Origin of the sequence: Lacrimispora amygdalina (assembly GCF_003432035.1) — a bacterium.
Classification (GTDB): Bacteria; Bacillota; Clostridia; order Lachnospirales; family Lachnospiraceae; genus Lacrimispora; species Lacrimispora amygdalina.
The window spans coordinates 1-51,905 of the sequence record NZ_QOHO01000014.1; the positions used below are offsets into that span (position 1 = coordinate 1).

A 51,905-nucleotide genomic window follows, 5' to 3' on the forward strand; every position below is an offset into this window, starting at 1 on the left:
TATCATGAATAATTCGGGCTATATTATTAAATAGTAACAATTACTACTATAATTATCGTTTACAGAAAAGGAGCGGCCATGAAAACATTAAAGTACAGCCGTCAGCGGGAATCTATTAAGACCTGTTTAATGGCGAGACACGATCACCCCACTGCCGACGCCTTATACACATCGATACGCGAAGAATTCCCCAATATCAGCCTTGGTACCGTCTACCGGAATTTAAATCTTCTGGTGGAACTGGGGGAAATTCAGAAGCTGACCTGTGGAGACGGCGCCGATCACTTTGATGCAGATACATCACCGCATTATCATTTTGTGTGCAGGAAATGCGGGCAGGTGTATGATCTGCCTATGGAACCAATGGACAGCATTAATCATCTGGCTCAAAAACATGCGGAGGGTCAGGTCGACAGTCACAAGATTTATTTTTACGGCACTTGTAATGATTGTTTGGAAAATAATTGATAATTTCTCTTGACACGGGATAAAACATGTGGTAAATTAATATCAGTAATCATTATTGTTATTGATTGCCAAAACATTACAAATAAAAAATTAAAATAAAAGGAGACATGAGATCATGAAAAAATGGGTTTGTACAGTATGCGGTTATGTTCACGAAGGAGAGACAGCTCCTGAATTCTGTCCAGTATGTAAAGCTGGTTCTGAGAAATTTAAATTACAGGACGAAGATATGTCCTGGGCCTGCGAGCATGAGATTGGTGTAGCTCAGGGTTCTCCTGAAGATATCATGAAGGATTTAAGAGCGAACTTTGAAGGTGAATGTACCGAGGTTGGCATGTACCTTGCCATGTCCAGAGCTGCTCACAGAGAAGGCTATCCTGAAATCGGCTTATATTACGAAAAGGCTGCTCACGAAGAGGCTGAGCATGCTTCCAAGTTTGCTGAATTATTAGGTGAATGTGTATCCTCCAGCACAAAGAAGAATCTGGAATTAAGAGTAGCAGCTGAAAACGGCGCAACAGCAGGCAAATTTGATCTTGCTAAGCGTGCCAAAGCATTGAACTTAGATGCAATTCATGATACCGTACATGAGATGGCTAAGGATGAAGCACGCCACGGAAAAGCGTTCAAAGGCTTACTGGAAAGATACTTCGGCTAAATCCATTTTCAAACAGGAGGGTTTTTGCGATGTCTAAATATGCGGGTACAAAAACAGAACAGAATTTAAAGGATGCATTTGCCGGTGAGTCCATGGCAAGAAATAAATATACTTTTTATGCATCTGCTGCAAAAAAAGCCGGATATGAGCAGATGGCTGCGTTATATCTGGAAACTGCAGACCAGGAGAAGGAGCATGCCAAGATGTGGTTCAAAGAACTGCACGGCATCGGCACTCCACAAGAGAACCTTGTGGATGCTGCAGAAGGTGAAAACTACGAATGGACTGATATGTATAAGAGAATGGCTGAAGAGGCCAGATCAGAAGGGTTCACAGAGCTTGCACTGAAGTTTGAATTTGTCGGCAAGGTAGAAGCCGCTCATGAAAAGAGATATTTAAAGCTGTTGGACAGCTTAAAGAATGATAAAACCTTTAAGGGCGATGCTCCCCTTGGCTGGAAGTGCCGTAACTGCGGTTATATCCATGAGGGTGCGGATGCACCTGAGATTTGTCCGGTATGCGCTCATCCGAAAGCCTATTTTGAAAGAAAAGCTGAAAATTACTAAAGCACTGCCGTAAACTCTCCGTTACAGGCAGAAATTTGGCAGAAGTCATAAGAGACCAGACTCTTTTGACTTCTGCCACGTTTTATATCCCCTAATCTCTTAACGCTTCCTTCTCCACTGCATTCTGGGCAAGTTCCTGATACAGCTTTGACTGTGTGATATCTCCTGACAGTTCGTAACATCTGGCGAGCTTAAGAAGAGGAAGTTCCTTTGAATACCTGATATTCAGTTCACATTCCGTTTCATAAGCTGCGTTATAAAACCAGATCACTGCTTCCTGCAAATCTCCCATTTCCATAAAATACTCTCCGACATCGTAACAGACCTCCGCGCTTGCTTTCCCGCAGGCAACATTTTTCAGTGCATTTTTTAAGATCTGGGCTCCATCCTGCTTAATCCTTCCGCATCTTGTCAAAACACACTGTATGATTTTTAACTCTTCTTCTGCCCTGTCTTCTGACAACAGGCTGGTAAAATAATCTTCCGCTTCCAGAAAATCCTGATCCTCTCCGGAAATAAACAATTCTCTGGCATACATGGAACGAAGCTTCTTAGAGAGAGGAATTCCTTTTGTTATAAGCTTTCTGAAAATACCAAAATCACGCTTTGAATGATTACCCTCCGGCATATGTATAATTTCGATTTCGCTGTCAAATATGACCGGATCTAACCGGACTGTCTCATGAACCGGATCCTGCCACTCAAATCTGCGGTTTCTTTTAAATAATTTGGGGCGGTACTCGCAATCAAAGTTATACGTTGTATTAAACTGCAGCTGATTGGTGTATTTCATTTGCACGATTTCTATCTCGGGCAGGATACATTGCTTTAAATCCATAAACCGCTTTCTGTTTTCCTCATCAATGACCTCATCGGCATCCGCCACATAGATATAATCCATCTCTGCTTTTTCAAAAGAAAAATTTCTTGCTGCAGCAAAATCATCCACCCAGGTAAAATCAAAGATTCTGCACCCAAACTGTTTTCCGATCTCTTTTGTTCTGTCTGTTGATCCGGTATCTACAAGAACTATCTCATCAACCAGATCTTTCAGGCTTAAAAGACAGCGGGCCAATACGTTTTCTTCATTTTTTACAATCAGGCATGCACTGACAGTAATCATCTTCTTTGTACCTCATCTCTTTCATTTTATTAAAAACAGGATAATATCAGTTCAAATACAACGCGGTACCCTTCTTTTAAACTGGCAATATCAACCCATTCCTGACGCGTATGGGCTCCGCCTCCTCTGACAGCCCCAAAACAGATACTGGGAATTCCCTGTGAGAGGGGAATATTGCAGTCTGTAGAACCGCATCCCTTCTGAGGCTTAGTTCCTGTATGCTTTTTTACCACTTCTAAAACCTTATTGATCATATGCTCCTGCTTTATGGGATCGACTCCACTGCTGCAGGGGCGCTCACCCACGAGAACTGTGTTTACTTCTACCTGATTCGTCCGGCAGCTTTCTGCAACAGCCATAAAATGCTGCTCCATAAACTCCAGATCTTCCATGCTGTCTGACCGGAATTCATAAAGCATCTTTGCCTGCTGGGCAATGGTGTTAACTGAGGTCCCCCCAGAAATGGTTCCCACATTATAGGTGGTTTTCGTCTTTGTTTCCGGGACCCTTAATGTATAGAGGGTGTCAATCATGGAAGCCAGACAGGCAATTGCATTGCGGTTCCCGAATTTCGTAAAAGAATGTCCGCCTTCTGTCAATACCTCCACCTCATATCTTCTGGAGCCTACGGCATCCGTTGTGATACGGTCCATATAGCCGTCTATGGAATAGAATTCTCTGATCCGGTCTCCATACTCCTTGACAATCTGCCTGGAACCTTTTAGATTTCCAAGACCTTCCTCTCCTGCGTTGGCAATGAGAAGCAGTCCGCAGTCCGGGGGAGTGATTTTTTTACCGGCTATGTATTTGGCACACATAAGAAGTGCACATAGATTGGCCGTATCATCTCCGATTCCGGGAGCTTTTATTCTTCCGCCTTCAACCACAACAGGCAGAGGCGCTGTATCGGGAAAGACCACATCTGTGTGGGTCATAAATACAACAACAGGGTTGTCTTTGGTACATCCTATGGGATAGACCACATTAAGAGCCGAATCAATATAGACATTTTCCGCCCCCTGGCTTAACAGCCAGTCCCGGCAGTACTCAGCTCTTTTTTCTTCCTGATTGGAAGGTGCAGGTATCTTTCCGAGTGTCAGCAAAAGCTCATAAGTCTCGCTGCTGTGCTCCTCAATATAATCCAGTATTTCCAATGATAACTGATCCATTGTTTATCCCTCCGTTTTTATATATTTTATCACTTTTATCCGCTTTGTACAGCAGGTTTGATTTTACCGGGTAGAGAAAAAGTGTACAACGGCAGATATGCAACTGTACACTTCAAATAATTCTAATTTATTCTATTATATGACGCGGTTTTTAATGGAACCAATTTCTTCTATTATGCATTCCACTTCGTCACCAACTGACAGAAATGCAGGGGGATTAAAGCCCATTCCCACCCCTTTTGGTGTTCCGGTGGATATAATTGTTCCGGCCTTCAGCGTCATTCCTCTTGACAGTTCACTGATGATGTGATCGATTTGAAATATCATCAGACGTGTATTGCTGTCCTGCCTCAGTTCTCCGTTTACCTTTGACTGAATGGATAGCTCAGGCGGATAGGAAATGGAATTGGATGTGAGAATACAAGGGCCCATGGGAGTGAATCCGTCCAGGCTTTTTCCGAAATACCACTGCTTGTGAGCTGTCTGTATATTACGTGCGCTCACGTCGTTGATGATGGTATAACCAAATATATAATCTGCTGCCTTCTCTGCAGGCACATCTTTTGCGTCTTTTCCCATAATGACAGCTAACTCTGCTTCATAATCCAGGCTGTCCACCATATCACAGTGACTTAATATATCACCATAAGGGGCCACTGCTTCATTCACTCTCTTGGAGAAGTAGACTGCATAATTTCTTTCTCTGTCAAACGCCTCTTTTTTATAGCGCGCTGACTCCTCGGCATGTTCCATGTAATTAAGACCCAGACAGATAATATCCTGATCTGGTGTCAGAATTGGGGCCAGAAGGGTGACTTCTTTCATCATAGCCGCTCCTACGATGTTGCTGCTGTAAGGATCCAGCCCAGATGCATGTTCAAGCAAGTCCCGTTCTGACTGGCTCAGTCCCTTTACAACTTCCAGCATCTCTCTGTATTCCATACCGAAGGCCTTCAGAGGGAAAACCCACATCCCATCCCTGCTCACGACTCCGATATCTCTTCTACGGTCAACCTCGTAAGTAACTAATTTCATAAAATCCTCCTTTTACATGAACCATAACTCTTCCCTGGTGGTAGAGATCGCATCTGCTCCTGCGTGAAAAGCAGCCATGATATCCTTCTTGTCCGATATCAGCCCGCCGGCGATGATAGGAATGTTGGTATATCTGCGGATCTCTTCCAGTGCTTTGGGCATGACTCCAGGCATGATTTCAACCATATCCGGATGGAAGGTGTCAATCTGCTTTTTTGTCGTACTCATGGCAAGCGAATCGATGATAAAAGTTCTCTGAATCCCGAATAATCCCAATTCCACCGCACGCTTTACAAGCAGCGGCTTCGTACTGATGATTCCGTCAGCACAGGTATTTTCCTTAATGAAATCTACCACGATCTCTTTTGAACTGAGACCATGGGTCAGATCTGCATGTACCATGGCGTACTTTCCATGCTCTTTTATCTGCCGTACGATGTTTCCGATGTTTAAAATACTTCCGTATAGAACAAACACGACCTGGCACTCTGACTCAAAGCACCGCTTCAGCCCGCCTTCATCCTTTACCGCCGCAATCACCGGAGATGCCTCCAGCAGCTCAATTGCTTTCATTTTTATCCCTCCGCACCCAAAAAACTATGGATCTTGTTCTACTTTATCAATCCTGACCACCACCGTCAAGAAATTTTTTTGTCTTTCTTTATTTTCTTTCGAAAGTAAAGTCTCTTTCCATTCTTTTCCCGCAGATGACTGATTAAAATAAACCCGCAGCAAAGGCGCTTTTGACCCAAAGGGAAATCGGGCGGCATTTGCTGCGGATTTTACTGATCAATTATGATCTTTTTACATTTCTTGCGGCTACGATAGATACTCCGGTACCAGCACAGTTTTCAATGATTATATCTCCGATGGCAACCGGGGCTTGAACGGAGGCATTTTGAATTTCTTTCATACAATCAAATATTTTGCCTTTTGGAATATCTGTTTTTGTTTTTACAGGTACCATGGCAAATTCTCCGTCAACCACTCTTACAGTAGATGTTACCACCCTGGTCGGGCTTAAGACTTCTTTCTCCCCGTACTCTGCACCTCTTGCACAGGAATTTCCAGTCACAGTCACTGCACCGTTTTCGATACGTACGGTCAAAGGGCAGCCCAGGGGACAGCAGATACAGATCAGTTCACGTTCTTCCATTTTAATCCTCCTCTGTGCAGATTACGATTTCTGCCAAATCCGGATATTTCTCCAGACTTTCTTTCTTTATTGCTACCTGCTCCATCTCTCCTGGTGCAAGGACCTTTTTCTTTTTGTGATAAACCCGTTCATCGCCATAATAAATGCTGATATAGCGGTCCCGGTACACGTCTGAAACACGGAAACGGATCTTCCACTGATCTGCATCGGAGTCCCTGTTCACATACTGGGGAACTGTATAGCGGACACCGTTTACAGCACGGATCCTGATATCGGAAGAAGCGGTTTCCTGTTTTCGGGAACCTGCAAAGGCTGCCGCACTTCTTCCTGCAAGAGCAGCCTCTTCGGAAACATAATCCACCAGATCATGAACATGGAGTACATTACCGCAGGCAAACACTCCGCTTATGCTGGTCTCCAGACGGTCATTGACCACTGGACCGCCAGTAATCTGGTCAAGATCGACTCCGGCGCTTTTTGACAGCTCATTTTCCGGAATCAGCCCTACAGACAAAAGAAGTGTGTCGCAGGAATAATATTCCTCGGTTCCGGGTATGGGCCTGCGCTTTTCATCCACTGCAGCAAGCGTAACTCCGGTTACCCGCTCTTTTCCATGAATCTCTATCACCGTATGGCTTAATTTCAACGGAATTCCATAGTCATCGAGGCACTGCACGATGTTTCTCTTTAACCCGCCGGAATAAGGCATAAGCTCTGCAACCACCTTTACCTTGGCACCTTCCAGAGTCATACGTCTTGCCATAATAAGGCCGATGTCTCCTGACCCCAGTATCACCACTTCTTTTCCCACTTCATAACCGTCTAAGTTCATGAGGCGCTGGGCAGTTCCTGCGGAATAGATACCTGCCGGACGATATCCCGGTATATTAAGGGCTCCCCTCGGGCGTTCCCTGCAGCCCATGGCCAGGATCACAGCACCTGCTTTTATCTGGATTAAACCCTCTTCCCGGTTAATAACCGTCAGTACCCTGTCACTGCTGATAGAAAGAACCATGGTGTTTAGTTTATACGGAATTTGTTCCTTTTCAACCATGTCAATGTAGCGGGACGCATATTCCGGTCCTGTCAGTTCTTCTTTAAATGTATGAAGTCCAAATCCGTTATGAATGCACTGATTTAAAATACCACCCAGGTGACCTTCCCGTTCCAGAATCAGTATATCCTCAGTGCCCGCTTTCCTTGCAGCCGCAGCCGCAGCCAGACCTGCAGGACCTCCTCCGATAATAACGATATCATGCTCTGTCATGTCACTTTCCTCCTTGTCTTTTCCCAGTCAGTAAATTGGAACCAGGTCTGTTTTTGCAGATATCTTCCATGTTTTTTCCTGTTTCCCTTGCAAGAATTTCCATTGTCTTCGGGATACAGAACCCTGACTGGCACCGTCCCATTCCTGCACGAACCCTGCGTTTAATTCCATCCACGGAAACTGCCCCTAAGGTTCTGTTCACCGCATCTGCAATCTCTCCTTCGCTGACGCCCTCACAACGACAGATGATATTTCCGTATCTCGGATCCTTTTTAATCAGTTCTCCACGCTCTTCCAGGGAAAGCTTCTGGGGATTGATAATGCCTTTTCTTGTTTCAATGAAGTTTTCCTTCTTCTGTGCATTGGCTTTCCCGGCTATCTGTTCTGCTAAATAAACACCTACTGCGGGAGCGCTTGAAAGTCCCGGAGACTCCATCCCTGCCGCATCAAAGAAACCGTCTGCATCGGGCACCTCTCCAACAACAAAGTCGTCTCCTTCCTCATGGGCACGAAGACCTGAAAAAGAGGTGATAACCTGACGGAACGGAATGTTATTCACGCCCCAGGCCGCTTTTTCCATAATATCGGAAAGTTCCTGCGCAGTTGTAGATGTCTCTTCCTTGTCGGTTACATTCACTGCAGTCGGTCCTGTCAGAAGATTGCCGTGAACCGTAGGCGTTACCAAGACACCTTTTCCCATCTTTCCGGGAAGCTGGAATATGGTATGGCTCACCAGATTCCCTGCTTCTTTATCCAGCAGGCAGTAATCTCCCTTTCTGGGTATTATGTGAAGCTTTGTCTCACTGACCATGTTGTGTATCTGATCCGAGTAAACGCCTGCTGCATTGACCACATAGGAAGCGTGAATGATTTTGTCTCCGGATATTAAATCATAACCGGAATCAGTTTTGTTAATTGTCTCAATTTCTGTCTCAAATAAAAAATCCGTTCCATTGTCACAGGCATTCTCTGCCAGAGCTATGGTTAAGCCAAAGGGACATACGATTCCACCAGTTGGAGCATATAAAGCCGCTACTACGGTTTCTGACACACTGGGCTCCATGGCGCGGACTTGGTCCCCGGTCAGTATGGATAAATCAGGAACTCCGTTTTTTAAGCCTTTTTCGTACAGCGCATTGAGAGCCGGTCTGTCATCTTCAGAAAAGCAGAGAACCAGAGAACCGTTACGGACAAAGGAAAAATCAAGAGTCTCTGAAAGTTCTCCCATCATGCGGTTTCCTTCTGTATTAAATCTCGCCTTTAATGAGCCTGGCTCTGCATCATATCCTGCATGCACGATGGCACTGTTGGATTTTGATGTACCGGAGCAGACATCTTCCTCCCGCTCAATGACGCAGATTTTCAGCTGATAGCGGGACAGCTCCCTGGCAATGGCACAGCCCGTGACTCCGCCGCCGATGATCGCCGCATCGTAATTTAATTCCTTCATAATCAATCTCCTCCAAATCCGTGATAATTCCCGGTTCGCCGGGACTATAGAAAAAAAGAGTAAGGAAAATAAACGGATAGCTCCGTATCATAATCCTTACTCTTTCGTCTCAAAGGTTATTTATTTAGTTGTATTAATGCTAACATAATTTCATTCTGATTGTCAAGTGATTTGTATTCTTATTAATCCTCATCCTGAGACCAGTACAGGGCACATTTAACGGCTCGCTTCCAGCCCCTGATTCTCTTTTTGCGGCATTCATCTTCCATCTGCCTGTCGAAGGTTCTGGAGGCCTCCCAGTTCTGCCGGATCTCTTCCCTGTCCTTCCAGTACCCCACAGCCAGACCTGCCAGATATGCAGCGCCAAGCGCAGTTGTTTCGATGCAGGCCGGTCTGACAATCCGGGTGTCCAGTACATCTGCCTGGAACTGCATGAGAAAATTATTGGCACAGGCTCCGCCATCTACCCTCAGTTCTTTTAAATGAATCTGGGAATCCTGCTCCATGGCTTCAATAAGGTCATAAACCTGATAGGCCATGGATTCCAGCGTGGCCCGGATAAACTGCTCCTTGCTGGTTCCTCTGGTAACTCCCACTATGGTACCTCTGGCATACTGGTCCCAATAGGGAGCTCCTAGGCCTGCAAATGCCGGAACCACATAGACACCGCCCGTATCTTCCACTGCCTGTGCATATTCTTCTGTCTGGGACGCGGACCTCACCATACGCATGGCATCCCGCAGCCATTGTATGGCTGCACCTGCCACAAATACGCTTCCTTCCAGAGCGTACTGAATCCGGTCCTGATCACTGGCTGCAATGGTGGTCAGCAGCCCGTGTTCCGATTTTACCGCTTTTTCACCGGTATTCATAAGGAGAAAGCAGCCGGTTCCGTATGTATTTTTAACTTCTCCGGCTTCAAAGCAGCACTGTCCGAATAAAGCTGCCTGCTGGTCTCCTGCCGCTCCGGCAATGGGGATCTTCCCGCCCATCACATCTGAGGAGGTATAGCCGTATACGCAGCTGGACGGCTTTACATCCGGAAGCATGGATTTTGGTATATTAAAATAGTTAAGAATGTCTTCGTCCCAGCATTTTTTATGAATATCAAACAACATTGTTCTGGAAGCATTGGTATAATCCGTTACGTGAATACAGCCCTTGGTCAGATTCCAGATCAGCCAGCTGTCTACAGTTCCGAATAGCAGTTCTCCCCGCTCTGCCTTTTCTCTGGCTCCCTCTGCATGATCCAGAATCCATTCAATTTTGCTTCCGGAAAAGTAAGCATCCGGAATCAGACCCGTCCGCTCCCTGATCAGTCCATAAAGACCATCTTCTTTCAGGCGTTCAATGCGGTCAGCGGTTCTTCTGCACTGCCATACGATGGCGTTGTAAACAGGCTCCCCCGTCTCCTTATCCCATACAACAGTGGTTTCTCTCTGGTTTGTAATTCCAATTGCTGCAATGTCACTGTAATGCGCCCCAATTTTCCCCATGGCCTCCATGGTAACGGAAAGCTGTGATGACCATATCTCCATAGGATCGTGCTCCACCCAGCCTGGTTTTGGAAAAATCTGCCTGAATTCTTTTTGTGCTTCGCTGCAGATGCCCCCTTTCTCATCAAACAGTATGCAACGGGAACTGGTGGTTCCCTGATCCATAGCAATCACATATTTTCCCATGATTCCTTCCCCTTCCATCTTCTTTCATTTCGTTAATTTTTTACCAAACAATAAAGAAAGAGCCTTGGAAATGTACGGTTCCCCGCAATCATCACCTGGCTCTGTCATCTCTTAGGCTTTTTATAAATAACACAATTTTATACTACCACGCGGACAAAAATATGTCAAGTTCTACAAAAAAAACCTTAGTGCAGGCTTTCCCGTATTGTTTTTATCGCCTGAATCACCAGTGTGGGAAGGATTGCAAATATAAAAATGCTTATAAACTGCCTTCCTGTCAGATCCGCCACAAAAAAAAGATCATGCAGTGCGGGGATAAAAAGAACCGCTGCCAGAAGAACTGCTCCCGCCTCAAATGCCATAATACTCCATAAATTACTCATAAATCCTATTTTTAAAATGGAGTGACTGCTGCGGCAGTTAAAACCGTGAAACAGTCTGGCAAGTGTCAGCGTGGAAAATGCCATGGTACTGGCTGCAGCCTCACTTCCGGTTATCAGTCCGGTGCTGTAGGAGGCCATGGTGCAGACCGCAATCAGTGCCCCCTGAAACAGGATCACAAGGATAAACCTTTTTGTTAATATTCCTTCCTTGGGATTTCTTGGCTTCTGGGACAGCAGATCTGCTTCCGCCTGCTCCATTCCGATTGCAATGGCAGGAAGGGAGTCTGTCAAAAGATTGATAAACAACAGATGCACCGGTGCAAATGGCATGGGGAGTGCCATAAGGGAGGTATAAAGCACGCATAAAATTCCAGCCATATTTCCTGAGAGCAGGAACTTGATGGCATTTCGGATATTCCGGTATACATTACGTCCGTTTGCAACCGCTTTGATAATTGTGGCAAAATTATCATCAGTCAGGATCATGGAGGAGGCTTCCTTTGAAACCTCAGTTCCCATCTGTCCCATAGCAACACCTATGTCCGCCTGCTTTAACGCAGGAGCATCATTGACACCGTCCCCTGTCATGGCTACAATATGGCCCTTTTTCTGCCATGCACGGACAATTCTTATTTTATGTTCCGGTGAGACGCGGGCATAAACACTGATGGACTCCAGCCTGTGTCCCAGCTCATCTTCCGACATATCATCAAGCTCCGGACCGCTGACTGCCAGGTCATCTTCCTCCAAAATACCAATCCGTTCCGCTATGGCTGCTGCCGTAATTTTATGATCTCCCGTAATCATGACCGGGGAGATTCCCGCCCTTCGGGCATTGGTGACAGCATTTCTGGATTCGGGACGGGGAGGATCCATCATGGATACCATGCCAAGAAATGTATATCCGATTTCTGAATTTTCCGAAAGTTTCTCCTGGTTATCTATTTCCCTGCAGACAAACGTGAGTACCCGCAGTCCCTGGGCGGAAAACATCATGTTCTGTTCCATAAGCATCTGTTTATCACCGTCTTTTATCGGGCGGATTCCTTCGGAAGACCAGATATGGGTTATCCTGGGAAGCAGTATATCTACTGCACCTTTTGTAAAGAGAATATTCTTGCCTTCTAAATAGTGAAGGGTACTCATGAGCTTTCTTCTGGAGTCAAAGGGAACTTCTCCTAATCTGGGGTGGCAGGATCTGACAGCTTCATCATCTACCCCTGCACGCTCCGCCATCTGGAGCAGTGCGGTCTCTGTAGGTTCACCTGTAAGAGCACCATTAACGTGACTGGAGTCATTGTTTAAAACAGCATCGTATAGTAAATATTTATGTACGGGAATCTCAGGCTTCAGCATTTCCGGAAGATAAAGTCTGTTATTAACAAAAACCTGCTGCACTGTCATTCGGTTCTGTGTGAGGGTTCCTGTTTTATCAGAACAGATGACGGATACACACCCCAGACTTTCTACCGCTTTTAAATCCTTGATAATGGCATTTTCTCCTGCCATCTTCTGGGTTCCCATCGCCTGTACGATGGTAACAATGGAACTGAGCGCCTCAGGTATGGCAGCAACAGCCAGTGCAACCGCGAACATAAGAGAATCCAGAATTGGCATTTTTCTGTATATATTTAATCCAAAAACAATGGCACAGATAAATAAAATAGCCGCTGCCAGTCTGCTTCCAAACTGGTCCAGGCTCACCTGGAGAGGAGTCTTTTTCTCTCCTGTATCATTCATTAATGAGGCGATTCTGCCGATTTCCGTATTCATGCCCGTTCCGGTGACGACTGCCATGGCCCTGCCCGCTGCAACCTGGGAGCCGGAGAAAACCATATTGGACTGTTCTGCCAGGGGAACCTTTTCCATGCGCAGTCTACCCGTATGTTTTTCTACATTGACTGATTCTCCGGTCAGGGAACTTTCATTGACCAGCAGAGAATAATTTTCCAGTATACGGCCGTCTGCAGCCACCAAATCTCCAGCCTCTAATAAAAGAATATCCCCAGGCACGATTTCTTCCGACAGGACTTCTTTATTTTTTCCATCCCTTCTCACCCATGCGACAGGTGCAGATAATGACATCAGACTGTCTAAAGATTTTTCTGCTTTCTGGTGCTGTACAGTTCCAAGAATTGCATTAAGCAATAAGACTGCAAAGATTACTCCGGTGCTCTCCACGTCACCAGATACCATGGAGATTACCGCTGCTATAATCAGAATGATGACTAATAAGTCTTTAAACTGATCCAGAAATACTTGAAAGGCACTTTTTCGTTTTGCTTTTTTCAGCAGATTGGGACCATGTATCTGCCTGCGCCTGAGAATTTCTTCGGAATTCAGTCCATTCCTGTCAGCATGAAGCTGTTTAAGGACTTCATCCTCTGATAAACGAAACCATTCTTCCATTAATGACGCTCCTTCCCATTTCTCCTACTATGGTATGAAACAGGAAGGGAGTTTCATGAATGATTTTCCCGGCTTCAGCAGGCTGCTGTTTTCTATTCCTGCTCTGCAAAAGACGGATAGGTCATATATCTGAATCATACAGACCCATAAAACAGCTCCATGCAATTGTTTCTATTGCATGGAGCTGCTTTTTTTATTATAATCTGACTGAAGACAGACAATTTATGGACCGGCTTAACAGCCTTTCAGAAAGGACCTGATTATTATGGAAAAAATAACAAGCTTTACCATCAATCATTTAAAGCTTCTTCCAGGTATCTACGTCTCCCGCAAAGATAAAGCAAATGATACCGCAATTACTACTTTTGATATCCGTATGACAAGACCGAATTTTGAACCGGTTATGAATACGGCAGAGATACACACCATCGAGCATTTAGGGGCTACGTTCTTAAGAAATCATGAATCCTTTGCTTCCAAAGTCTTATACTTTGGACCAATGGGCTGCCGCACAGGTTTCTATCTTCTCTTAGCCGGCGATTACAAATCCAGGGATATCGTGCCGCTCATTACTGAGATGTATGAATTCATACGTGACTTTGAGGGTGAAATCCCCGGCGCCGCTGCCAGAGACTGCGGAAACTATCTGGATATGAACCCTGGCATGGCGAAATATCTTGCAAGGAAGTTTTTAGATACTGTTCTTTACGGAATCGATGACGAGCACCTCATTTACCCGGCAGATTAGCGGCTGTTTCCAGGCCCCATATTGCCCCTGCCTCCTTTGCGGCCCCCGTTTGAAATCACAACAGAGTCAAGCGTCAGTTCGGTCTGTTCTGAACCGGCCGTGAGGGTGCAGGTGCTGCCGGTCTGCAGTCTGGAACTGCTTATGACAACCGAAGAACAGATCTTTCACAGCTTGCAGGTATGCAAAAAATCTTATTGATAAAACTTGACCATTTAGGTGCAGTATGTTAATCTTATAACGTGGAGGTGCTATATGCTCATTACCAGAGAATGCGATTATGCCATAAGGATCATAAGAGCCTTATCATCGGGTGATATCATGAACGTTCCTACGATCTGTGAAAAAGAATCCCTCACTTCCGCCATTACTTATAAGATGGCACGAAAGCTGGAGAAGGCGGGATTAATTAAAAGCTATCGTGGAAGCGCTGGAGGCTATGCCTTAAACTGTGATCTGGAACGCACAACTTTATATGATATTCTCACTGTCATAGATTCTAAAATGCTGCTGATTGAATGCATGCAGTCCGGCTATGACTGTTCCGTGAACCAGCCCAAGCAGCCATGCCTGGCTCACAGAGAATTCTTAAGAATTCAGATGAATCTCAATAAAGAACTGAAAGAGTGTTCTTTGGCGAAGCTGCTGCACGGATAATTTTTTTATTTTAATCTTTACCAAAATGGTATAGAATCAAAAGGAGGAAAAACAATGAATCAATGTTACGGGTGCAATACCTGTCAAAGCGCCGACAAACCTTTAGAAAAATTCATCTCTGCCTTACCTATGGAAACTTCTCATCACAGGGTGGAAAAACAAAGTACCAAATGCGGGTTTGGTCTTCAGGGAGTCTGCTGCAGACTCTGTGCCAACGGTCCATGCCGGATTACACCGGACGCTCCCCGTGGAATCTGCGGAGCGGATGCAGACACCATTGTCGCCAGAAACTTCTTAAGGGCGGTGGCTTCAGGAAGCGGCTGTTACATACACATTGTTGAAAATACAGCATTAAACCTAAAAAATACAGCAAAAGTAAAGGGCGAATTAAAGGGCTTAAAATCCCTTGACCATCTGGCAGACATCTTCGGAATCGTGGAATCTGATGTGTACAAAAAGGCGGAAAAAGTCGCTGATGCAGTAATTGCTGATATTTATAAACCGGAATATGTGGAAATGGAGCTGACAGAAAAAGTTGCTTATGCTCCAAGAGTTGCCCGCTGGAAAGAGCTTGGAATCATGCCGGGAGGAGCAAAATCCGAAGTATTTAAGGGTGTGGTCAAATGTTCCACCAATTTAAACTCCGATCCCTTAGATATGCTGGTCGACTGTTTAAGGCTGGGAGTCTCCACAGGTGTTTACGGACTGACTCTGACAAATCTTTTAAATGATGTGCTGCTTGGACAGCCGGAGCTTCGCATGGCTCCCGTAGGACTTCGCGTTATTGATCCGGATTATATCAACATCATGATCACCGGCCACCAGCACACTATCTTTGTTGATTTACAGGAGCAGCTTATCACCCCGGAAGCAGTTGCCAGGGCAAAGGCAGTTGGTGCCAAAGGCTTTAAGCTGGTAGGCTGTACCTGCGTGGGACAGGATCTGCAGTTAAGAGGTGCCCATTACCAGGAGGTATTTGACGGTCATGCAGGAAACAATTACACCAGCGAGGCTATCCTTGCAACCGGTGCCATTGATGCGGTTCTTTCTGAATTCAACTGCACGCTCCCCGGTATTGAGCCCATCTGTGATGAACTTAAAATCAAGCAGATTTGTCTTGATGATGTAGCGAAAAAATCCAATGCGGAACTGATGAAGTTTGACTTTGACCACCGCAGGGAACAGAGCGAAAAAATCATGGACAAAGTTATAAAATCCTATCAGGAACGCCGTGGCCAGGTACCATTAAATCTTCTTCCGGACCATGGGTATGAAAACACCCTGACCGGAGTCAGCGAAGGTTCTTTAAAGGACTTCCTGGGCGGAAGCTGGAAGCCGCTCATTGATTTAATCGTATCCGGAGATATCAAAGGTATTGCAGGAGTGGTGGGCTGTTCTAACTTAACAGCGGGAGGACATGACGTCCTTACCGTAGAGCTGACAAAAGAGCTGATCGCGAAAGATATTATTGTACTGACTGCAGGGTGTTCTTCAGGCGGTATTGAAAACTGCGGCCTTATGACACCGGAAGCTGCAGAATTTGCAGGCCCCAAATTAAGAGAGGTGTGCAAAAAACTGGGAATTCCGCCAGTTCTTAATTTCGGTCCATGCCTTGCCATCGGACGTCTTGAAATCGTTGCTACTGAAATTGCACAGGAGCTGGGAGTCGATCTTCCCAAACTTCCCCTTGTTCTTTCTGCAGCACAATGGCTGGAAGAACAGGCTCTCGCAGATGGCTGCTTCGGCCTTGCCCTGGGCCTTCCGCTTCATTTAGGACTTCCTCCCTTTGTGACAGGAAGCAAGGTTGCTGTTAAGGTTCTCACTGAAGGTATGAAATCACTGACCGGGGGACAGGTAATTATTAATAATGACGCTGTGGAAAGTGCGGGCATACTGGAAAAAATCATTATGGAGAAGCGGACCGGTCTTAATATATAGGAGGAGGGCATATGAAACGGATATTCATTGATGAAGCCAAATGTGACGGGTGTAAGAACTGTGTTCTCGCCTGTATGCAGGCACATAGAAAAGATGGCGGAAGCATTTATGATCTGGATTTAACCAATCCGGAAAATGAATCCAGAAATCACATCGTCATGAAAGGGAATGGTCACTATGCTCCCATCTTCTGCCGCCACTGCGACCAGCCGGAATGTGTGATGTCCTGTATGAGCGGAGCTCTTGTAAAGGACGAAGAATCCGGTCACGTTTATTACGACGAAGAAAAGTGCGGTTCCTGCTTTATGTGCGTGATGAACTGCCCATACGGCGTATTAAAAGCGGATACAACCACAAAAACCAGGGTGATTAAATGTGATTTCTGCTTTGATCACGGCAGCGAGCCAAGCTGTGTAAAAGCTTGTCCGACCAAAGCGATCTATGTTAAGGAGGTGGAATGATGACTCATGTAATTATCGGCGCAGGAGCAGCCGGCATCTCGGCTGCAAAGACCATCCGAAAGCTGGAACCGGAGGCGGATATCATCATGGTGTCAGTTGACGACCAGGTCCATTCCCGGTGTATGCTTCATAAATACTTAAGCCATGAGCGGGATGAGGCATCTCTTTCTTTTGTCCCTGCAGATTTCTTTGAAACACTTGGAATCACATGGCTGAAAAACAAAGAAGCAGTACATATAGACCCAAAGAAGCAGTCCGTATTGCTGGATGATGGCACAGAACTTAACTTTGACCGTCTTCTTATTGCAACTGGCGCTCATAGCGTTATCCCTCCCATAGTTAATTTAAGGGAAGCAAAAAATGTATTCGGTCTCCGTAATTTAAGCGATGCAAGGCAGATCCGGAAATTTGCCCAGACTGCAGACAGAATTCTTATATTAGGTTCCGGACTTGTAGGCATGGATGCCGCTTACGCATTTCTGGAGCAGAAAAAAGAGGTGACTGTTCTGGAACTGGCTGACCGGATTCTTCCAAAGCAGCTGGATGAAAAAGCCGGTAAAGCCTATCAGAACTTATTTGAACAGCATGGCTGCAAATTCATACTGGACCGTAAAGTGGTTTTAACTACTATGCCGGAAAATGATAAAATAAACTCTGTCATGCTGGATGACGGAACGATTCTGGAGTGTGACATGATCGTTGTCGCCGCCGGAGTGCGCCCTGCAACAGACTGCACAGAAAATTGTGAAATTGCCGTTGACCGCTTTATCAAGGTTAATGAATGCATGGAAACATCCTGCAAGAACATTTATGCTGCAGGAGACGTGAACGGAATAGCTGCCATCTGGCCCAATGCCATGAAACAGGGTTACACAGCCGCCTGCAATATGTGCGGGATTCCCACATCTTATGAAGATCCTTACGGCATGAAAAACACCATGAATTTTTATGGCCTTACAACTCTTTCTTTAGGAGACGGAATCGCCAGAGACGGAGATCAGGTTCTTTCTCAGGAGGACTCCGGATGCTACAAAAAAGCAATCTTACGTGATGGGCGCTTACAAAGTATTATGATCCAGGGTCCCATTGATTACAGTGGTCTTTATCAGTATCTGATAAAGAACCAGATATCTCTTGATGCAGTGAAGACTGATGTCTTTCATCTGTCTTTTGCAGACTTTTATGGAACAGATTCCCGCGGACAGTATACTTATACAATGAATGCTAATTAATGAAGCAGCAGAGCAGCCGGTGATTTCACTCAGCCGATGCCCTGCTGCTTTTTTATTTCATAAAAACCGGAAGATATTTTTTTACCACCAGTGAATCCTCTACATAAAACTGGCCGTTGCAGTAACAAAATAATCCCTGCTGTGAGCCTGGCCCGTGCCTTAGGCCTGGAGATCACGCAGCCCTTTTGCCAATATGATGAGAATACAAAAGTCGGAGTCATATGTAAAACTTCATTAAAGCTGATACGTGATGTACAAAAACTTATCGAAAAAACAGTGGGGCATGAGTGCCGGCTTTATCCATATGGAGAAGATGCTTTAAAAGAAGGTCTGGTGGCTGTCGCAGCCGGGGGCGGGAGTTATCCTTTTGCCGCATCGGAAGTTGCTGATAGAGGAATCAATTGTTATATTACCGGTTTTACAAGACCCTTGCCGCATTTTGAACCCACTATGGAATTTCATAAAATTGCAAGAGATCATTCAATCAATGTCATCGGCGCGACACATTATTCTACAGAAAAATTTGCCTGTATGGCGATGGTTGATTACTTCAGGTCCTGCGGCCTGCCTGCGGAATTTCTGGCTGGGAGCTGGTATCTGGAAGACCTATAATACATTCTGCTAATAATCAGCAGTTTTGTGGATTCTTTAATAAATTAGTTGACAACTATATCACTCTGATATAAAATCCAAGATATATCAGAGTGATATAAGGAGGGACTGAATGAATATTTTATTTGTAAATGCAAATCTGTACGGACATATTAATCCGACACTTGGACTGGTTAAGAAGCTTACAGAAAGAGGAAATAAAGTAGATTATTTTTGCTCAGCTGAATTTTCAGGGCAGGTGGCAAAGTCCGGTGCAAACTGGATTGACTATGGCAGAGGTCTGAATCTGTTTTTAAAGAATTACCGGCCCACGGACCGACATCCGTTTTACATGTTGATGGAATATATTCTTTCATACGATGAAGTCATGTTGCCCCAGATACTGGATATTATAAAAGAACGAACATATGACTTAATCCTCTGTGATTCAATCTTTGGAGGCGGATGCTTTTTAAAGCACCTCACTCACATACCTGTTATTTGTTCCCACTCCTCTTTTGCCATGAGCCATGCACCAGTACCACAGCGTATGCTCATGCCTGGAACTCAGCCCCAGCTGGATCACTGCCTTCAGGTATTGAACAGAATCTGTAACTGTTATAAAATAGAAACACCGGCACTGGAAGAAGTTTTTATAAGCAGGGGGGATCACAATATCGTATATACAACAAGGGAATTTAATGGAGATGACGCAGTAAAAGAACCCCAATATTTATTTGCCGGTCCGTCGATGGAGCGGACGCAGGATACAGAGTCTGTGGACTTATCCGGTATTGGAAGCAGAAAACTGCTGTATATATCACTTGGCAGTCTGAATACATATTTCCTGGAGTTTTATAAAATATGCATTCGTGCATTCCGTGATACAGACTATTATGTGTGCATGTCCATTGGAACAAAGTGCGAAGTCACCCAATTAGGAGAAATACCGCAAAACTTTCTGGTAAAAAATGTTCTTCCACAGCTTGAGATTTTAAAAAAAGCGGACGCATTCATCACCCATGCAGGCTTTAACAGTGTGAATGAAGCATTATACTTTGGAGTTCCCATGCTTGCTTTACCCCAGGTCAATGATCAGCATATGACAGCCAAAAGGCTTGTATGCATGAATCTCGGTTTATCAGAAAACATAAAAGAAATATCAGCGGAAAAACTAAAAGATCAGGTACAGCAGCTTCTCTCAAATGAAACGATAAAGGAAAACTGCCTGATAATTTCTCAGGAAATGAAACGCTGTGCGAATTGGGAACTTACAGCTGAAAAACTGGAGAAATACGCAAAATAAATAAAAGAAGGGAATTCATAATGGCATTAAAAAACAAATCCTTATATGCAATATTAGGAATCTTAAATGTCTCGCCCGGCACCGGCTATGACATAAAAAAATACTGCGACACAGTACTATCAGGATTCTGGAATGAAAATTTTGGCCATATTTATCCAACTCTGAAAAAAATGCTCTCAGATGAATTGGTAGAGATCATCTCAAACGAAAAGAATGAGAAAAAAATACTGTACCGGATCACTCCGAAGGGCCAGGTGGAATTAGAATCCTGGCTTATGGAAGAAACGGAGTTACAGCCGATGCGCTCTGAATTTATGCTGAAATTATTATTCTCCAGCAGTCAGCCAAAAGAGCACATCATTAAAATGCTGGAAGACTATAAACAAATCCATGTGAAAAAGCAGGAAAAATACCTGGCCATGCAGCATGATCTGGATCAGGGAATAGAGGAAATATCCGAGGAACGATCCCGTTTTTTAAGGGCTATGCTCCGCAGAGGAATATTATCCTGTGAAGCCACCATTTGCTGGTGTGATGAGACCATGGAATCCGGACTATAACAGATTAGCTTGAAACCCTGTATGGCCTGTGTTACTATCATCTATAAGATAAAATGGTAACTCTTCCAGAAAGGAATCAAATATGTTTAAAGTGCTGATCCCAAGAACTATCTCTCATACAGGTACAGACTACTTAAAGAAAAAAGGCTGCGAGCTTATATTATCTGCTCCGGCATCTGCAGATGACCCATTATTTGAACAGTGCCATGCCATACTTACAGGTCCCACCAGGAAGTTCCGGTACGATAAAACTTTGCTGGACCGATGTAAAAATCTGAAAGTGATTTCCAGCTTCAGTGCAGGAGTAGACTATATCGATACCGCCTACGCAGAAGAACTTGGCATCCAGGTGACCAATTCCGGAAATGCCAACTCCAATGCCGTAGCAGAACATACCATTTATTTCATCCTTGCCTGTGCAAAGAACCATCAGATTATGTCTGATGCCGTGAAAAAAAGCGACTTTTCAATCCGAAAGGATGTTTTTAACATAGAGCTGTCCGGTCTTACCCTGGGACTCATTGGCTTTGGAAATATTGGAAAACTGGTAGCAAAAAAGGCGGCTTTGGGATTGGATATGAAGGTCATCGTTTATGATCATCATTTAACTTGCGGCAATGCACCGTTTGGTGTTCTTCCGGTGTCTTCTCCGGAAGAAGTCTACCGAAATGCGGATTTTATTTCCCTTCATGTTCCTTATACTGAAAAAAACAGATACATGATAGCGAAAGAGCAGCTGGATATGATGAAACCATCCGCTTTCTTAATCAATGTCTCCAGGGGAGGTTTGATCCAGGAGGAAGATTTAATCCAGGCGGTAAAAGACAAAAAAATAAAAGGAGCTGCTCTTGATGTGTTCGAAAAGGAGCCCCTTCCTGCTGACAGTGGACTGCTGCTATATGACAACATTGCTGTCTCTCCCCACTGCGCCGCCAATACAAGGGAAGCTCTTGACTGTATGGAGCTTTTTGCTGCTATGGATATCTGGAGAGTCTTAAACGGAGAAAGACCGGAATTTCCGGTCAATCATCCAATATTGTTCTAAGTGTAAATCTGAAGCTGATAAGGCTGGCTCTCCAGGTAGCTGATAACCTCCTTCAGATTTGGCAGTATCCTAACCGTTCTCTGTTTATCCGCATGATCTGGCTGTATGGCATCTGGTATCATCACTACAGAGCAGCCGGCCTGGAAGCCAGCCAGAACACCATTGGGAGAATCCTCTAAAACCAGGCATTCTTTTGGCTCTCTACCCATCTGTTTTAACGCTTTTATGTATATCTCCGGATCTGGTTTGCTCTTTGCTGCCATATCTCCATAAATGCACACATCAAAATAATCAGCAACCCCTTCCATAGTAAGATATCTGCGGGCCGGCTCTTCAGGGGTAGAAGTCGCGACTGCCATCTGATATCCTTTTTCCTTCAAATATTCCAGAAGTTCTGTAAGCCCTGGCTTATGAGGTAAACCATGAATCCCAATGTATTGCTCCATGTATTCGATTCGAGATTTTCGTATTCTCATAAAGTCGAATTCCGGACCAAATTTCTTATAAAACAGATCTTGAACAAGGGCCTGATTTGCTCCGCGCATTGGATTTAAATCCTCTTGTTTTATCACATAGCCAAATTGTTTCCCTGCATACTCCCATGCTGTATCATACAGTTTTTCCGTATCAAACATCAATCCGTCCATATCAAAAATAACTGCTTTAATCATTCGTTTCTCCGTTATCTTCTGAATACTGATCCCTGATGCCGTCTAATACTTTGCTTCCGATCTTCTTATGAAATTCCGGATCTTTTGGTATATCCGGATTTATGCCAAGATCCTGGGGTGCAAGACAGGCAATCACTTGCAGCGGAATAATATATTCCCACGGAGAAAATAAAGGATCCTCTGTAAATTCACAGATCAGATCTTTTGAAGATGCTTGAAGCATTCCCTCAGGGGAAGCAATCATGTAGTGATGAGGGGTCCATTCATTTAAAATGTTTACCAGCTTCTGAACCCTTGGTTTATAATCACCTTGGGAAGCCAGGTAAAAAATATGAGATGTTTCCGTAATGGAGTTATAAATACCATGAAAAAACTCTTCTATATCATAACCGGTTACTCCCTGACGAACTGTTTCCAGAATCTTTAACGCACCTTCCAGTACATCGGCATACATACCATCATAACCTACTACAATAATTCTTTTTGCAGGAAGGAATTCTTCCTTTATCCGCCCATACCATTTAGTGGCCTCTGCTGTAATCATCTCCATATTTGCAATCACACGAAACATCCGTTGGAAATAATCCTGAGCAGCCGTTTCCGTTACAATCCCCTTCGCAATTGCCCATTCTGTCAGCATCATCATGAGTGTTACAGTAGTGCCTGCATATCCTTTTGTTTTTGCACCGCATTTCTCATTTCCCACAAAAAGCCTTGTTGCAGTATCTGCATGTTCAAATATAAGAGCCGTAGGATTTTCCGACAATGCTGCTGTATAAAGTCCCCGTTTTGCGGCCGAATCCAAGCCTGAAACCGTGGAAAGGCTCTGCCCTCCCTGAGATATGCCGATTACCAGGGTGTTCTTGTTAAATATTTTTTCATTCCGTTCAAATTGTGTGGGATAACAATTAAACACCTTAATATTAAGTATTTCCTCAAGGTAAGCTTTGGCTGAAAGTCCAGCGTGATAACTGGTTCCAGAGCCGATCACATATATCTGATCAATCGTCTTGTCCTGGTAAAATGTTACGAATTCTTTTGTTATCTCTTTTCTCCGCTTAATTATATCCATAAGCACCAGAGGAGTTTCACAAATATAATCATACATTTTTGATTTAAAATTCATTATAATATTCCTAAAAACGCACAGATTATGCCGGCTGCAATTATACCGAACATGACTGTTACTGTTTTATACCCTTTCTTTAATAATCCGTAAATTCCAAATGTAAGAAGAAGCGGAAGAATCTTTGGAAGAATCTGATCAAATACTCCTTGTAACTCAACCTTCGTCTCACCAATACTTAGAACCAGAGGGGTTGAAAATGCCACCATTGATGCAATCATTGCACCAACTACACAAAGCCCTATAATTTTGGCACAATTAGTAAGTATTTCGACCATTCCCGAAGTCTGTGCTGTTTCAATAAAGTTAATTCCGCTCTTATATCCCAGTTTTAGTCCATAATATCTCACCAGATAATGAGGAATATTAAATATGAGCAAAAACAGAACAGCTCCCAGAAGGCTGCCTTTTGAGGCCAGACCACACCCCACTCCTGCTGCTATGATACGGAATGTGCCCCAGAAAAATGAATCTCCAATCCCCGCAATGGGTCCCATCAAAGCGGCTTTTAATGCTGTAATTGATTCAATATCAAAGCCTTCTTCTGATTTTTTATTCTGCTCTTCTAAGGCCACACAGGCACCGGTAATAAAGCTTACCACTTGAGGCGTTGTATTAAAAAAGGAGAGATGACGCTTTAATGCTTCTTTTGCTTTTTCCTTCTCTGGATACAAACGCTTCAATACTGGTATCATAGAATAACAAAATCCCACATTCTGCATGCGTTCATAGTTAAAGCATCCCTGTAATGGAAAAGAACGCCAGAAAGTCTTTCTCATGTCAGATTTAGTAATAAGGCTGTTTTCGGTATACGCTTCATCCATACGGCTCATTATAATTCACCTCCCAGATCATCAGACATAGACTGAGTCATTGCATATGCCATCTGTTCTTTTTTTCTTTGTGTCGCAGACTGATAGACCGTATAAGCAATAACCGCTCCCACAATTGCAACACCAACTGTGCTTATTCCAAGTAATGCGGTTAACACAAAGCCAACAAAAAGATAGGCTGCATTTGTTTTGTCAAAAATAAGCTGCATAAGAATTGCAATTCCTAATGCCGGCAGCATACCGCTTGCAATTTTTAAGCCATTTAATATAAAAGCAGGAAGTGCGGCTACAAAAGCAGCAATGGTATTGGACCCCAGAATCACCCCAAGAAAAACCACCAGGAATGAGCTGATCCAAAACAGCCATGCTCCTGACCAGAATGCTTTTGAAACTCCCCTGTAATCCCCCTCCTCAGCTGCATTATCTGCCCAGTGAAGAAACGTGGCATTTATAGTTCTGTCTAATATTCCCACCGATTGAGCTAATGTTGCAATAGGAAGTGATAAAGCCACGGCTGCATCCATGTCAAGTCCCGACATAATAGCAAAAGCTGTAGCCAGAATTCCGCCCGATACAACATCCGGCGGTGTTGCCGCACCAATTCCCACAATTCCCATCATTACTAACTCAACTGCTGCCCCCATTACAATACCCGTATGTACATCCCCAAGCAGAAGCCCTACAATAGGACCGGTAACAATTGGGCGGTCAAACATATGCTGTCCGAACACCCGGCCATCCCAGATGGCAAAACCTGCAAGTATCCCCAGAAGCAACGCTTTAAATACCATATATTTCTCCTCCTTATTTTTTATAAAATTCTTTTATAATCTCACCATACTGCAGTTTTTTTTCCGTAGGTACAGCCTGCAGACAGATACCTTTCCCTAAAGCATGTATCTTCTCTATCACCTCCACATCCCCATTATCCAAGTATACCTGCCTTTCCACCATCTTCTTACCGGGTGACTGTCTGATTCCACCCAGGCATACTTCCGAAACTGCATCACACTGTTCGATTAAATAAAGTGCATCCTGTACACTTGCAGTTACAACAAAAATCGAACGTCCTGCATGCTTTGGATTATTGATTACCGCAACAGCTCCTTCCAGTGTCTTAATAGATAAGGTAACTTGCGGCGGCTTAGCCATCTGGAACGCCATTTGCATGAGTTTATCTGTGGCTGCCTTATCATTGGCAACCAATATCGTATCTGCACATAAAAACGATGTCCAGCTTACAGCAACCTGACCGTGGATCAAGCGGTCATCCACCCGTAATAATTTAATCATTTTTCCCTCCAATGCCGTTTAAAAACGGTGCAAATTTCTTTACAGTTCTTCCGATTCCGCCGGCTGATTCATATTTGCATCCAAAAGATCATTAACCAGAGTCATGGTGTTTTTTGCATTCTCGACTGCACTTTTTAATGCCTGTCTGTCTGCCTGTTCCTCTCCGCACAAAGGAAGCATGGCTATTTCCAGCAGCAGTCCCAGATTAAGACCTGTAATCAGATAGATGCTCTTCTTAGTATCCATCAGTTCCATGGCTGCTCTGGTTGTACTGCCCCCTGCAATATCACTGATAATAACTGTGATTGTATCTCTGGAATAATTTTTCATCTTAGCTTCAATCATGCCAGTTATCTCAGGAATTGTTTCTTTTGCACTGATTGAGACAAAGTCTATATAGTCTGTCTCTCCCATAACCAGTTTCACAGATGTGAGTATACCTTTGGCAAAGTCTCCGTGTGTTACCAGAATAATCTGTTTCATAATCCTCCCTTCTATTTTCTCCCCCCCGCTTATAATGTATATACTTTTAAATTAAGTATATTCATTTCTTTCTATTTCCCATATACTATCACAAAAAAAATAATATTGCAACTTATTTTATCTGCAATATTATATAAATTTTAGTTTCAATATGTATAGACAATTATCTTTATAGGATATATAATAATATGAGGCAAATATGCCCTGAAGGAGTTTATTTATGAATCAAAAACCAAAGTATATACAAATAAGAGACTGTATTCTGAAAGATATAAAAAACCAGACCCTGCAGGCAGGGGATCAGATACCCACGGAGACCGAGCTTTGCGACCGCTTTCAAGTCAGCAGGATGACTGTAAATAAAGCGATCTCAGCCCTTACTTCGGAAGGCTACATTCGGAGAATTGCAGGAAAAGGAAGCTTCGTAACCAGTTCACTTGTACAAAAACAATTTCATCACCAACCTATCAGCTTTACTGAAGATATGGAATCCATTGGATTAAAGCCTGGAGCAAGGCTATTAGAATACAGAATTTACCGGGGAAGTGACATTCCGCCGGAAATAGCCCAGAAGCTTCAGGCCAGTCCGGAGGATCTCATCCATTACTTTTCCAGAATACGGACCGGTAACGGAATGATCATCAGCATCAGTTATAATTACGTACCCTGCAATACAGTTCCCGCCATTGACATTGCAAGCCTGGAGCATTCATTCTTTAAATATTTAAAAAAACTTGGTTTTGCCGATTTGCATACTGTTGACTTTTCTCTTTCGGCAACCCTCCCTACTCCGGAACAAAAAAAACTGCTGGAGATAGAAAATGAGGCACTTTTGAAAGTATCTCATTTAACCTGCAGCAGTCAGAATGATATTTTGGAATATATTGATACCTATTATATCGGAAGCATGTATACATACCGGTTGGACTAATCAGCTTTCCCCATAAATACCACAATTGTCCTGGGAGGAATGGGAAAGCTCTTTCCTTCCACCACCGGTTCGTTTCCTTCCTCATATCTGCCGTTTTCTTCCATTTTATCGGTATGAAACACCACATGCCACTGATGGTTTTTAGGAAGATTGGGAAGGTCGAACGTATGGGGTTCCCAATGCATGTTATAAGCTACATAAAAGTGATTGTCTGCCGTACCATCTGGTTTTCTGGCATAATCTCCCCAATAAAGAATTCCCAGCTGACGCCGGAAATTCTCATATTCCGGATACCATGGTTTTACCCCGTGATAAGAAACATCAGGAAACCCGCAGGCGAGATAATCCATGTTCTTTGCTTCTTCTCTCCTGCGAAACACCGGATGTGCCTTTCTAAAAGCTATGACTGCTTTCACAAATTCAAAAAGATCTCTGTTTGTTTTTAAAAGGTTCCAGTTTAACCAGGAAATGTCATTATCCTGACAATAAGCATTGTTATTACCTGACTGGGTATTGCCAAACTCATCTCCTGCCATAATAAGAGGCGTTCCCTGGCTTAAAAGCAGCAACAGGAAGGCATTGCGCAGCTGCTTTCTTCTAAGCTCCACCACTTTTTTCTTTCTCGTAGGACCTTCTGTTCCGCAGTTCCATGAGTAATTATAGAGATTACCATCCTGGTTAAATTCACCATTGGCTTCATTATGCTTGGTATCGTAGGATACCATATCCATCATGGTAAACCCATTGGTATTTGCCATAAAATGAATCATTCCCCGGTCAGAGGGATTGTTTCTTGTCTGAAAAACCAGATTCTTCATCTGCTCCTCGTCGCCTTTGAGTACTCTTCTCATATCCATCTGAAAGCTGTCATTATATTCCGCCAGATATTTCGGTCCTTTCTGAGGGATATCTCCCCAGGAATCGGCCCAGAGCTTTAATCCTTTTAAATAGGGATCACGTCCGGTCAAGTCAAGAGGCGGATATCCCACCAGATGAATTCCGTCCAGATGAAATTCTTCTGCCCAGAACCGGACCGCATCAAGAACGAAAGAAGGAGACTCCTTTCCTGTGAAATAGAGTTCTGTAATAAGTTCCATTCCCTCTTTATGAAGTGCCTTCACAAGGCTTTTTAATTCTAAGACAGGATCTTTCTGATCACCCGATGCATAGGAAGCCTTAGGCGCAAAATAATATCCGGATGTATATCCCCAATAATTTAACTTTCCCGTAGGTTTATCCACACCATATGGATTGCCATACACAGTCTCAGGAAGAATCACCTCCTGAAACTCATAGACCGGCATCAATTCAACTGATGTAATTCCCAGTTCTTTTAGATAAGGGATTTTATCCTCTATCGCCCGAAAGGTTCCTTTATACGTGGTCCCGGAAGAAGAATGCATGGTAAATCCCCGAACATGAATCCGGTAGATTACAGAATTCTCATATGGAATCAGAGGACGCTTCTCCTCCCCCCATTCAAATGAGTCAAATCTAACCGGACTCTTTGGTATAACAGCAGTTTCTTCTAAATCTCCCCAGTTATCCTTATGTGTAAAAGCTCTCCCATACGGATCAGAGAACCGTTTTCCATCAATCTCATAGCAATAGGAGATCCCGGTAAAGTCATCCCCCAGGATGGTCACAGAAAAAACCTCTCCCCTCTTCTCCTTCTCCGGAAAGAGAAAGGTACAGACAGGCTCCTTATCATTTTCAAGGAAAAATAGAAGCCGTAATTCCACTCCCTGTGCAGCAACGGAAAAATGAATCCCTCCCGCAGTCTTTGTCATTCCCATAGGATAATATCCTGGTTCTCTCCCGGCGATCCTGTACTGTTTCATTCCTTTTCTCCTCTGTAACAGTCCTGTTACTGGTTCTCAATCTGCTCTGCCAGATCATTTAAATACATCCAGCGTTCCATCTTCTCCTCTAAAAGCCCTTCTTTTTCTGCCTTTTCTTTCATCAGCTGGTTCAGTCTGCCATAGTCACTGGCGGCTTCTTCTATCTTTCCATCAAGCGTCTCAATGGCTTCTTCCAAAGCAGCAATGTCATCTTCAATCGTTTCCCATTCCCGCTGTTCTTTATAGGAAAACCGAAGCTTCCGCTCTGGTTTTGGCCTTTCCTTTCCCTTCTTCTCTCCTGTGTCTTCCCTTTTGTCAGTTCCGGATACTTCTCCGGGAAGCCCGTCCGGATATTTTGCAGCAAAAGCTGCCTGATAATCCGTAAAGCCGCCCTCGTATTGCGTTACCTTTCCCTGTCCTTCAAAAGCAAAAATTCTGCGCACAACCCGGTCAAGGAAATAGCGGTCATGGGATACCGTTATGACAATGCCGGGAAAGCTGTCTAAATAATCCTCAAGGATGGTAAGTGTCTGAATATCCAGATCGTTGGTCGGTTCATCGAGCAGCAGCACATTCGGCGCTTCCATCAGGATTCGCAGCAGATACAGCCTCCGTTTCTCTCCTCCGGAAAGCTTTTCAACTGTCGTATACTGAACACTGGAGGGAAATAAGAACCGCTCCAGCATCTGTGAGGCGCTGACACTGCCATCTTTTGTTTTCACATATTCAGCTGCGCTCCGGATATAATCGATCACCTTTAAGCTGCCGTCCATATCTTCGCTCTCCTGGGAGAAATAGCCCATCTTTACGGTCTGTCCCACCGTTAAAGTTCCCTCATCGGGCTGAAGCCACCCGGCAATAATTTTCATAAGCGTGGATTTACCGGACCCGTTTGGACCTATAATTCCTATGCGGTCATTTTTTAAGAAAATATAGTTAAAGTCTTTCATCAGAACTTTATCGCCAAAAGCCTTTGTGATGTCTTTAAGCTCTACGGTCGTGCGCCCGAGACGGCTCTCAATGGAATCCAGTTCCACGTTTTTATCAAACTCCGGTGCCTTCTGGTCACGGAGTGTTTCATACCGCTCTATATGAGCCTTCTGCTTGGTAGAACGTGCTCTGGCGCCTCTTTGCATCCACTGCAGCTCGATACGGAGGATGGACTGGCGTTTCCGCTCTGTGGCCTGCTCCATATCCAGCCGGTCTGCCTTCAGCTTTAAATAACCCTCATAATTCTCCTGATAGCTGTAAAGCTTACCCTTATCAAGCTCCACAATCCGGTTTGTCACGCTGTCTAAAAAATACCGGTCATGGGTTACCATCAAAAGAGCACCTTTAAAACGGCGAAGATAATCCTCCAGCCAGTCCGCCATACTGCTGTCCAAGTGGTTGGTCGGCTCATCAAGAACCAGTAAGTCCGCAGTGGAAAGAAGAACGCTCACAAGAGCAACTCTCTTTCTCTGTCCGCCGGATAAGGTATCAACTCTGGTATCAAATTCAGTAAATCCCAGTCTGGTGAGCATGTTCTTTGCCTGACTTTCCAAATCCCACACATGCTCGTGTCCTTCATTCTCCCGGATAATGCTTTCCAGAATGGTTTCTCCTGCCTCAAATCTGGGATTCTGGGACAGGAAGCGGATATCTAAGTTTCTTCCCTTTGCCACACTTCCCCCGTCCGGTTCTTCAAGCCCTGCCACAATGCGCAGCAGCGTGGATTTTCCAGTACCGTTAATACCGATCAGACCGATTTTCTCACCTTCATTTATGCTGAAACTGGTGTCATCAAAAAGCAGCCGTTCCGTATATGATTTTGTTAAATGCTCTATTGTTAATAAATTCATGTTTTTGTTGTTCTCCTGTGTATTACTCTGACTTATTTAATTACAAGCTCTACCGGACAGTGATCAGAGCCTGTCACCTGGGTATGAATGTCTGCACTTACCAGCCTGTCCTTCAGACTTTCTGATACACAGAAATAATCAATACGCCACCCTGCATTCTTCTCTCTTGCCCGGAATCGGTAGGACCACCAGGAGTAAATCTCCTCCTGATCGGGATAAAAATACCGGTAGGTATCCACAAATCCACTCTCCACAAGAACTGTAAACTTTTCTCTCTCCTCATCGGTAAACCCGGCATTTTTCCGGTTGGATTTGGGATTTTTCAAATCAATCTCTTTGTGGGCTACATTTAAGTCGCCGCAGAAAATAACAGGTTTTTTCTCTTCCAGCCCTTTTAAATAAGCGCGGAATGCATCTTCCCAGGTCATACGGTATGGAAGGCGTGCCAGTTCATTCTGGGAATTGGGAGTATAGCAGGTCACTACGTAATATTCCGGAAACTCAGCAGTAATGATCCTGCCCTCCTTATCATGTTCTTCTATTTCCATACCATAAGTAACCGATAACGGCTTTTCTTTGGTAAACAGGGCAGTACCTGAGTATCCTTTCTTTTGTGCGTAATTCCAATATTGATAATAGCCTGGGAGAGAAAGGTCAATCTGGCCTTCCTGCAGCTTGCTTTCCTGAATACAGAACACATCTGCATCCACCTCTTGAAAATAGTCCAGAAAACCTTTCTCCACACAGGCACGAAGTCCATTCACATTCCATGAAATCAATTTTTTCATCGCATTCACCTCCGTTAAAAAGATAGTGTTAGTATACCATTTAAAACAGCATTCGAAAAGGGAAGAATTTTCATTCTTCCCTTACATTCAAACCATTATAACTGTCTATCCTGCCATTTTTTCCGTTCCACAAGTCTTCCCATAAAAAATGCGATGATCCCCACACCGATTCCTGTCTGAAGACAGAACAGAAGACTTTCTATCTCACCGGGAAGCTCTCCTCCTAAGGCAGCTTCCATGACGGGAGTAAACCATGGTTCATACTCCGTACCGCGGATTTCTGTGATCATCTGGCTTCCCGCATCATCAGAGCCTCCAAACTCCGCCCCTTTTACTGCAAACAGGGGAATAACTGCAATCAGACAAACAAGAACCAGCAGCACTGCGATTGTCTGTTTCTTTTTCCTGCTCATATTATTTTACCTCCCTTGTAAATCCAATGGCTTTCAGCTCCGGAAGAGCATAAGTCTCAAGAGTCATAACAATGACTGTTGTGAGAATCCCCTCAATCACCGCAAGAGGCAGCTGAGTCGGTGCAAATACTCCAAGGAATTTAACAGCAGAAGCGCCCACGCCTCCCATTTCAGAAGGATAGGCTAACGCAAGCTGAAAACTTGTAATACAGTATGTAAATAAGTCGCCCAATGTCGCAGCCAGAAAAACAGATGCCATTTTATTCACTTTTAACATTTTGCAAAGCTTATATATTCCAAAGGACAAGAAAGGACCTGCAATTGCCATGGAAAAAGTATTGGCTCCCAATGTGGTAAGACCTCCATGGGCAAGCAGCACCGCCTGAAAGATCAACACGATAATGCCCAGTATACTGACTGCCGAAGGTCCGAACAGAATCGCTCCCAGACCAGTTCCCGTCATATGAGAACAGCTTCCGGTTACCGACGGAATTTTTAATGAGGAAAGCACAAATACAAATGCTCCAGACATGGCAAGCACTGTAATCGCCTTCCTGTTCTCCCGAAGCGTCTTCTGAATGGAAAAGAAGCCGGCTATGAGAAAGGGCACACAAACCGCCCCCCAGGCAATACAATACCCCACTGGTAAATAGCCCTCCATAATGTGCATGGCATAGGCACTGGGAACGATTCCAAATGTCAATGCAAATGCGGCTGCAAGTTTCATGATACCTTTTTCTTTCTTACTCATCTTCATTCTCCTTCCAATAAAATAAGCACCTCACATCCGATGGTTCCCACACATCAGACAGGTGCCCTTTGGGTAAATCTTTGCATAGCAAAAAGACTTCCCGGCACCGGTCATCGCTCGTAACCGGATACTCCAAACAAAAAGGCAGGTCTTCTGACTCATGCATCAAACACAGCTGCTCCCTCTTCCCGGTTTCCCAGTGACTAATGGAGCCCTGCTCTGCATATACAGCGGCGGGACCGTAAGGGACTTTCACCCTTTTCCCTATTATCCTGCGGAGAATTTCACAGGCACCTTTTCAGATAATACGCTTGTATTGTAACTGTAATACCAATTTCTGTCAATAAAAAGACGTTGAGCTTCTTAAACCTCACACTATATGTTAAGGAGCCGATTTAACTCTTGTGTATCCTTAAAGCGCGGACTCTCTTCCGGCAAGATCCGGCTTCTCACCAGACTGTCATAAACCTCCATCAAAACAGGCTTCCTTAAATTCCCCTGATTCAGGACAGAATCGGACGCCAGAATATCCGCCACCGGGCCATCCGCGATAATTGTTCCACCGGCAAATACCACTGCCCGGTCCGCCCACTTATAAGCAAAATCCACATCATGGGTTGAAATCAGAAGAGTTTTCCCCATTCTGGTCATTTCATCAAGAACTTGTGTGAGCATTTCCACATTAACCGGATCTAACGATGCGGTTGGTTCATCAAATATAATCACCTCCGGCTCCATTGCAATGATGTCCGCTATGCTGACCCGTTTCTTCTCTCCTCCGCTTAAGTAGTGGGGAGGACGATCCTGAAACATCATTAAATTCATGGACTTTAATGCCATTTCCACCCGCTGCTTCACTTCATCTTTGGAAAGTCTTAAATTCATTGGCCCAAAGGATACCTCTGCTGAAACAGTAGATGCAATGATCTGATTATCTGCGTCCTGAAACACGATTCCCACTTCCTTACGAAGTTCATTTAAGTCTTTTTTCCCTATCTCCTTCCCCTTATACCGGATGGTTCCTGTATCAGGCATTAAAACGCCGTTGAGGTTTAAAAAGCAGGTGGATTTCCCCGCTCCATTGGAACCAAGAACTGCGATCTTCTCTCCCTTTTTCACAGACAGGGATACATCATGAAGTGCCTTAGTTCCCGGACCATAGGAATACGAAAGGTTTTCTGCCTGCAAAAGTACTTCTTCCATCATCTGTTCCTCCTCATTTTCGCACCAGCCATAAAAGCAGAAGAAGTGCAATATAACCGGCGGCCGCTGCTGCCTCTTTTGCCTTCACCGGCTTCTTCTCTTCCAGAAATGCAAGTTCTCCCTGATAGCACCGGGCAGTCATGGCATCATAATACATCCCTGCCTTCTTTAACGAAACGATAAAGAGATTCGCTCCGATCCCTCCAAAGGACCTGCATGACGTAAGGAAATTATGATATCCCAGCCTGGACTCTGCCGCCTGCTTCATACTGTTCTGTACATCCATCATAACAAAGATAAACCGGTATATGAGATTCATCAGCTCTGATATCAGCTTTGGCACATGTAATTTTCCAAGTAAATTAATGATCTCACTTGCCGGTGTGGAAAGTACAAGCATATACATGGCACTTACCGATGCCATAGCCTTTAAAATCAGCCGTGCGGAAAGAACCGCTCCTTCCTCTGACAGACAGAGATAAAATCCGGGAAGCGATACATAAAAGCGCCCTGCCGGTACAGGAGATACCCCCACCGCAATAGCAGCAGTTCCCAGAATCAGAAAGACTACTGGAATTTTTAAAAGAGCCAGATACTTTTTAATGGAAAGCCCTCCCAAAAAAATGGTTACAGCTCCCATGGACAGGAATACAGAAACAGATATAAAAACATCTCCGGTTCCAATACAAAGTAACAGCGTTGTTATTGCAACTGCTGCTTTTAAACCTGGATTTACTCCTTTCATGCGTGATTCATAAGCACAGGTATCTATCGTACTAATCATTCTCACCTCCTTTAAGGCTGATTATAATCGATTAAGAAATCAACTGCAAGTGAAGGTTAAGGCAGCAATCCGCATCAGTTTCCATTTTTATGCAAATATACCAGTTTTTGCGCGCTATTCAAGGAAAACCCATCATGTTATACTTTATTTCATAATAAGTTGAAAAGGAGAACAAGATGAAAAGAAGTACAAGAAAGGCAATCATGTGGGCTATATCTGTTTTTTTACTTTTTCTAATCAGCAGTTACTGCACTGAAAATTCATTTGCAGCAAAGCCTGGCAAAAGCACTTCCACTGCTCCCCAAAATTTAACTGCGGCTGATATCACCAGTACCTCAGTCACCCTCAGCTGGGCCCCTCCTGCAGGCGGCTTCGGAGTGAAAGAATACCAGATTTACCAAAACAATACTTATCTGGGTTCCACCACCACCGTTACATATGCCGTAAATGGTTTAATCCCGGCAACTACTTACCAGTTTTATGTAAAAGCAAAAGATGCAAAAAGGAACATCTCACCCGCCAGCAACACAGTATCCGTTACCACATCACAGACCGCTTTGCCTCCGGCTGATACTGAGCCATTATCCGGCAAAATAGTCGGATATTATGCAGCATGGGAAGCGTACAGCGGCTCTTATCCCGACCAGATCGATGCAAGTAAGCTGACACATATTAATTACGCTTTTGCCAATATTGGCCCTGATTTAAAACTTACACTGGGGTATCCTGATGTGGATCCCAATAACATAAGGCTTTTAAATTCACTCAAATTAAACAATCCAGATTTAAAAACGTTGATTTCTGTGGGTGGCTGGAACTGGTCCGGAAGATTTTCAGACGCAGCCCTCACCGACGCTTCCAGAAGTGCCTTTGCAGACAGCTGCGTGGATTTTATCGTCAAATATGGTTTTGATGGAATCGACCTGGACTGGGAATATCCCGTGAGCGGAGGTCTGACAACTAACATCAAACGGCCGGAAGATAAACAAAACTTCACTCTGCTTCTTCAGAAAATACGGGAAAAGCTGGATGCACGGGGCGCTATCGACCAGAAGCACTACCTCCTCACCATCGCTGGCGGAGCCGACGCTTCTTATGTAAAAAATGTTGAGCTGGCTAAACTGGCTCAATATCTGGACTACGCAAATATAATGACTTATGATTTGCACGGAACCTGGGATCCCTATACGGATTTACTGGCGCCACTTTACAATAACAATGATTACTCACCCCAATATAAAACAAGTGTGGACTCTGCAGTCAATGCATGGTTAAATGCTTCCTTCCCTGCTGAAAAACTGGTTATGGGCATTCCGTTCTATGGATATCTGTACTCTTCCGTGAATAATTCAAATAATGGTTTATACCAGACATACGGCGGCGCCAACTCCATCAGCTACAAGGATATCAAGGCAAACTACTTAAATAAAACAGGCTATACAAGATACTTTCACTCTCAGTCAATGGTTCCTTGGTTGTTTAACGGTACAATCTTCATCAGCTATGAAGATCCTGAGTCCATCGGTTATAAAACAGATTACATTAAATCGAAGAATTTAGGCGGTGCCATGATATGGGAACTGGCTCAGGATTCCAATGAAGAACTTCTTAATACATTGTATAACGGATTAAAATAACATCATGAATTTGAAAAGCCGCTGCACTGCAGGTAATTAACTACCTGCAGTGCAGCGGCCTTTATTTTACTGATTCTCGTTTACTTGTTCTTCCGTCAGAGTAAATACCTGTCTCTTACGAGCCATCTCATCATTTTCCAGGTACTCATCGTAAGTTGTAATCTTATCGATCAACTGTCCGCCTACAATCTCCATAATGCGGTTAGCCGTTGTCTGTACGATCTGATGGTCACGGGAGGAGAACAGAAGCGCTCCCTGAAACTTAACCAATCCATTGTTTAATGCTGTAATGGATTCCATATCAAGGTGATCGGTCGGCTCATCTAAAAGAAGCACGTTAGCTCCGGAAATCATCAGCTTTGAAAGCATACAGCGCACTTTCTCTCCACCGGATAATACCCGCACTTTCTTTACGCCGTCTTCTCCGGCAAACAGCATACGTCCAAGGAATCCGCGGACATAGGTTGCATCTTTTTCAGGAGAATACTGGGTCAGCCAGTCCACGATGGTGTCATCGTTATCAAACTCCGCGCTATTATCCTTAGGGAAATAGCTCTGGGTAGTTGTAAGGCCCCATTTATAATCGCCTTCATCCGGCTCCATTTCTCCGGAAAGGATCTTGAACAGAACCGTTTTAGCAAGCTCGTTGGGTCCTACAAAAGCCACCTTATCCTCTCTGGTTAAGGTAAAGGAGATATGATCGAGTATCTTCACACCATCAATGGTCTTGGTTAAATTATTTACGGTAAGAACCTCATTACCGATCTCACGGGCCGGACGGAAGTCGATATAGGGGTATTTACGGCTGGAAGGTTTGATATCATCCAGTTCGATTTTTTCTAAAGCACGTTTTCTGGAAGTAGCCTGCTTGGATTTGGAAGCATTGGCTGAGAAGCGCTGAATAAAATCCTGCAGTTCTTTGATCTTTTCTTCTTTCTTCCTGTTGGCTTCCTTCATCTGCTTTACCATAAGCTGGCTTGACTCATACCAGAAATCATAGTTGCCGGCATAAAGCTGAATTTTGCTGTAATCAATATCCGCAATATGAGTGCAGACCTTATTTAAAAAGTAACGGTCATGGGAAACCACAATTACGGTATTTTCAAAATTAATTAAGAATTCTTCCAGCCATGCAATAGCGTCCAGATCCAAATGGTTGGTCGGCTCATCTAAAAGAAGAATATCGGGGTTTCCAAAGAGTGCCTGTGCAAGAAGCACTTTCACCTTCTGGGCTCCGGTTAAATCCTTCATCAGTTTATAGTGTAAGTCAGTCTCAATTCCAAGACCGTTTAGTAAGTTAGCAGCATCGGATTCCGCTTCCCAGCCATTCATGGTAGCGAATTCTCCCTCTAGATCTGCAGCCTTAATGCCGTCCTCATCTGTGAAGTCTTCCTTCGCGTAGATGGCATCCTTTTCCTTCATAATTTCATATAATCTGACATTTCCCATGATAACAGTATCAAGGACCTGATACTCATCATATTTAAAATGGTCCTGTTTTAAGAAAGAAAGTCTCTGGCCCGGTGTGATCACAATATCACCGCCGGTAGGCTCCAGTTCCCCGGAAAGAATTTTTAAGAACGTGGATTTTCCGGCACCATTGGCACCGATTAAGCCATAACAGTTGCCTTCCGTAAACTTAATATTTACATCTTCAAACAATGCTTTTTTTCCAAGTCTTAATGTTACGTTATGTGCACTAATCATCTTAATTCCCTTTCTGAAATCTGGTTTTATTCCATATGGCAAGCTCTGCTTCTGGTTTCAGCCGAAACCATCAAAATAGGGGTCGTTTGGCCCCTTATCTGTCATCTCTCTTATTGTACATGAAAATCCCGAATTTGCAAGCCTTTTATCAAAAAAGCCCTGCCTATCCGGGATTTATGCCTGGTTTTTACTTCGCTGCTTCCACCTTTAATGGGAAGTTGGATTCACTGCCTGCATCATAAGTAACAGTTACATAGGTAACTTTTACCAAAGCACCGCTTCCATTGCTGTCATCCGTTGCATTACCAAGCACGCCTGTCTCCAGCCCTTCGCAGTTGTCTTTGATAAAGCCCATCTCTTTTCCAGAACCTGTATCAATGGTAAAGGTACTCATAGCCTGGTCCTTTACACTTCCGGTTACTTCTTTTACTTCCATCTTGTCCTGAGCGTCAAGCACAAGAATAACTTTTGCATTAGTCGTGTCTGATCCGGAAATCTCACCTTTATAGATGATGGAAACATCCACATCCGGTTCCAGTGAATAGGAGGTTTCCACTACAGCATTATCCAGATGAAAGGCAGCTTTTGTGTCTCCAGCTGTGACAGTCATGGATTCCATATTGTCTGCTACCTCCGTAACCTTACCGGTTAATATCTTAAATTCTGCTGTACTGCCAGGAGCCTGTGTACTTGCAGCCGGAGAAGTCCCGCTCACCGATGAAGTCTCTTTCCCTGTCTCTGTAACGGTACCAGCTGCGCTCTCCGCCTGTTTTGTGGATCTCCCGCAAGCCGGTAATAAAACTGCCGCACAGACAGCTAATGCGATCATTAGGGTTCTTTTCATAAAGCATCCTCTTTTCTCTGTTTACCATTTCCTGTTATATCGCATTCAGTATATCATCCGATTGTGAAAAGTTTTTTTCTTTTTTCTTAATTTATTTATATTAGTGGCTCAAAATGGTAGTTCCCGCTACAAATCTTGGTTTCTGACACCATCTATTACCACCTAAATACAGTCAAAATCATGCCTCATTCAGTTAAAAATTTTTACTCTTAAAAAAAGAGACGGGTTTGACCGCCTCTGATAAATAAATACACCTTTTGGTGTCTCCTACTTTAAGTTTTCTATACGTTGTTTTATAGAGTTGATTTCTTCTGTAAGTCCTTCAATTCTTGAATTTAAATTATTAGTATCTTGGTTTAGTTCCCTTCTAAATTTTAATTCTTTGGCCACTTCTTCCAATGCATCTGCAATTCTTTTTAAGTTATAATCGTCCATCCGATAAAACCCCTTTTTGTTTTTATAATACACTAAAATTAATATCAATACATTGGTAATATTTAACTGGCGTTTTTCAATAGGAGGATATCAGGTAACAACGACCGGAAAGGTTGGGCCCTTACTGCAATGCCTTAAAACACTAAAACAATACCCCTGAAACACACATAAATCATGTGTTTCAGGGGCCTCATTAAATTCACTATTGAGTTTATCCCTACAAAATATCTCCGTACCTCCCAAGAAAGTTCTGTGTCCTCACATTGTTCGATGCAAACACTTCCTCCGGAGTTCCTTCCTCAACAATCACACCCTCCGCCATAAAAATAACCTTGTCGGATATATCTCTGGCAAACGCCATCTCATGGGTGACGATTACCATGGCAATATGCAAGTCAGCAAGGGACTTAATAACCTTAAGCACCTCTCCGGTCAGTTCCGGGTCCAGTGCAGAAGTCGGCTCATCAAAAAAGAGAATCTTGGGATTTAATGCAAGAGCTCTTGCTATTGCCACCCTCTGGCACTGTCCGCCGGACAGCTGACAGGGATAGGCTTCCGCTTTATCTGCAAGCCCCATTTTCTGAAGAAGCTCCATGGCCTCTTTGACTGCATCCTCTTTACTCCGCTTCTGAACATGGATTGGTGCATCAATGATATTATTCAAAACGGTCATGTGAGGAAATAAATTAAAATTCTGAAAAACCAGACCGTAATTTTTCTGGATCTCTTTCAGCTTTTCCTTCTTTGCATAGACAGACGTTCCGCCGCTTCCATTCCACGCCGCCTTTTCGCCCAGGTAAAACAGCTCTCCGCCATCCATCTGCTCCAGCATGGTGGCACACCGGAGGAGAGTGGATTTTCCTGAGCCGGAAGGCCCGATGACAGAAAGAATCTCTCCTTCTTTCACAGACAAAGAGATATCCCGAAGAACTCTCTGACCGTTAAATGATTTCTCCACATGGTTCATTTCCAGTACGTGCATCCCGATTCCTCCTATTGGTAGTAATTCATCCGTTTTTCTATGTATTCCATCAGCATTGCCACCACCAGATTAAATACATAATAGAACAGACCTGCTGCCACAAAAGGGATCAGGCTTGTCTGTGAGGATGCCAGCGCCTTGGCTACGGCAAACATCTCCAGAACGCTGATGGTAAACGCAAGGGAGGTGTCCTTTACAAGAGTAATTACCTCGTTGGTGACTGACGGAAGAATCCGTTTTATTACCTGCGGGAATATGATTCTAAAAAAGGTCTGGTTCTTTGAATAACCCAGAAGCTTTGCCGCCTCATACTGTCCGGCAGGCATGGACTGGATGCCGCTTCTGTATATTTCTGCAAAATAAGCCGCATAGTTGATAACAAAGCCGATAAAAGCAGCCCAAAGGCGGTAACCGTTCCCAACCTTTACTCCAAAAAGGTAATAAGGACCAAAATACACCACCATAAGCTGAAGCATCAGAGGGGTTCCTCTCATGACTGATATATAGAATTTAACAATTGCCTCTATGACCCGGTTTTTAGACATCCTCCCAAAGGAGACCAGAAGCCCCAGAGGAAGAGAAAAGATGAGTGTCACCAGAAAAATCTGAATGCTGACCCACATTCCTCCTGCCAGTTGTGTAAGTATCTTTGTAAAAGCCATGATTGCCCCTCCGTCAGTATCAATTATTTTCCTATTGTTGTAACATCCTTGCCGAACCATTTTTCAGAAACGGTCTTTAAGGTTCCGTCTGCTGCCATTGCCTCCAGCTGCTCCTGCACCTGGTCTCTTAATGCTTCATTTCCTTTTTTAAAGCCTACTCCATACTCCTCAGCAGCAAGTGCTTCATCAAGAATCACAAAATCTGACTTTCTCTGCTGAATCTGATAGGCAGCTACGATCTCGTCCATTGCCACACAGTTTACAGCTCCCATCTCAAGATCCATAAATGCAGTATTGTAATCCGGTGTTGTCTGAAGCGTCTGAAATGTTTTTGCTAAGGTATCGTTATCCTTTAATGCAGCCTCTGCAGATGAATCGGCCTGCACCTCCACTACCTTTCCGGAAAGATCCGCCAATGTCTTGATTCCGGAATCCTTTGCCACAACGAAGACCTGCCTGTTTGCCATATAAGGCTTTGTCCAGGTATAACCGTCTTCTCTTCCGTTGATGGTAAATCCATTCCAGATACAGTCAATGTTGCCGCTTTCCAGTTCCATATCCTTTGCATCCCAGGCGATTGGCTGGGCAACAAACTTTTTGCCAAGACGGTCTGCCACCTCTTTTGCAAGATCTAAGTCAAATCCTGTATACTCACCATTATCTCCCACAAAACCCATGGGAGGGAAATCCTGATCAAATCCTACGGTAAAGGTATCTTTACCGGAAGCTGCGGAAGTTGTCTCCTGTGCTTTTTGGGTTTCTGCAGATGATGACTCTGCTTCTGTCGTCTGTGCTGTCTGGGGAGCTTCCTTTTTCCCTGCACAGCCGCTTAATAACGCTGCTGCTCCTAATACTGCCGCTGCCAGAATCACTATTTTTTTCATAACATAATTCCTCCTCTTAATTTTCATGTGTTACCATGGTAGCACAGTAAAGTTTTTCTGTAAAGAAGAAATTTATGTATAATTCGTTAAAACCAAATAAAAGAAACGATTATAATCAGTATCACAAGTGCGGCTCCCCCTCCCAATATGAAAGCCGGTCTTATATTACCTTCATCCCGTTCCATGACAGTCTCCGGTTCCGCCAGCATTCCCCATGGACTAAGCATCAGAATTCCCTGGGGCATTTCTGATGAATTACCGCTGCTTAGGAAATTTAAAAATTCCCTCCAGTCCCGTTCTATCAGTTTTCTGCCTTCCTTAAAGTCCTCTGCAGGTATCTTTTTTTCTTTTGTGAAAAATGACTCCGGTTCTCTCCTGTTTTCTGAAACCTCTTTTTTCTTTAGAAATTGCTGATAAGCATAGCGGATCCCTTTATTGGCAGCCTCATTCACATCCGCCTTCGCCTGATATATATTCATCATATAATAGAAAATCTTATATACATCCTTAGCTTCAAAAACATGGTTTCTTACTGATGCACCTGAATATTTCAGTGACGACTGGCTCACCATCTCCTGTATCAGCTCATCTATCATCCGGTCACCTGCTTCTCTTAAATCCATGGCGAGACCTTTTTCCATTCCCAGATATGATACAAAAACCTGTGATTTTATTGACATAAGCGCCGCTAAAAATCCCCAGAGTTCCTCACTCTTTCCCGTTAATCCTGCCAGCTTAAACAAATTTCCTTCTCTGTTCATATATGCCGCAAAACGCTGGGCAGTCTCTAAATCTTTTATCTCATATACCCTTCCGGTTTTCAGCGGAGATATGGTTAAACTGGCCCCCGGAGTTTTCCCTGCTTTACCTTTTATAGAAGCACCTTTCTCCAGAATAATCATAGAGGTTTCTCTCATCAGGCTCTCTGCATATCCCTGATTATTTTTAATTGTCCCCGAGCCTGCCGGCTGGTAAATGATTCCCATACCGGTTTCATTTTCTTTATCTGAAACCGGAGTTCTGATTCCGCTTTCAATAACAGTCCCTGGTTTTCCCGCCAAATCTCCGCTTCCAAAAATCTGGTTCAGCTCTGCCTGCGTTAAATTTTTCCCCATAACGCTGCGGCAGACTGCCCCCCGCAATGCAGTGATAGATATGGGAGATCCATAATTCTTTAAAAGAAGCTCAAGATCCCCGAGGCGTGCCATCAGCAGTTTCTGCAGCAACAGAGATAATTCCTGATTCAGCCGCCCCGTTTCTCCTCCCTCCTGTGTTCCATGGGTAAGAACCGCCAAGAGAAGCTCCTTGTAAACTTTTGCCAGCTGGTCTAATTCCTCCGGAAAGGAAAGATTTTCAGAAGGACGCCAATCCGCGAACTCACGAAAAGCCTCTTTCCATTCTTCTTCATCCCAAACCTCCGGAGAATCACTAACGGAAGCAGTGTCTCTGGCCGGTCTGGACTTTTCTGATTTCTCCGTTTTTTCAGAATCGCTGTTCTTTGCCTCTTCCTTCAAAGACTGAGTCTGAGCAACCACCTCATTGAGCATTATTTCTCCTGAGATTATTTTCTCATTCACTTTTAAAGCCTCAGCAGCCAGATCCAGGCCTGCCTTCTCACTCATTTTACCCTCTGCAGTCCCCTCTGCCTTTAAATCCCCGGGGACTGCAGGGTCCTGCACCCTGATTTCCATCTTTTATCCTTTTCTGAAGTATATCTGATTAATCTTTTTCATCCTGATATACGATCTTACCCCTGCAGATCGTATATTTTACTTTTCCAAAAAGCTTCTGCCCGGTAAACGGAGAGTTAGAGGATTTGGAAACGTATTCGCCTGCCGTCCACTCCTCTTCCGGATCAAAAAGTACCAGATCTGCCATGCCGCCTGTTTTCAGTACTCCGCAGTCCAGCCGGTATAATCTTGCCGGATTAATGCTCATCTTTTCCAACAGCTGCATCATCGTTAAATGCCCCTGTCTGACCAGAATGGACACTCCCAGTCCAAGGGCAGTTTCCAGGCCAATAATTCCGCTGGGCGCCTCCAGAAGAGACTTTGCTTTTTCTTCCGTACTGTGAGGTGCGTGATCCGTAGCAATAATATCAATGCTTCCATCTTTCAGGCCCTCTATGACAGCCAGGCGGTCTGCTTCTGTCCGAAGAGGCGGATTCATCTTTGCCAGACTTCCATGGGAAAGCACAGCTTCTTCTGTCAGGGTGAAATGATGGGGGGTCACTTCTGCATAAACATCCGCTCCTAAATCCTTTGCAAACCGCACCATGCGGACCGACGCGGCAGAACTGATATGCTGAATGTCCACCGCAGCCTTTGTATGGAGAGCAAGCATACAGTCTCTTGCCACCAGGCTGTCCTCTGCCGCTGCCGGAGAACCGTAAATACCAAGCCGGTCTGATACTGCTCCATGATTGATGCCGTTGTTTTCAATTAATGCGGGATCCTCCTCATGAAAGCTTAAAGGAAGATTTAAACTGGCTGCTTTTTCCATAGCCTTTTTCACCAGTTCGGAATCCATAAGCGGAATCCCGTCATCTGTAAAACCTGCTGCTCCATGAGCTGCCAGTTCCTCCATATCAGTCAGTTCACGCCCCTTCAGCCCTTTGGATACTGCCGCCGCATGCAGGACATTGATTCCTGTTTTCTTTCCTTCCTTCATCACATATTCCAATGTATCTATATTATCCACCGGCGGCCTGGTATTTGCCATGCATACAACCGTTGTAAATCCACCTTTGGCAGCTGCTCTTGCGCCTGTCTGAATATCCTCTTTATAAGTGAGACCTGGATCCCGAAAATGAACATGTACGTCCACAAGTCCCGGTGCTGCAATCAGACCGGAGGCATCAATCACCACATCTTCCTTTGACATTGCAGCGCCTGAAGGAATCTGTCCTGTTCCCATCCCCGTTATTATCCCATCTTCAATACAGATATCCATGTCCTGTTCTGTATTGGTCGCAGGATCTATTACATGAGCATTTTTAATCCATATCATCGTTTCTTTCTCCCTTTCTCTTCTAATACCCGTTTGTCCTTCTTTGCAGCAAAGCGAAAGAATCCCTGAGGCAGTTCAAAAACAAACACAATACCAAGCACGATGGCTACCGCCACTTTCAGAGCCAGGAATCCTGTGCGGGCAGCTAGTGCCGTGTCATCAGTCACAATATAGTAAGCAGTCCAGTATACCAGCGCACCCGGAACTAACGGAAAAATACCGGAAATTAAAAAGATGGTTACCGGGCACTTCTTTCTGACCGCGAATATCCTGGAAAGAAAAATTACTGCAATCGTTGCATACAGCGCAGATGCCGGCTCTGAGAGCCCCTTTTCCAGCATACTGTATACAAACCAGCCTGTTCCGCCAATCAGGCCACAATAAGGGTAATATATGGCAGGCACTCCGAACAGCAGGGCAAATGCAACCGTACCCAGGGCTGCAACTGCCATCTCATATAAAGCTGTCACAGAAATCCACCTCCTGTAAACCGGTTAAGCAGGCCAAATACCATTCCCACTCCCATGGCAATGCAGAAAAATACCAGCAGTGCATCCAGCATGCGGACAGAACCTGCGATATAATCTCCATCTGCAATATCACGTATGGCATTGGTAAATGCAACTCCTGGAATCAGGGGCATGATAGAACCAATAATCATGTAGTTTAAATGATCTCCCAGGTGAAGCATATACAACAGAGTGCACAGCGCAGTGACAAGTGCACCTCCTCCAATATTGCCTACCAGCTTGGAAAGATGGGGACCAAACAGATAAATCACATATACGTAAAGCAGTACTCCGGGAAAAAACGCTGCTGCTGCATCCTTTAAATTGCCGCCAAACAAATAACAAAAACAGGCACTTCCAACTCCTGATGCCAGAATCTGCATTCTCTTTGATTTGCCCGGCATCTGCTGAATCAGTACCAGCCTGTCCCTTACTTCACCGGGAGTTAAGGATCCTCGCTCTATTTCTCTGGAAAGCTGATTGACTGCAGCCACCCGGTCCAAATGTGTTCCACTCACCGGAATATGCTGAACCTTTGCAAACATTTCCTCTCTCTGGTTTCCTGCAGTAGTAAAGATTCCATTACTTAATACAAAAGAGCTGCAGGATTCAATTCCATAACGGCGGCAGATCCGGTCCATGGTTTCTTCCACCCGAAAGATCTCAGCTCCATTCTCCAGTAGAATATGACCTGCCAGCATGGCAGCATCTAAAACCTCACGTTCTTCCTCTTTCCGCTCATTCATGAATTTGATTCTCCTGTTCCAGAATAAAGGATTCTCCGTCTCTTTCAATCATAATAATCCTGTCCCGGTAAGGCGCGGAAACCTCCATGGCCTTTAACTGCCCAATTACGGAAAAGTTCCCCCAGCAATGCATTGGAAAAGCATGTAATACCTCCGCCTTTCTCATAAATTCATCAAATCCAAGATAGAAGGCACCCTCCTGTCTGGGGTCCAGAGGCAGAAAGGCTACATCAATCTTCATACCGGCCAGCTTATCCACTTCCAATGAATACTTCCTTGCCATATCACGGTTCCAATCCTCCGTTTCACCTTCCCATCTCCAGTTATTTAAATCACCTGCATGATATATGGCTGCCCCATCCCCTTTTACAAGAAAAGCAACCCCTTCATCTGTAGAATCGAAGGTTGTAACTTCCAGCTGTTTATTCCCGCCGTCATTGTACGAAAGCCTGACAGTCTCCCCCGGCTTTACAAATAAAGTGCGCTCTCTCAGTTCCTCCCTGACCTTCTTCTTAGAAATATCATCAGAAAGAACATAATGAACGTCTCTTAATCCGGCTCCCAAATCAAAGATCATTTCCGAATAATGATCTCCATGACGGTGGCTTGCGAAGATGATAAGTGGTTTATTCATATCCAGTTTCGGGATCGTACCCTGGGTATAATCAAAAAGCAGGGCGGCAGAACTCAGTTCTACCAGGAATGCGCTGTGATGAACATAAGTAATTTTCATGAAAATCGGCCTCCTATTAATGACTGTTTGGAGAAATTATATCACATACTAATCCGTTCTGCATAGCAGATGTGCGCAAAAAAGGCGGAGACATTCGTCCCCGCCCACGGAAATTTTCCATTCCTTCTAAGCTGTTATTTCTATATAATTAGTTAGCAGCCTTTGTAGACTCTGCAGCTTCAGAAGATACTTCTTCGCTGGATGCTTCTTCAGAAGATTCTTTTACAGATGCTTCCTCTTTTGTTTCTTTTACAGACTCAGAAGATTCCTCTGTTGTAACTTCTTCTTTAGCAGCTGCTTCTGTTGTAACTGCTTCTGTTGTAGCGGCTTCTGTTGTAACTGCTTCTGTTGCTGCAGTTGTTTCAGCAGTCTTTGTGCTGCCACATGCAGAAATTGCTGCCATTGTTAATACTGCTACGCCTGTAAGTACAAGTTTCTTTGTTGTTAATTTCATAATTATTCTCCTCCTTGCGGCTACCTATGTTTTATTGTTGAATATGTATGCCGCGGCTTTTTTTTGATTTCTAAAGCTGAGACACAGTTTAACACCTTCAGAAAATAAAGTCAATGAATTCATTATGATTTTTTTCTTAATTTAAAAGTGGCAAATTCTTAATTAAATTTACAAATAGCCAGGATATGTCAAATAATAAATTATGAAATTATACTCTTGAGTTTTTTTTATTTCATTTGTTTGGATTTTGTCCATTCGAAAAATAAACCAGTTTTTTCCTATATACTTGTTAAATTTTTATAGATTTTGACCAAATATTTTTCTCTTTTTCTCCGTTGCAGATGATTTTAGTACCTGTTATACTTTAAAAATAACTACTTATTGATCATGATAAACAGGAGGAATCAAATATGTTAAAAGAACTCGTCTCCAAGTGCCGCACATACCGCCGCTTCTATCAGGAAACTCCTATTTCTGAGGAGGATCTGCTGGAACTCATTGATCTTGCCAGACTCACTGCCTCAACCGCCAATTCTCAGGCTCTGAAATTCAGAATCAGTCATACACCGGAGGAAAATGCCCTGATTTTTGATACTCTGGGCTGGGCCGGCGCACTTCCGGACTGGGATGGACCGGTAGAAGGCGAGCGTCCCTCTGCCTACATCGTGATCCTCTGCGATTTGTCACTTGGAAAGAATAAGCTTACCGATGATGGTATCGCCGCCCAGACCATTATGCTGGGAGCGACAGAAAAGGGCTACGGCGGCTGTATGCTGGGAAATGTTCAAAGAAGCCAGCTGGCCGAAGCTCTTGGTATCGATACTTCTCTTTATTCTGTTGATCTTGTTCTGGCTCTTGGAAAGCCAAAGGAAGAGGTGGTCATCGTACCTGTAAAGGAGGACGGAAGCGTTACTTATTACAGAGACGAAAATCAGATTCACTATGTTCCAAAAAGAGCATTAAAGGATATTATTATCTGATTTTATTAAAAATGGAAAAACAGCCGGCCAGGAAAATCCCGGTACCGGCTGTTTAAAATTTCTGTCCGCATTTGGGACAATACTCAAAATCCTCAGTTGTTTCATATCCGCAGCGGGAGCATTGCCTTTTATACCACTCCTCATTTCTTCGGCCGGATTGAACCAGTGTTAAATCCTGTTCTTCAATTTCAACCGGTTCTCTCCGGCTTAATTTCTTACCCTTTTCTCCGTCCAGTTCATAAACAGTATTACAGCAGGACATCTGTACATAATAATGTCTGTTCCATTTTATAACTGGAATAAAAAATATACTGAAATAGCTGTAGGTCATAAATACCTGATATCTGCCATAACCGCCGCACAAGGCACAGATCACTGTCTTTGTATAATCCAGCAGCTTTTTTCCCTGACTCATTCCGCATATGAAAAACATGGTATCCTCCTGAACTCGCTCAAATGATGATGCGGCAGCCGCAAACTTCTCGGATAACTATTATAATGCTATGAGTATACCATAAACAATTTTTCTTTACAAGCAAGGTAAGACACGGCAAAAAGACTTATACAAACTTTGTATAAGCCCTTCTGCTTACAATCCAGCCTAAAAGGCTATAATTATTTTAATAACTGAAGAACTCCCTGAGGAACCTGGTTAGCCTGAGCCAGCATGGCCTGAGAAGCCTGAACAAGAATATTATTCTTGGTATAAGCCATCATTTCTTTTGCCATATCAACATCACGAACACGGCTTTCAGCAGCTGACATATTTTCACTCGTTACACTTAAGTTGTTAATTGTATGCTCTAATCGGTTCTGAATCGCACCAAGGTCACCACGAGTAGAGGATACAGTATTAATTGCATTTTTTATAACTGCAATTGCTGATGTTGCTCCAGAATCAGTGCTGATATCAACAGCTGAAATTCCCAATGATTTTACACTGGTAGAGGAAATTTTTACTGACATTCTGTTGAAATTATCTGCTGTATCACCAATCTGAAGAGTAAGACCTGCGCCTTGTGCAGATGCCCCCTTTGTTAAGTTGGACTCAGTCAGCTTAACTGCAGCTCCTTGAGCACTGGCTCCGGTAACTCCATCCTCAGTCAGCTTATCTGCCAGTTTAGATGCCAGCTGTTCACTTGTATCCGTTGCAGAATATACAATCTTTGTATCACCCTCTGCTACTTCTTCGTCTGCCCTAGTCACAAAAGTATAATTATTTCCTCCAACGGAAACACTGGTACCGTTCACCATCTTGGATGCGTCGAAAGTTGCAAGTGTACCATTTCCTGTATCAGCGCTTGCAGATACAAGCGTTAGCTGTTTAGCGGTGGCAATTGTTGATGCATTAGTTGCGGTTTTTGTTGCATCATCTCTTATTACAGCACCTCTAGATGTAGACTCCGAAATTATAATCTTACCGCCTGCTGCTGAAGATGCAACATACCCACCATTGTTATTTGTTCCGCTTTCCTCTGCAGTTATTGCAGCAGCCAGTTTATCAGCTACAGTATCTGCATTGTCGCTGTCATTAACCATCACAGTCGTATATTTATCTCTTTCATCTGAATCTGTTGGTAAGCCCTTTAATTCAGCATTGCTGCTCTGAATGACGTATGTTCTGTCTCCTACTGTGATTGCTCTGTTATGGGCTGACTTACCTGCATTTGAACTATCTAAATCCAAAGACAGTTCTTTACTTGCCACCTGATAGGAAGCTGCTTTTCCTTCAACATAATCAGTCTCTTTACCCGCAAGTTTACCGTATGCGATTGGGTTTTCAGTAGTTCCATCATATTTTTCTTTTAAAGTCGCAGTCGCAGCAGTTATATCATCGGCTTTCATATCACTTGTATCTACAGAAACAGCACCTAATTTTGAACCATCTACAATTTCGCCGGTGCCCGCTACAGTCTTGTCCGCTTTGGCAGTAATTGTTATGATGTTTCCATCAGTGGAGACGTCATAAAGGTCTGTAAATTTACCAGCTTCACCGCCGCCTGCAAATGCTGCACCACTGTCGGTTACGGCTGATATGTTTCCTGATGGACCGCCTGCAAATGCATCAGCAATATTTTCAGTAGTAACGCTCTTACCAGCAGCAATTTCAATTTTAACCGTCTGATCCGCACCGGCATTATCCTTATATTTAAATGTAAGATTTTTAGCAGCACTATCACTATTTGTAATATTACCAACATAGAATTTTGCTGAATAGTCAACTGCTGTTGTTGCTGCTTCCTTTTTACCTGAAGTTACCTTGTCGAAAGCCCCAAGAGCCTTAGTTGTCTCAGCTGGGTTTGTCTTAACAGTGATCGCTGCAGTTGTAATTGCTTTCGTCTGGTTAACGGAGCCGTCCAACAAGTTGATTCCATTGAAATTCGTACTATCTGAAATTCGATTAATTTCTGCCTTCAGAGAATTAACTTCCTTCTGAAGATTTTGCCTGTCAACTTGATCCTGATAAGTAGCATTAGCAGACTGATCAGCAAGCTCCACCATACGATTCAGCATAGAATGAACTTCTGTTAAAGCACCTTCTGCTGTCTGTACCAGTGAGATACCGTCATTTGCATTTTTCTGGGCTGTTTCAAGACCTGTGATCTGTGCTCTCATTTTTTCTGAAATAGCAAGACCCGCAGCATCGTCACCAGCACGGTTGATCCGATATCCAGAGGATAATTTCTCCAGATTCTTTGATACCGTATTATTGTTGTTTCCTAACTGCCTGTATGCATTTAATGCTGCAATATTGTGTTGAATTCTCATATGTATTACCTCCTTGAATTATGACAGGGACATCCGTTTCCCTCATGTTACTTTTGATTTTTCTATTCCAAACCTTCCCTTCGGGCCCTTAAGGAGAAAGCTGAAAGCATTGTTAACTGCTGTTTTACCACTTCAAGTGTTTTTCCCTGAGTCTTTTTAAACACAAGGGTATTGGGTGACCTTTTTCATAAATCTCTCCTCTTACAATGGAAATATTTTTTGGTGCATCGATGGCTAGTCTTAAATCACCCTCCACAGATACTACCTGAATTACGATGTTTCCATTAATTACGAGATACTCACCTGGATTCCTTCCTAACGATAACATTCGCGTGACCTCCTTGTTTTTTACGAAGCCTGCATTGATAATTTATTAACTTATTTACATATATTCCCAGAATGTGTATTACAACAACTTAATTTATTACATTTCTTTTGATATATGCGTAACCAATATTTTTTTTCTTTAAATGACTTATTTAAATTTTTCTTTTGCCGATATACATTTTAGTAACTAATTCACTTGCTTTAACCAGATAATTTTGATTTTCGCCTGCGCAATTTATGTTCCTATAATACACATTATAGGAACATACAATATAAAACCTTGTAATACAAATTCAGCAATAATTCATTTAAAATAAAAGAGCCCTAACCTGTTTGTACAAAACCGGTTTGATATGCTCCCTTCTAGG

At 43.8% G+C, this 51,905-nt stretch carries 52 protein-coding genes and 1 riboswitch; of the genes, 15 read left to right on the forward strand and 37 right to left on the reverse strand.

The genetic code is table 11. From position 1 onward, the window contains the following. Positions 1-78: 78 nt before the first annotated feature. The 3 genes from DS742_RS04630 (at position 79) to rbr (ending at position 1,692) form a co-directional block, all read left to right on the forward strand. Complete coding sequence (locus tag DS742_RS04630) at positions 79-468, forward strand: Fur family transcriptional regulator (protein WP_117415851.1); 390 nt, start codon at positions 79-81, stop codon at positions 466-468. A 115-nt stretch (positions 469-583) separates the two neighbouring features. Next, positions 584-1,126: an NADH peroxidase gene (locus DS742_RS04635; protein ID WP_117415852.1), complete on the forward strand. Its 543-nt coding sequence runs from the start codon at positions 584-586 to the stop codon at positions 1,124-1,126. 29 nt (positions 1,127-1,155) lie between these two features. After that, complete coding sequence (gene rbr, locus DS742_RS04640; RefSeq protein WP_117415853.1) at positions 1,156-1,692, forward strand: rubrerythrin; 537 nt, start codon at positions 1,156-1,158, stop codon at positions 1,690-1,692. Between the two features lie 91 nt (positions 1,693-1,783). Here the strand turns inward: rbr and DS742_RS04645 are convergent, their stop codons facing one another. The 9 genes from DS742_RS04645 to DS742_RS04685 all read right to left on the reverse strand — a co-directional run bounded on the left by DS742_RS04645 (position 1,784) and on the right by DS742_RS04685 (position 13,366). Next, on the reverse strand, positions 1,784-2,815 hold the full coding sequence (locus DS742_RS04645) for a glycosyltransferase family 2 protein (protein ID WP_117415854.1): 1,032 nt from the start codon (positions 2,813-2,815) through the stop codon (positions 1,784-1,786). A 29-nt stretch (positions 2,816-2,844) separates the two neighbouring features. Further along, positions 2,845-3,984 (reverse strand): M20/M25/M40 family metallo-hydrolase, encoded by a 1,140-nt coding sequence (locus tag DS742_RS04650; protein ID WP_170313364.1) that lies wholly within the window; start codon positions 3,982-3,984, stop codon positions 2,845-2,847. A gap of 135 nt (positions 3,985-4,119) precedes the next feature. Further along, positions 4,120-5,019 (reverse strand): fumarylacetoacetate hydrolase family protein, encoded by a 900-nt coding sequence (locus tag DS742_RS04655; RefSeq protein WP_117415855.1) that lies wholly within the window; start codon positions 5,017-5,019, stop codon positions 4,120-4,122. A gap of 12 nt (positions 5,020-5,031) precedes the next feature. Next, positions 5,032-5,598, reverse strand: coding sequence for a glycerol-3-phosphate responsive antiterminator (locus tag DS742_RS04660; protein WP_375340383.1), 567 nt, complete (start codon positions 5,596-5,598; stop codon positions 5,032-5,034). A gap of 214 nt (positions 5,599-5,812) precedes the next feature. Beyond that, positions 5,813-6,175 carry a DUF1667 domain-containing protein gene (locus DS742_RS04665; protein ID WP_117415857.1) on the reverse strand — a complete coding sequence of 121 codons (363 nt, stop codon included), beginning with the start codon at positions 6,173-6,175 and terminating at the stop codon, positions 5,813-5,815. A 1-nt stretch (position 6,176) separates the two neighbouring features. Continuing rightward, complete coding sequence (locus DS742_RS04670; protein WP_117415858.1) at positions 6,177-7,442, reverse strand: NAD(P)/FAD-dependent oxidoreductase; 1,266 nt, start codon at positions 7,440-7,442, stop codon at positions 6,177-6,179. A gap of 1 nt (position 7,443) precedes the next feature. Further along, complete coding sequence (locus tag DS742_RS04675) at positions 7,444-8,892, reverse strand: NAD(P)/FAD-dependent oxidoreductase (protein ID WP_117415859.1); 1,449 nt, start codon at positions 8,890-8,892, stop codon at positions 7,444-7,446. Positions 8,893-9,074: 182 nt separating this feature from the next. Next, entirely contained in the window at positions 9,075-10,574 is a 1,500-nt protein-coding gene (gene glpK, locus DS742_RS04680; protein ID WP_117415860.1) for a glycerol kinase GlpK, read from the reverse strand. Between the two features lie 185 nt (positions 10,575-10,759). Beyond that, entirely contained in the window at positions 10,760-13,366 is a 2,607-nt protein-coding gene (locus DS742_RS04685) for a cation-translocating P-type ATPase (protein ID WP_117415861.1), read from the reverse strand. 265 nt (positions 13,367-13,631) lie between these two features. Here DS742_RS04685 and DS742_RS04695 point away from each other — a divergent pair, with 265 nt between their 5' ends. From DS742_RS04695 to DS742_RS04735, 9 genes are all read left to right on the forward strand, one after another. Then, a complete protein-coding gene (locus DS742_RS04695; protein ID WP_117415863.1) occupies positions 13,632-14,114 on the forward strand; it encodes an S-ribosylhomocysteine lyase in 483 nt (160 codons plus the stop codon). Positions 14,115-14,366: 252 nt separating this feature from the next. Beyond that, positions 14,367-14,768 (forward strand): RrF2 family transcriptional regulator, encoded by a 402-nt coding sequence (locus tag DS742_RS04700; protein ID WP_117415864.1) that lies wholly within the window; start codon positions 14,367-14,369, stop codon positions 14,766-14,768. A gap of 54 nt (positions 14,769-14,822) precedes the next feature. Beyond that, entirely contained in the window at positions 14,823-16,706 is a 1,884-nt protein-coding gene (cooS, locus tag DS742_RS04705; protein ID WP_117415865.1) for an anaerobic carbon-monoxide dehydrogenase catalytic subunit, read from the forward strand. Between the two features lie 11 nt (positions 16,707-16,717). Beyond that, the gene (locus DS742_RS04710) at positions 16,718-17,167 is read left to right on the forward strand and encodes a 4Fe-4S dicluster domain-containing protein (RefSeq protein ID WP_117415866.1); all 450 of its coding nucleotides are present in this window, start codon (positions 16,718-16,720) and stop codon (positions 17,165-17,167) included. Beyond that, complete coding sequence (locus tag DS742_RS04715) at positions 17,167-18,399, forward strand: NAD(P)/FAD-dependent oxidoreductase (RefSeq protein WP_117415867.1); 1,233 nt, start codon at positions 17,167-17,169, stop codon at positions 18,397-18,399. Before DS742_RS04710 ends, DS742_RS04715 begins: the two co-directional genes overlap by 1 nt. 141 nt (positions 18,400-18,540) lie before the next feature. Next, complete coding sequence (locus DS742_RS04720; protein WP_242996392.1) at positions 18,541-19,011, forward strand: Nif3-like dinuclear metal center hexameric protein; 471 nt, start codon at positions 18,541-18,543, stop codon at positions 19,009-19,011. 112 nt (positions 19,012-19,123) lie between these two features. Then, a complete protein-coding gene (locus tag DS742_RS04725; RefSeq protein ID WP_117415868.1) occupies positions 19,124-20,296 on the forward strand; it encodes a macrolide family glycosyltransferase in 1,173 nt (390 codons plus the stop codon). A gap of 20 nt (positions 20,297-20,316) precedes the next feature. Next, positions 20,317-20,856 (forward strand): PadR family transcriptional regulator, encoded by a 540-nt coding sequence (locus DS742_RS04730; RefSeq protein ID WP_117415869.1) that lies wholly within the window; start codon positions 20,317-20,319, stop codon positions 20,854-20,856. An 82-nt stretch (positions 20,857-20,938) separates the two neighbouring features. Beyond that, a complete protein-coding gene (locus DS742_RS04735; RefSeq protein ID WP_117415870.1) occupies positions 20,939-21,901 on the forward strand; it encodes a hydroxyacid dehydrogenase in 963 nt (320 codons plus the stop codon). On the opposite strand, the gene DS742_RS04740 is transcribed toward DS742_RS04735, so the two are convergent. The 6 genes from DS742_RS04740 to DS742_RS04765 are packed head-to-tail and all read right to left on the reverse strand — an operon-like array spanning position 21,898 to position 26,307. After that, a complete protein-coding gene (locus tag DS742_RS04740; RefSeq protein WP_117415871.1) occupies positions 21,898-22,572 on the reverse strand; it encodes an HAD family hydrolase in 675 nt (224 codons plus the stop codon). The genes DS742_RS04735 and DS742_RS04740 overlap by 4 nt on opposite strands. Continuing rightward, positions 22,565-23,698, reverse strand: a complete 1,134-nt coding sequence (locus DS742_RS04745; RefSeq protein ID WP_242996393.1) for an SIS domain-containing protein — start codon at positions 23,696-23,698, stop codon at positions 22,565-22,567. Before DS742_RS04745 ends, DS742_RS04740 begins: the two co-directional genes overlap by 8 nt. Beyond that, entirely contained in the window at positions 23,698-24,531 is an 834-nt protein-coding gene (locus tag DS742_RS04750; protein ID WP_117415872.1) for a PTS system mannose/fructose/sorbose family transporter subunit IID, read from the reverse strand. Before DS742_RS04750 ends, DS742_RS04745 begins: the two co-directional genes overlap by 1 nt. Beyond that, complete coding sequence (locus tag DS742_RS04755) at positions 24,531-25,322, reverse strand: PTS mannose/fructose/sorbose/N-acetylgalactosamine transporter subunit IIC (protein ID WP_117415873.1); 792 nt, start codon at positions 25,320-25,322, stop codon at positions 24,531-24,533. The genes DS742_RS04750 and DS742_RS04755 overlap by 1 nt, the downstream gene beginning before the upstream one ends. 13 nt (positions 25,323-25,335) lie before the next feature. Next, on the reverse strand, positions 25,336-25,824 hold the full coding sequence (locus DS742_RS04760) for a PTS sugar transporter subunit IIB (RefSeq protein WP_117415874.1): 489 nt from the start codon (positions 25,822-25,824) through the stop codon (positions 25,336-25,338). Positions 25,825-25,863: 39 nt separating this feature from the next. Beyond that, a complete protein-coding gene (locus DS742_RS04765; RefSeq protein WP_117415875.1) occupies positions 25,864-26,307 on the reverse strand; it encodes a PTS sugar transporter subunit IIA in 444 nt (147 codons plus the stop codon). Positions 26,308-26,527: 220 nt separating this feature from the next. On the opposite strand from DS742_RS04765, the gene DS742_RS04770 reads away from it, so the two are divergent. Further along, positions 26,528-27,238 (forward strand): GntR family transcriptional regulator, encoded by a 711-nt coding sequence (locus tag DS742_RS04770; protein ID WP_117415876.1) that lies wholly within the window; start codon positions 26,528-26,530, stop codon positions 27,236-27,238. Here the strand turns inward: DS742_RS04770 and DS742_RS04775 are convergent. From DS742_RS04775 to cbiQ, 7 genes are all read right to left on the reverse strand, one after another. Continuing rightward, positions 27,235-29,079: an alpha-amylase family glycosyl hydrolase gene (locus DS742_RS04775; RefSeq protein WP_117415877.1), complete on the reverse strand. Its 1,845-nt coding sequence runs from the start codon at positions 29,077-29,079 to the stop codon at positions 27,235-27,237. The genes DS742_RS04770 and DS742_RS04775 overlap by 4 nt on opposite strands. Before the next feature lie 26 nt (positions 29,080-29,105). Then, positions 29,106-30,920 carry an ABC-F family ATP-binding cassette domain-containing protein gene (locus DS742_RS04780; protein WP_117415878.1) on the reverse strand — a complete coding sequence of 605 codons (1,815 nt, stop codon included), beginning with the start codon at positions 30,918-30,920 and terminating at the stop codon, positions 29,106-29,108. A gap of 32 nt (positions 30,921-30,952) precedes the next feature. Next, positions 30,953-31,708 carry an exodeoxyribonuclease III gene (locus DS742_RS04785; RefSeq protein ID WP_117415879.1) on the reverse strand — a complete coding sequence of 252 codons (756 nt, stop codon included), beginning with the start codon at positions 31,706-31,708 and terminating at the stop codon, positions 30,953-30,955. A gap of 95 nt (positions 31,709-31,803) precedes the next feature. Next, on the reverse strand, positions 31,804-32,121 hold the full coding sequence (locus DS742_RS04790; RefSeq protein ID WP_117415880.1) for an energy-coupling factor ABC transporter substrate-binding protein: 318 nt from the start codon (positions 32,119-32,121) through the stop codon (positions 31,804-31,806). A gap of 1 nt (position 32,122) precedes the next feature. Continuing rightward, entirely contained in the window at positions 32,123-32,872 is a 750-nt protein-coding gene (locus tag DS742_RS04795; protein WP_117415881.1) for an energy-coupling factor ABC transporter permease, read from the reverse strand. A 126-nt stretch (positions 32,873-32,998) separates the two neighbouring features. Continuing rightward, positions 32,999-33,185, reverse strand: a riboswitch (cobalamin riboswitch). Between the two features lie 62 nt (positions 33,186-33,247). Then, positions 33,248-34,078: an energy-coupling factor ABC transporter ATP-binding protein gene (locus DS742_RS04800; protein WP_346065364.1), complete on the reverse strand. Its 831-nt coding sequence runs from the start codon at positions 34,076-34,078 to the stop codon at positions 33,248-33,250. 10 nt (positions 34,079-34,088) lie between these two features. Further along, on the reverse strand, positions 34,089-34,859 hold the full coding sequence (gene cbiQ, locus DS742_RS04805; RefSeq protein ID WP_117415882.1) for a cobalt ECF transporter T component CbiQ: 771 nt from the start codon (positions 34,857-34,859) through the stop codon (positions 34,089-34,091). A 176-nt stretch (positions 34,860-35,035) separates the two neighbouring features. On the opposite strand from cbiQ, the gene DS742_RS04810 reads away from it, so the two are divergent. After that, positions 35,036-36,496, forward strand: coding sequence for a glycosyl hydrolase family 18 protein (locus DS742_RS04810; RefSeq protein WP_117415883.1), 1,461 nt, complete (start codon positions 35,036-35,038; stop codon positions 36,494-36,496). Positions 36,497-36,562: 66 nt separating this feature from the next. Here DS742_RS04810 and DS742_RS04815 read toward each other — a convergent pair whose 3' ends face one another. The 12 genes from DS742_RS04815 to DS742_RS04865 all read right to left on the reverse strand — a co-directional run bounded on the left by DS742_RS04815 (position 36,563) and on the right by DS742_RS04865 (position 47,461). Then, complete coding sequence (locus tag DS742_RS04815) at positions 36,563-38,203, reverse strand: ABC-F family ATP-binding cassette domain-containing protein (RefSeq protein ID WP_117415899.1); 1,641 nt, start codon at positions 38,201-38,203, stop codon at positions 36,563-36,565. Positions 38,204-38,390: 187 nt separating this feature from the next. Then, positions 38,391-39,047 carry a hypothetical protein gene (locus DS742_RS04820; RefSeq protein ID WP_117415884.1) on the reverse strand — a complete coding sequence of 219 codons (657 nt, stop codon included), beginning with the start codon at positions 39,045-39,047 and terminating at the stop codon, positions 38,391-38,393. Positions 39,048-39,314: 267 nt separating this feature from the next. After that, complete coding sequence (locus tag DS742_RS28715; RefSeq protein ID WP_170313365.1) at positions 39,315-39,482, reverse strand: hypothetical protein; 168 nt, start codon at positions 39,480-39,482, stop codon at positions 39,315-39,317. Positions 39,483-39,699: 217 nt separating this feature from the next. Then, a complete protein-coding gene (locus tag DS742_RS04825; protein ID WP_117415885.1) occupies positions 39,700-40,464 on the reverse strand; it encodes an amino acid ABC transporter ATP-binding protein in 765 nt (254 codons plus the stop codon). A gap of 11 nt (positions 40,465-40,475) precedes the next feature. Then, entirely contained in the window at positions 40,476-41,126 is a 651-nt protein-coding gene (locus tag DS742_RS04830; protein ID WP_117415886.1) for an amino acid ABC transporter permease, read from the reverse strand. Between the two features lie 23 nt (positions 41,127-41,149). Then, positions 41,150-42,010, reverse strand: a complete 861-nt coding sequence (locus DS742_RS04835; protein WP_117415887.1) for an amino acid ABC transporter substrate-binding protein — start codon at positions 42,008-42,010, stop codon at positions 41,150-41,152. A gap of 86 nt (positions 42,011-42,096) precedes the next feature. Continuing rightward, positions 42,097-43,701 (reverse strand): hypothetical protein, encoded by a 1,605-nt coding sequence (locus DS742_RS04840; protein ID WP_117415888.1) that lies wholly within the window; start codon positions 43,699-43,701, stop codon positions 42,097-42,099. A 28-nt stretch (positions 43,702-43,729) separates the two neighbouring features. Continuing rightward, the gene (locus tag DS742_RS04845) at positions 43,730-45,016 is read right to left on the reverse strand and encodes a dihydroorotase (RefSeq protein WP_341457605.1); all 1,287 of its coding nucleotides are present in this window, start codon (positions 45,014-45,016) and stop codon (positions 43,730-43,732) included. Continuing rightward, on the reverse strand, positions 45,016-45,471 hold the full coding sequence (locus tag DS742_RS04850; RefSeq protein WP_117415900.1) for a threonine/serine exporter family protein: 456 nt from the start codon (positions 45,469-45,471) through the stop codon (positions 45,016-45,018). The genes DS742_RS04845 and DS742_RS04850 overlap by 1 nt, the downstream gene beginning before the upstream one ends. Positions 45,472-45,485: 14 nt before the next feature. Continuing rightward, positions 45,486-46,274 carry a threonine/serine exporter family protein gene (locus DS742_RS04855; RefSeq protein WP_117415890.1) on the reverse strand — a complete coding sequence of 263 codons (789 nt, stop codon included), beginning with the start codon at positions 46,272-46,274 and terminating at the stop codon, positions 45,486-45,488. Next, positions 46,267-47,007 (reverse strand): MBL fold metallo-hydrolase, encoded by a 741-nt coding sequence (locus DS742_RS04860; RefSeq protein ID WP_117415891.1) that lies wholly within the window; start codon positions 47,005-47,007, stop codon positions 46,267-46,269. The genes DS742_RS04855 and DS742_RS04860 overlap by 8 nt, the downstream gene beginning before the upstream one ends. 148 nt (positions 47,008-47,155) lie before the next feature. Continuing rightward, entirely contained in the window at positions 47,156-47,461 is a 306-nt protein-coding gene (locus tag DS742_RS04865; protein WP_117415892.1) for a hypothetical protein, read from the reverse strand. Between the two features lie 410 nt (positions 47,462-47,871). On the opposite strand from DS742_RS04865, the gene DS742_RS04870 reads away from it, so the two are divergent. Then, on the forward strand, positions 47,872-48,441 hold the full coding sequence (locus tag DS742_RS04870) for a nitroreductase family protein (RefSeq protein ID WP_117415893.1): 570 nt from the start codon (positions 47,872-47,874) through the stop codon (positions 48,439-48,441). 52 nt (positions 48,442-48,493) lie between these two features. Here the strand turns inward: DS742_RS04870 and DS742_RS04875 are convergent, their stop codons facing one another. From DS742_RS04875 to DS742_RS04890, 3 genes are all read right to left on the reverse strand, one after another. Further along, complete coding sequence (locus DS742_RS04875) at positions 48,494-48,874, reverse strand: zinc ribbon domain-containing protein (protein ID WP_117415894.1); 381 nt, start codon at positions 48,872-48,874, stop codon at positions 48,494-48,496. Between the two features lie 182 nt (positions 48,875-49,056). Further along, positions 49,057-51,210, reverse strand: coding sequence for a flagellin N-terminal helical domain-containing protein (locus DS742_RS29740; RefSeq protein WP_278335923.1), 2,154 nt, complete (start codon positions 51,208-51,210; stop codon positions 49,057-49,059). Between the two features lie 124 nt (positions 51,211-51,334). Further along, on the reverse strand, positions 51,335-51,538 hold the full coding sequence (locus tag DS742_RS04890) for a carbon storage regulator (RefSeq protein ID WP_117415895.1): 204 nt from the start codon (positions 51,536-51,538) through the stop codon (positions 51,335-51,337). Between the last annotated feature and the right edge of the window lie 367 nt (positions 51,539-51,905).

Excerpts from the sequence above, each read along its gene's own strand:
- DS742_RS04775 (WP_117415877.1), bottom strand. The coding sequence starts at position 29,079 with ATGAAACAGTACAGGATCGCCGGGAGAGAACCAGGATATTATCCTATG.
- DS742_RS04820 (WP_117415884.1), bottom strand. The coding sequence starts at position 39,047 with ATGAAAAGAACCCTAATGATCGCATTAGCTGTCTGTGCGGCAGTTTTA.
- DS742_RS04860 (WP_117415891.1), bottom strand. The coding sequence starts at position 47,007 with ATGAAAATTACTTATGTTCATCACAGCGCATTCCTGGTAGAACTGAGT.
- DS742_RS04785 (WP_117415879.1), bottom strand. The coding sequence starts at position 31,708 with ATGAAAAAATTGATTTCATGGAATGTGAATGGACTTCGTGCCTGTGTG.
- DS742_RS04875 (WP_117415894.1), bottom strand. The coding sequence starts at position 48,874 with ATGTTTTTCATATGCGGAATGAGTCAGGGAAAAAAGCTGCTGGATTAT.
- DS742_RS04815 (WP_117415899.1), bottom strand. The coding sequence starts at position 38,203 with ATGATTAGTGCACATAACGTAACATTAAGACTTGGAAAAAAAGCATTG.
- DS742_RS04700 (WP_117415864.1), top strand. The coding sequence starts at position 14,367 with ATGCTCATTACCAGAGAATGCGATTATGCCATAAGGATCATAAGAGCC.
- DS742_RS04670 (WP_117415858.1), bottom strand. The coding sequence starts at position 7,442 with ATGACAGAGCATGATATCGTTATTATCGGAGGAGGTCCTGCAGGTCTG.
- DS742_RS04795 (WP_117415881.1), bottom strand. The coding sequence starts at position 32,872 with ATGAGTAAGAAAGAAAAAGGTATCATGAAACTTGCAGCCGCATTTGCA.
- DS742_RS04635 (WP_117415852.1), top strand. The coding sequence starts at position 584 with ATGAAAAAATGGGTTTGTACAGTATGCGGTTATGTTCACGAAGGAGAG.
- DS742_RS04675 (WP_117415859.1), bottom strand. The coding sequence starts at position 8,892 with ATGAAGGAATTAAATTACGATGCGGCGATCATCGGCGGCGGAGTCACG.
- DS742_RS04630 (WP_117415851.1), top strand. The coding sequence starts at position 79 with ATGAAAACATTAAAGTACAGCCGTCAGCGGGAATCTATTAAGACCTGT.
- DS742_RS04810 (WP_117415883.1), top strand. The coding sequence starts at position 35,036 with ATGAAAAGAAGTACAAGAAAGGCAATCATGTGGGCTATATCTGTTTTT.
- DS742_RS04840 (WP_117415888.1), bottom strand. The coding sequence starts at position 43,701 with ATGGAAATCAGGGTGCAGGACCCTGCAGTCCCCGGGGATTTAAAGGCA.
- DS742_RS04665 (WP_117415857.1), bottom strand. The coding sequence starts at position 6,175 with ATGGAAGAACGTGAACTGATCTGTATCTGCTGTCCCCTGGGCTGCCCT.
- glpK (WP_117415860.1), bottom strand. The coding sequence starts at position 10,574 with ATGGGAAAATATGTGATTGCTATGGATCAGGGAACCACCAGTTCCCGT.
- DS742_RS04755 (WP_117415873.1), bottom strand. The coding sequence starts at position 25,322 with ATGGTATTTAAAGCGTTGCTTCTGGGGATACTTGCAGGTTTTGCCATC.
- DS742_RS04770 (WP_117415876.1), top strand. The coding sequence starts at position 26,528 with ATGAATCAAAAACCAAAGTATATACAAATAAGAGACTGTATTCTGAAA.
- DS742_RS04865 (WP_117415892.1), bottom strand. The coding sequence starts at position 47,461 with ATGAAATTAACAACAAAGAAACTTGTACTTACAGGCGTAGCAGTATTA.
- DS742_RS04715 (WP_117415867.1), top strand. The coding sequence starts at position 17,167 with ATGACTCATGTAATTATCGGCGCAGGAGCAGCCGGCATCTCGGCTGCA.
- cbiQ (WP_117415882.1), bottom strand. The coding sequence starts at position 34,859 with ATGATTAGTACGATAGATACCTGTGCTTATGAATCACGCATGAAAGGA.
- DS742_RS04655 (WP_117415855.1), bottom strand. The coding sequence starts at position 5,019 with ATGAAATTAGTTACTTACGAGGTTGACCGTAGAAGAGATATCGGAGTC.
- DS742_RS04870 (WP_117415893.1), top strand. The coding sequence starts at position 47,872 with ATGTTAAAAGAACTCGTCTCCAAGTGCCGCACATACCGCCGCTTCTAT.
- DS742_RS04735 (WP_117415870.1), top strand. The coding sequence starts at position 20,939 with ATGTTTAAAGTGCTGATCCCAAGAACTATCTCTCATACAGGTACAGAC.
- DS742_RS04710 (WP_117415866.1), top strand. The coding sequence starts at position 16,718 with ATGAAACGGATATTCATTGATGAAGCCAAATGTGACGGGTGTAAGAAC.
- DS742_RS04730 (WP_117415869.1), top strand. The coding sequence starts at position 20,317 with ATGGCATTAAAAAACAAATCCTTATATGCAATATTAGGAATCTTAAAT.
- DS742_RS04850 (WP_117415900.1), bottom strand. The coding sequence starts at position 45,471 with ATGGCAGTTGCAGCCCTGGGTACGGTTGCATTTGCCCTGCTGTTCGGA.
- DS742_RS29740 (WP_278335923.1), bottom strand. The coding sequence starts at position 51,210 with ATGAGAATTCAACACAATATTGCAGCATTAAATGCATACAGGCAGTTA.
- DS742_RS04725 (WP_117415868.1), top strand. The coding sequence starts at position 19,124 with ATGAATATTTTATTTGTAAATGCAAATCTGTACGGACATATTAATCCG.
- rbr (WP_117415853.1), top strand. The coding sequence starts at position 1,156 with ATGTCTAAATATGCGGGTACAAAAACAGAACAGAATTTAAAGGATGCA.
- DS742_RS04740 (WP_117415871.1), bottom strand. The coding sequence starts at position 22,572 with ATGATTAAAGCAGTTATTTTTGATATGGACGGATTGATGTTTGATACG.
- DS742_RS04760 (WP_117415874.1), bottom strand. The coding sequence starts at position 25,824 with ATGATTAAATTATTACGGGTGGATGACCGCTTGATCCACGGTCAGGTT.
- DS742_RS04650 (WP_170313364.1), bottom strand. The coding sequence starts at position 3,984 with ATGGATCAGTTATCATTGGAAATACTGGATTATATTGAGGAGCACAGC.
- DS742_RS04765 (WP_117415875.1), bottom strand. The coding sequence starts at position 26,307 with ATGAAACAGATTATTCTGGTAACACACGGAGACTTTGCCAAAGGTATA.
- DS742_RS04800 (WP_346065364.1), bottom strand. The coding sequence starts at position 34,078 with ATGATGGAAGAAGTACTTTTGCAGGCAGAAAACCTTTCGTATTCCTAT.
- DS742_RS04835 (WP_117415887.1), bottom strand. The coding sequence starts at position 42,010 with ATGAAAAAAATAGTGATTCTGGCAGCGGCAGTATTAGGAGCAGCAGCG.
- DS742_RS04695 (WP_117415863.1), top strand. The coding sequence starts at position 13,632 with ATGGAAAAAATAACAAGCTTTACCATCAATCATTTAAAGCTTCTTCCA.
- DS742_RS04825 (WP_117415885.1), bottom strand. The coding sequence starts at position 40,464 with ATGCACGTACTGGAAATGAACCATGTGGAGAAATCATTTAACGGTCAG.
- DS742_RS04830 (WP_117415886.1), bottom strand. The coding sequence starts at position 41,126 with ATGGCTTTTACAAAGATACTTACACAACTGGCAGGAGGAATGTGGGTC.
- DS742_RS04750 (WP_117415872.1), bottom strand. The coding sequence starts at position 24,531 with ATGAGCCGTATGGATGAAGCGTATACCGAAAACAGCCTTATTACTAAA.
- DS742_RS04790 (WP_117415880.1), bottom strand. The coding sequence starts at position 32,121 with ATGAGCAGGAAAAAGAAACAGACAATCGCAGTGCTGCTGGTTCTTGTT.
- DS742_RS04855 (WP_117415890.1), bottom strand. The coding sequence starts at position 46,274 with ATGAATGAGCGGAAAGAGGAAGAACGTGAGGTTTTAGATGCTGCCATG.
- DS742_RS04685 (WP_117415861.1), bottom strand. The coding sequence starts at position 13,366 with ATGGAAGAATGGTTTCGTTTATCAGAGGATGAAGTCCTTAAACAGCTT.
- DS742_RS28715 (WP_170313365.1), bottom strand. The coding sequence starts at position 39,482 with ATGGACGATTATAACTTAAAAAGAATTGCAGATGCATTGGAAGAAGTG.
- DS742_RS04645 (WP_117415854.1), bottom strand. The coding sequence starts at position 2,815 with ATGATTACTGTCAGTGCATGCCTGATTGTAAAAAATGAAGAAAACGTA.
- DS742_RS04745 (WP_242996393.1), bottom strand. The coding sequence starts at position 23,698 with ATGAATTTTAAATCAAAAATGTATGATTATATTTGTGAAACTCCTCTG.
- cooS (WP_117415865.1), top strand. The coding sequence starts at position 14,823 with ATGAATCAATGTTACGGGTGCAATACCTGTCAAAGCGCCGACAAACCT.
- DS742_RS04890 (WP_117415895.1), bottom strand. The coding sequence starts at position 51,538 with ATGTTATCGTTAGGAAGGAATCCAGGTGAGTATCTCGTAATTAATGGA.
- DS742_RS04780 (WP_117415878.1), bottom strand. The coding sequence starts at position 30,920 with ATGAATTTATTAACAATAGAGCATTTAACAAAATCATATACGGAACGG.